Source organism: Streptomyces sp. NPDC004610 (assembly GCF_040609715.1).
Taxonomy (GTDB): domain Bacteria; phylum Actinomycetota; class Actinomycetes; order Streptomycetales; family Streptomycetaceae; genus Streptomyces.
In genome coordinates this window covers 1-42,486 of record NZ_JBEXLA010000038.1, presented here as the reverse complement: position 1 = coordinate 42,486, position 42,486 = coordinate 1, and the positions used below count along the sequence as shown (strand labels likewise).

The following is a 42,486-nucleotide window of genomic DNA, read 5'->3' as shown; positions in this document are numbered from 1 at the left end:
CTTCGGGGCGAGGGTGTCGGTGCCGCGGGCCTCCCGGCGAAGCCTCCGACGACCTCGGCCTCCCGGAGAAGGTGCTGCCGTCCGCCGTTTCCGGGTGAAGCCGCCGACGCCCCCGGTTTCCCTGGGGAGGCGGCGGCGCCCTCGGCCTCTGGGTGAAGCCGCCGAGGCCCTCGGCTTCTGGGCGGAGGGCCAGCGTCCCCGGCCTCCCGGAGAAGGCGCTGCCGTCCACCGTTTCCGGGCGTAGCCGCCGACGACCCGGCTTCCCGGGGAAGGCGCCGACGCCCCCGGCCTCCGGGCGAAGCCGCCGAGGCCCCGGCTTCTGAGGGAAGGGCCAGCGCCCCTGGCTTCCCGGAGAAGGTGCTGCCGTCCGCCGTCTCCGGGCGTAGCCGCCGACGCCCCCGGATTCCCTGGGGAGGCGGCGGTGCTCCCGGCCTTTGGGTGAAGCCACCGACGCCCCGGCTGCCGGGAAACCGCCGACGCCCCCGGTCTCCCGGCCTCCCGGCGAAGCCGCCGACGCCCCGGGTCTCCCGGCGGCCTCCCGGCGAAACCTCCGACGCCCCCAGCCTCCCGGCAGCCGCCCGGCCCATCCCCGGGCACTCCCCGGTTCGCGCTCCGGTTCGCGCTCCGGCTCGACCCGCTCCGGCTCGCCGCGTTCCTACTCAACCCGCTCCAGCCGTACCGCCCGGCTCCCCCAGTCCCCCCGGACCACCCCCAGGTCCAGCCCGTACTCCATGAGTACCGTCGCGTGGTGGACCGCCCCGGTGGCGGTGTCCCGGTAGCGGGTGCCCGGGGTCAGGGCCCGGAGTCGTACCGGGGGGTGCGGGGCGCCATGGCGGGCGCCGCGCTGCCAGGCCAGGATCAGGGTCTCGGTGCCGTCCGGGGCGGCGTACTGCACCACCGTCGGGCCCTCGGGGGCCGGGCCGCGCAGGCGGTGCAGGTCGCCCCGCTGGACCAGGTGCCGTACCTCCTTGTAGAAGGCGATCAGCCCGGCCGCCTCCCGCAGTTCGGTCTCCGGCCAGGCCGACAGGTCGCCGCCGATGCCCAGCAGGCCCGCCATCGCCACATGGAACCGGAACGACAGCGGCACCGACCGCCCGGTGAGCTGGTTCGGCGCGTCGGTCACCCACGCCGACATCACCCGCGGCGGATAGACCTGGGCGAAGCCGTGCTGGATCGCGACGCGGTCCTCGGCGTCGGTGTTGTCGGAGGTCCACGCCTGATCGGTGCGGGACAGGATGCCCAGGTCGACCCGGCCGCCACCGCCCGCGCACGTCTCGATCAGCAGCGCCGGATGGTCCGCGCGCAGGCGGTCCAGGACGCCGTACAGATGGGTGACGTAGCGGGTCCACAGCCGGTCCGTGCCGTCGGGTTCGCCGGGCCAGGACGCCTCGCCGAAGGCGCGGTTCATGTCCCATTTGAGGAAGTCCACGCCGTGGTCGCCGACGAGGCGGGTCAGCCAGCCGTACGCCCAGTCGGCCACGTCGTCGCGGGCCAGGTTGAGGACGAGTTCGTTGCGCATCTCGGTGCGGTCGCGGCCCGGGACGTGCAGCACCCAGTCGGGGTGCGCGCGGTACAGGTCGCTGTCCGGGTTGACGTTCTCCGGCTCGACCCAGATGCCGAACCTCATGCCCAGCGCGTGCACGGTGTCGGCGAGCGGACCGAGGCCGGTGGGGAAGCCGTCGGGGGAGGGGGTCCAGTCGCCGAGTCCGGCGCGGTCGTCGCGGCGGGCGCCGAACCAGCCGTCGTCCACCACGTACAGCTCCACGCCCAGCTCGGCGGCGCGTTCGGCGAGTGCCTTCTGGCTGGTCTCGTCGACGTCCCAGCCGGTGGCCTCCCAGGAGTTGTAGAGGACCGGCGCGGTCTCCTCCGGCCGGGGCAGGACATGGTCGCGGACATAGCGGTGCCAGGTGCGGCTGGCCTCGCCGAAGCCGCCGTCGGTGAAGAGCCCGGCGAACACCGGGGTGGTGTGCTCCTCGCCCGGCGCGAGCGGTACCCGCACGCCCTCGTAGCCGCTGCCGCCGCTGAATCCGGCCAGGTCGTCGGGGGTGCGCTGGGCGGTGAGGCGCCAGCTGCCGCTCCAGGCGAGCGCCGCGCTCCACACCCGGCCGTGCTCCTCGGTGGTGTCACCGGGGTCCACCATCAGCCAGGGGTTGGCGTGGTGGCCGGTCACCCCGCGCCGGCTGGTCAGCGTCGTCTCGCCGTACGGCAGCGGTTCGCGGCGCAGTTGGGTCTCGGCCGACCACTGCCCGGTGACATGGCTGATCCGGTAGCCGGGCAGCGGCGGCAGGGTCCAGGCGGCGGAGTCGGCGCGCTCCACCTCGACCCGCTCGGCCCCGGCGTTGCGCAGCACCGTGCGCCGCTCGATGACATCACTGTCCGCGCGCACCCGGTAGTGCAGCGCCACTTGGAGCGGGTAACGGCGGTCACGGAAGCGCAGGACCAGTTCCTCGGTGCCGGGGGCCGGGGTGAGGATCTCGTGGCCGGTCGCGAGCCAGGTGAAGCCGCGGGTGCCGTCGGCGTGGCGGACCTGGAGGGCGGGCGGACCGTAGTGGATCCCGTCGTCCGCGGGAAGTTCCTCACCCACCGCGCGCCGGCCCTCGAAGCTGCTGTGCGGCTGACCGGCCGGAGCGGCGAGACCGGCCGCCTCGGCCGGGGTCAGCCGGGGCCCCCACGCGAGATGACCGGGCGCCCCGGTCTCGTCGATGCGCAGGGCGTACGACGTGCGCGGGGTGGTCAGCAGCCACACCCCGGAGTCGGGCGAGTGGGAGATCAGCGGCATGGGGCCTCACGTTCCAAGCTGGGCAGATGCTGAACCCCAGAGAACGCGACCTTCGATCAGCTGTCAACGGGCCGGTGTCATAGTGTCATTGCATGGTTGACACAGTGAGCAGACACAGTTTCAACAGATCCTGTTTCTTTCATTGACAGCGGAAAATAAGGGATCTAGGTTCCCGGCCATGCAGTCGACCCCTCCCCTCGGGCCTCCCGGGCCGCTCCGTCCCCCCGAGGCGTTCCCGGCCCAGACACCCGCCGTCGCCCAGATCTTCACCACGGTGCTCTCCCACGGCCCGCTCACCCGCTCCGCGGTGGCCGAGCGCACCGGGCTGTCCGCCGCCGCGGTCACCAAGGCGGTACGGCCACTGATCGAGGCCGGGTATCTCGTGGAGGACACCGACGGCACCCCCCGCGCGCTGGGCCGCCCCGCCAACCCGGTCCGGGTCGACGCCGGACGCACGCTCTTCGTCGGGGTCAAGGCCACCGGGGACGAACTCATCGGCGTCCTCACCGATCTGTGCTGCCGGATCCGGGTCGCCCGCCATGTGCCGCTCACCGACCCGGCGCCGGGCCCGGTCCTCGCCGCCCTCGCCGAACTCGTCCGGGAACTGCTCACCGAGGCCGAGGGGTTCGGCGTCCCGGTGCTCGGTCTCGGACTCGCCCTCTCCGGCGATGTCGACCGCGCCGAGGGCGTCGTCCGCTACTCGCCGTTCCTGGAGTGGCGGGACGTGGCGCTCGCCGAACTCGCCACCATGACCACCGGACTGCCCGTCACCGTCGAGAACGACGTCCGCGCGCTGACCGTCGCCGAGCAGTGGTTCGGCGCGGGGGTCGGCCTCAATGACTTCGCCGTGGTCACCGTCGGCGCCGGGATCGGCTGCGGACTGGTGGTGCACGGGCGGGTCGTCGCCGGGGCGCACGGGGTGGCGGGCGAGATCGGGCATGTCGCCATCGACCCGGCCGGGCCGCTGTGCCACTGCGGCAACCGCGGCTGTGTCGAGGCCATCGCCGCCGACACCGCCATCCTCGCCCGGATCCGCGAGACCACGGGCGTGAACGTCACCGACACCGCCGAGGCCGTCGCCCTCGCCCACCGGGGCCACCCCGGGGTGCGCGCGGTGTACGCCGACGCCGGGACCGCCATCGGCCGGGGCATCGCCACCGTCGCCAATCTCTTCGGACCCGAGCGGGTGATCATCTCCGGCGAGGGACTCGCCGCCTACGACCTGTTCGCCGAGCAGATCCGCGACACCTTCGCCGCCTACGCCTTCGGCTCCGCCGCCCGCTGCGACGTCCAGACCCGCCCGCTGCCCTTCGAGGAGTGGGCGCGGGGGGCCGCCGCCACCGCCATCCAGAGCTTCATCCGGGCCGACACCCGGTCCGCCACCCGGTCCGACATCGGCCCGCAGAAGCGATCGGGCACCAGTTCGGACACCGGCCCGCAGAAGCGATCGGGCACCGGTTCGGACACCGGCCCGCAGACGCGATCGGCCACCAGTTCAGACACCCCCCGGCAGCGTGCCGACGGCGCTGCCCCGCGCCCCCAGCACGCGACCTAGCACGAGGAGCGACCAATGACGCAGCAGAGCCGCACACCCCTGGCCGCGCAGGGCCCCGGCCGGCGCAGAGTCGTCGGCGGACTGTTCGGTCTGTCCGCCGCCGCGCTGGCCACTCCGGTCCTCACCGCCTGCGGCGGAGGTCCGGGCGCCGCCACCGACACGGTCACCTTCGGCTCCAACGGCGCCGACGCCACCCCGAAGAAGGCGTACGCGGCCGTCACCAAGGCGTTCTCCGACGACTCCGGGCTGACGGTGAAGACCAACACGGTCGACCACGACACCTTCCAGACCTCCATCACCAGCTATCTCCAGGGCACCCCGGACGATGTCTTCACCTGGTTCGCCGGGTACCGCATGCAGTACTTCGCCAAGAAGGGCCTCGCCAGTCCCATCGACGACGTCTGGGAGGTGATCGGCGGCGGCTTCAGCGACGCCGCCAAGCAGCTCAGCCGGGGCGAGGACGGCACCTACTACTTCGTCCCCCTCTACAACTACCCCTGGGCGGTCTTCTACCGGAAGTCGGTCTTCGCCGAGCGCGGCTACACCGTCCCCACCACCTGGGACGCGTTCATCGCGCTCGCCAAGAAGATGAAGCAGGACGGCCTCGCCCCGGTCACCGCCGGTTACGGCGGCGGCGACAGCTGGTCCATCCTCGGCGCCTTCGACTACCTCGATCTGCGCGCCAACGGCTATGACTTCCATATGGAGCTGATGCGCGGCCAGGTCTCCTGGACCGACCGGCGGGCCGTGCGGATCTTCGACCTGTGGCGCGAGCTGGCCCCCTACTACCAGTCGGGCGGGGGTGGCCGGTCCTGGCAGGACGCCGCCCAGTCACTGATCGACAAGAAGTCCGGCATGGCCGTCATCGGCCTGTTCATCGGCCAGCAGATCACCGACGAGGCCATCCGCGACGACCTCGACTTCTTCGCCTTCCCGGAGATCGACAGCGCCATCGGCGCCACCGCCGTCGAGGCGCCCACCGACGGCTTCATGCTCAGCCGAAAGCCCAAGAACGCGGACGGCGCCAAGAAGTTCCTGGAGTTCCTGGGCGGCGCCCGCGCCGAAGAGCTGTACATGGGCGTCGACCCCAGCAACCTCGCCGTCAACAGCCAGGCCAAGACCGACGCCTACCACGCGCTCCAGACCAAGTCGGCCCAACTCATCGGCTCCGCCCAGCACATCAGCCAGTTCGCCGACCGGGACAGCGACCCCGGGTTCATCTCCACGGTCGTCCTGCCCGGCCTGGTCGAATGGCTCGGCCACCCCGACGACGGCACCGCCACCCTGAAGAAGATCGAGTCCCAGCGCTCCCGCTTCTTCACCGACTGACCCACCACCCCGACCAGCCCCGCACCTCCGAATCCCCTGCCCCCTCCGGGCCCGGAAAGGCTCCGCCGTGTCCTCCGCGACCTCCCCCGGGCGGCTGAGCCGGGGCGACCGTCTCTTCCTGGCGCTCGTCATCGGCCTGCCGCTGCTCGCCCTGCTCGTCTTCGTCTGGCTGCCCGCCCTCGCCTCGGTCGCCCTGTCCTTCACCACCTGGGACGGCATCGACCTGGCCGACATCACCTGGACGGGCATCGAGAACTACACCCAGATCTTCACCAACTACCCGCCGTTCTGGCCGGCCGTCCAGCACAACGTGATCTGGCTGCTGTTCACGGCACTGCTGCCCACCCCGTTCGGGATGTTCCTCGCCGTCCAGCTGGACAAGAGGATCCGGTTCACGAAGTTCTACCAGACCGCGATCTTCCTCCCGATGGTGCTGTCGTTGGCGGTCGTCGGGTTCATCTGGGAGATCATCTACAACCCCGACACGGGGCTGCTCAACAGCGTGCTCGGCGCGGTCGGGGCGAGCGGGACCATCGACTGGCTCGGCGATCCCGACCTCAATCTCTGGGCCGTCCTCATCGCCTCCGGCTGGCGGCACACCGGCTACATCATGATCCTCTACCTGGCCGGGCTGAAGAGCGTCGACCCGGCCCTCAGAGAGGCCGCCGCGCTCGACGGGGCCAATGGCCGCCAGACCTTCTTCCGGGTCGTCTTCCCGGCCCTCAAACCCGTCAACGTCATCATCCTCGTGGTGACCGTCATGGAGTCACTGCGCGCCTTCGACATCGTGTACGTCCTCGGCGGCGGCACCGGCAGCAAACCCGGGATGGAACTGCTCTCCCTGCTCATCACCGACAACATCGTCGGCGAGGCCGGGCACATCGGCTACGGCTCCGCGCTCGCCGTGATCCTGCTCCTGGTCTCCCTCGCCGCGATCGGCACCTTCCTCGTCCAGACCTTCCGGAAGGAGGACCGGTGACCGCCACCGTGGGCCGGCCCGCCTCCCGCCCCCGCTCCGGCGACCGGCAACCCCCGGCCCCCCGCACCAACCGGCCCCCGCGGAACCTCGGCCGCCATCTCCTCCTCGGCTCCGTCGCCGTCCTGTGGCTGGTCCCGCTGGTGTGGGCCGTCTACACCTCCCTCAGGTCCTACGAGGACACCGCCAGCAACGGCTACTTCTCCTGGCCCAGCGGCCTGAGCCTGACGAACTTCGGTGACGCCTGGACCCAGTCCGGCATGCCGCACTTCTTCTGGAACTCGGTCCTCATCACCGTCCCCGCCGTCCTCGGCACCCTGCTGTTCTCCGCCGCGGTGGCCTTCTTCGTCTCCCGGTTCTCGTTCCGTTTCAACCTCGCCCTGCTGATGCTGTTCACCGCGGGCAATCTGCTGCCCGCCCAGGTGATCATCACCCCGCTGTACCGGCTGTACCTCAATCTCCCGCTGCCCTGGTGGATGAGCGACTCGCTGCTGTTCTACGACTCGCTCTGGGGCATCATCGTCATCCACATCGCCTACCAGTGCGGCTTCTGCACCTTCGTCCTCAGCAACTACATGAAGACGATTCCGAGGGAGATCACCGAGGCCGCCCAGGTCGACGGCGCCCCCGTCTGGCGCCAGTTCTTCCAGATCGTGCTGCCGCTGTGCCGCCCCGCCTTCGCCGCGCTGGCCACGCTGGAATCCATCTGGATCTACAACGACTTCTTCTGGCCCCTCGTCCTGGTCGACACCGGCGACAAACGGCCCATCACCTCCGCGCTCGCCAATCTCCAGGGCGCCTACTTCACCAACCCCAATCTGGTCGCGGCCGGTGCCCTGATGACCGCGATCCCCACACTGCTGATCTACTTCGCGCTCCAGCGCCAGTTCATCAGCGGACTCACCATCGGTTCCAGCAAGGGCTGAGCCGCCCCGTTTCCCTCGCCGCACCGAACCTGGAGGCCCGACCCATGCGGTCATCCTCGTACCCCGCCCTGCCCGGACGCAGGCTGAGAGCCGTCCTCGTCCTGGCCCTCGCCGCCGGACTCACCACCGCCGTCCCGGCCGCCCAGGCCGAGCCCACCTCCGCCGGGACGACCACCACGGCGGCCACCGGACTCGCCGCCAAGCCCTTCATGGGCTGGACCAGCTGGAGCATGCAGTCGTCCAAGTACCCGGGCCTCAACCCCAAGGGCGACTACAGCTACCTCACCGAGCAGAACATCACCCGGCAGACCGACGCCCTCGCCTCGAAGCTCAAGAACTACGGCTACGAGTACATCAACATCGACGCCGGCTGGTGGATGGACTGGGACTGGACCCCCCAGTTCGACCAGTACGGGCGCCAGAAGGCCGACGCCGAACGCTTCCCCAGCGGGATGAAGGCGGTCGCCGACCGCATCCACTCCAAGGGCCTGAAGGCCGGCATCTACCTCCCCGTCGGCCTCCAGAAAGAGGCGTACGACAACGGCGCCACCCCCATCCACAACGCCCCCGGCTGCACCACCGCCGACATCGTCTACGACGATCTGCGCACCACCAACGGCTGGGACAGCTCGTACAAGATCGACTTCGACCGGCCCTGTGCGCAGAAGTACATCGACTCGCAGGCCCGGATGTTCGCCGACTGGGGCTACGACTACCTCAAGCTCGACGGGGTCGGCCCCGGCTCCTTCAAGTCCGGCGACCAGTACAACAACGTCGCCGATGTGGCCGCCTGGAACAAGGCGATCGGCACCTCCGGCCGGCCCATCCATCTGGAGGTCTCCTGGTCGCTGGACATCGCCTACGTCGCCGACTGGAAGAAGTACACCAACGGCTGGCGCATCGACACCGATGTGGAGTGCTACTGCAACACCCTGGTCACCTGGGAGAACTCGGTCGACGACCGCTTCGACGACGCCCCCAAGTGGTCCGACTTCGCCGGTCCCGGCGGCTGGAACGACCTGGACTCGCTCAATGTCGGTAATGGCGAGATGGACGGCATCAACAAGGCGGAGCGGCAGACCTACGCCACCCTGTGGGCCATCGCCAAGTCCCCGCTCTACCTCGGCGACGATGTCACCAAGCTCGACTCCTACGGTCTGTCGCTGCTGACCAACCGCGAGGTCATCGCGATCAACCAGAACAACGCCCGGCCCGCCGAGCCGGTGACCGCCTCCAACCCCCAGCAGGTGTGGGCCGCGCAGAACCCCGACGGCAGCTACACCGTCGCCCTGTTCAACCTCGCCGACGGCCCCGCCCAGGTCACCGCCGACTGGTCCACCCTCGGCTTCACCGGCAAGGCGTCCGTGCGGGACGTATGGAACAAGGAGAACCTCGGCACCTACACCGACAAGGTCACCCAGGCGCTGCCCGCCCACGGCTCCCGCCTCTTCACCGTCACCCCGCGCGGCACCACCCTCGCCCACACCGCCACCGAGGCCGAGTCACCCGCCAACACCCTCGGCGGCAACGCCTCCCTCGCCGACTGCTCCGCCTGCTCCGGCGGCAAGAAGGTCGGCAACCTCTACGGCGGCGGCAAGGTCACCTTCAACGACATCACCGTCGCCAGGGCCGGCACCTATCAGATCAAGGTCTCCTACATCAGCGGCGACGCCCGCTCCGCCCTGGTCTCCGCCAACGGCGGCGGCGCCACCTCCCACGCCTTCGGCGCCACCGCCGACTGGGGGACCGTGAACACGGTCCATGTGCCGGTGAGGCTGAAGGCCGGAGCCAACACCATCACCTTCGACAGCGGCAGCGGCGGCTACGCCCCGGACATCGACCGCATCGAGGTCCAGAAGTAGCCCACCGCCCTCCCTCTCACCCGGGGGCCCGGCACCCACCGGGCCCCCGGCCCCGACGCACAGCACCCGGAGCCGCCATGCACACCAGCCCGAACCGGCCGAGCAGAAGAACCGTGCTGTCCGCCGCCTCCACGGTGGGCCTGACCGCAGCCCTCGCCACCCTGCCCGTCTTCACCGCCTCCGCCGCGCCCGACCGCCCCACCGCCGACACCCCTTCCGGGTCACCGAACGAGCAGCTGTGGTGGCAGTCGCCCGGCGACGAGGGCTCCCTCATCGAACAGGGCCTGCCCGTCGGCAACGGCCGGATCGGCGCCCTCGCGAGCAACGACCCCGGCAAGGAACTCCTGCTGCTCACCGACGCCACCCTGTGGACCGGCGGTCTCAACGACACCCTCGACCAGGACGGCCAATTCCCCTACGGCCGAACCGACTTCGGGTCCTTCACCCTGCTCGCCCGGCTCACCGTGGACCTCCCCGACCACGACCTCGGCTCCGTCCACACCTACCGCCGCACCCTGGACCTCGCCCAAGGACTCGTCGGCGCCTCCTACATCCGCTCCGGAGTCACCTACCGGCGCGAGATGTTCGCCAGCCACCCCGACGACGCCATCGTGCTGCGCTTCACCCAGAGCGGCGGCGGACGCTACACCGGCAGCATCACCCTCACCGGCACCCACGGCGAGAACATCACCGACGCCGAGTCCTTCGGCGGCGCCCTCGCCAACGGACTGCGCTACGGAGCCGCCGTCAAGGCCCGGGGGAGCGGCGGCAAGGTCACCGTCCGGGGCACCCGGATCGACTTCTCCGGCTGCAAGGACCTCACCGTCGTGGTCAGCGCGGGCACCAACTACGCGCCCGACGCCGCCGCCGGGTTCCGCGACCCCGCCCTCGACCCCCGCCGCCTCGCCCGCACCAAGGCCGCCGCCGCGATCGGCGCGCCCTACGACGCCCTGCGCCGCACCCATATCGCCGACTACCGCGCCCTGTTCGACCGGCTCGACCTCTCCCTCGGCACCTCCAGCGCCGACCAGCGCGCCCTGGACACCTGGGAGCGGCTCCAGGCCCGCCACGCCGGCCTCGACCCCGACCCCGAACTGGAGGCCGCCTACTTCCACTTCGGCCGCTATCTGATGATCACCGGCTCCCGCGACAGCCTCCCCCTCAACCTCCAGGGCCTGTGGCTGGACGGCAACGACCCGGACTGGATGGGCGACTACCACACCGACATCAACATCCAGATGAACTACTGGCTCGCCGACCGCGCCGGACTGTCCCCCTGCTTCGACGCCTACACCGACTACTGCCTCGCCCAGCTCCCCTCCTGGACCGACACCACGAAACGCCTCTTCAACGACCCCCGCAACCGCTACCGCAACTCCACCGGCAAGATCGCCGGCTGGACCGTCGCCATCTCCACCAACCCCTACGGCGGAGGCGGCTGGTGGTGGCACCCGGCGGGCAACGCCTGGCTCTGCAACAGCCTCTACGAGCACTACGAGTACACCCAGTCCCGCGCCTACCTCGCCAAGATCCACCCGCTGCTCAAGGGCGCCTGCGAGTTCTGGGAGTCCCGGCTGCTCACCCACACCCTGCCCGGCACCACCCGGGAAGTCCTGATCGCCGACAGCGACTGGTCCCCCGAGCACGGCCCGCTCGACGCCAAGGGCATCACCTACGCCCAGGAACTGGTCTGGGCGCTGTTCGGCAACTACGCCGCCGCCTCGGCCCTCCTCGACAAGGACACCACGTACGCCGCCACCATCGCCGGACTGCGCAAGCGGCTGTACCTCCCCGAGGTCAGCCCCACCACCGGCTGGCTCCAGGAGTGGATGTCCCCCGACAACCTCGGCGAGACCACCCACCGCCATCTCTCCGGCCTCGTCGGCCTCTTCCCCGGCGACCGCATCCGCCCCGACGGCTCCACCCCCAAGGAGATCGTCGACGGCGCCACCGCCCAGCTCACCGCCCGCGGTATGAACAGCTTCGGCTGGGCCAACGCCTGGCGCAGCCTGTGCTGGGCCCGCCTCAAGGACGCCGAGAAGGCGTACCAGCTGATCGTCAACAACCTCCGCCCCTCCACCGGCGGCAGCAACGGCAGCGCCCTCAACCTCTTCGACATCTACGAGGTGGAGCGCGGCCGGGGCATCTTCCAGATCGACGCCAACTTCGGCACCCCGGCCGCCATGACCGAGATGCTGCTCTACTCCCGCCCAGGGCACCTCGAACTCCTCCCCGCCCTGCCCGCCGCCTGGGCCGCCGCCGGGCACCTGGGCGGCGTCGCCGCGCGCGGCGGCTTCGTGGTCGACCTCGCCTGGCGGGACGGCAGGCCGACCTCGGCGACGATCCGCAGCGTGGGCGGGCGCAGCACCACCGTCGAGTTCGCGGGCCGCACCCGTACCGTCACCCTCGCGCCCGGCCGGTCCGTCACGCTGCGGGACTTCGACCGGTGAGGGCCCGGATCGCCTCGCTGGGCGGGGCCCTCGCGCTGCTGTGCGCACTGATGGGGCCGGGCGGACAGGCGGTGGCAGCCCCCGCCGAGGCCGCCCCCGCCGAAGCTGCGGTCGCCGAAGCCGCCCCCGATGAAGCCCCGGTCGCCGAAGCCGCGGTCGCCGGGACGCCCGCCCGGCACGAGGTCGTCACCTGGGGGGCGAGCGCCCAGGACGTCGGCACCGCGGTCGCGGACCGTGCCTTCCGGCTCGTCGTCCGCACCAGCGTCGGCGGCGACAACCTCCGCGTCCGGCTGTCCAACGCCTTCGGCGACCGCCCGGTGACCTTCGACCACGTCCGGGCCGGACGGCAGAAGAACGGCGCCGAACTCGTCCGGGGCAGCAACAAGCCGCTGACCTTCGACGGCGCCCGCTCCGTCACCGTCCCGGCCGGAGAGTGGGTCTACAGCGACCCGCTGCCCGGAAAACTGCCCGCCGGGACCGACCTCGTCATCAGCATCCACAGCCCCGACGCCGCCGGACCCCTGACCGGCCACGGCATGGCCATGCAGACCTCCTACTACACCGAGGGCGACCACACCGCCGAGGAGTCCGCCGCGAACTGGTCCGCCCGGACCGGCTCCTGGTTCTACCTGGACGCCGTCACCGTACGGACCAGCTCCTCCATCGGCGCTGTCGTCACCCTCGGCGACTCCATCACCGACGGCTGGCAGTCCTCCGCCGACCTCAACCGCCGCTGGCCCGACTATCTCGCCCGACGCCTGCGCACCTCCACCGCCACCACCGTCGAGGGCGTCGCCAACGAGGGCATCTCCGGCAACAAGGTCCTCGCCGACGGCGCCGGAGTCAGCGCACTGAACCGGCTCGACCGCGATGTGCTCTCCCACCCGGGCGTACGGACCGTCTTCCTCTTCCAGGGCATCAACGACATCAAGGCCCACACCGGGGTCACCGCCGACGAACTGATCGCCGGATACCGCGAGATCATCGACCGGGCGCACTCCGCGGGCACCTGCGTCGTCGGCGCCACGGTCGGCCCCTACAAGGGCTGGTACGAGTGGGACGAGGCCGGTGAGGCCGTACGGCAGGAGGTCAACGCGTTCATCCGCACCAGCGGTGAGTTCGACGCCGTCGCCGACTTCGACCGGGCGCTGCGCAGCCCCTACGACCAGCAGCGGATGCTGCCCTTCCTCGACAACGGCGACCATGTCCACCCCAATGACAAGGGGATGCAGGCCATGGCCGACGCGGTCGACCCGGCGAGCCTCGACTGCTCCTGACACCCCCGGAAGGGGTGTTCAGCCGGAGGCGGTGCGGTCCGGGCCGATCAGCTCCCGCTGATACGCGATGGCCACCGCCTCCGTACGGCTCGCCGCGCCCAGCTTGGCCAGGATGTTGGACACATGCACACTCGCCGTCTTCCCGGTGATGAACAGCTCCTCGCCGATCTGCCGGTTGCTGCGGCCCAGGGTGAGCAGCCGCAGCACATCCCGCTCGCGGGCCGTCAGCGGGGAGGGCGCCGCCGGGCCGCCGGGCACCCCGTCCATCAGCCGGCCCCGCCGGATCAGCGCGTCCACCCGCTCCCGCAGCACCGACGCCCCCAGCTCCTCGGCCGTCTCCCGGACCGCGCGGGCCTCGGATGCCGCCTCCTCGCGCCGCCCGGCGGCCAGCAGCGCCTCCGCCAGTCTCAGCCGGCAGCGGGCCCGCTCGTACCGGTCGGCGAAGCCGAACGCGGCGACCGCCCGCTCCCAGACCGCCGGATCGGGACCGGTGACCGTACGCGTCCGCTCGGCCTCCGCGCGGGCCAGCCAGGCCATGCCCTCCGGACCCTGGGGGCTGCCGTTCTGGCCGTACCGGGCCGTCGTCCGCGCCAGCTCGACCAGCTCCTCCGCCGTCCGCGCCCAGCGGGCGGCACCGGCCGTGTCCCCGCTCAGCCGCAGCGCGGTGGCCCGGTCGGCGACCGGGGACAGCGCCAGCGCCACCAGCCGGACCGCGACATCCGGGGGCGTCCCCGCCTCGTCCGTCAGCTTCCGCACCATGGTCCGCAGCCGGTCGACCGCGCCCTCCGCGTCACCGCGCAGCGCCGCCGCGTCGACCAGCACGATCGCCGCCACCAGATGGGCCATCCAGTCGAACGGCCCCGACATCAGGACCTCCGCCGCCGCCTCCACGGCCGCCGACTCCCCGCGCGCCAGCCGCACATACAGCGCCGGCCCCGCCGTGAACCCGCCCGCCGCGGGCAGCACTTCGGTGTCCTCACGGGCCGCCTCCACACATGTGTCCCACCGGCCCAGCGTGTAGAGCGCCAGCAACCGGAGATAACGCAGCTCCAGCGGGTACGGCGAGGACAGCAGACCCGCCCGGCGGGCCCGGTCCAGCCCCTCCGCCACCCACGACAGACACTCCTCCAGGTCACCGCCCTCGAAGCAGCCCACCGCCAGATTGAACAGGGCCCGCATCTCCACCGGCGCGTTGCCCGCCGTACGCGCCAGCTCCCGGGCCTCCTGGAGCCGCTCCCGGCCCTCCGGCGTCCGCCGGCCGCCGCTCTCGAACGCGACCAGCGAGATCAGCAGATCCGCCTGGGCGTCCCGGATCCCCAGCCGCTCCGCGACCGGCAGCGCCAGCCGCCCCACCTCCAGCGCCGTACGGCTGTCGCCCGTCATCCAGGCCGCCAGCACATGCGTGGCCGCCGCCCACACCCACGTCGGTGACGGCGGGTCGGCCGGGATCAGCTCCAGCGCCTCGCTGCTGTAGGCGAACGCCGCGGTCTGGCTGTCGATCCGCAGCAGGGTCCCGGCCAGCGCGTAGCGCACCCGCGCCGCCAGCTCCGAGTCCGTGTCCGCCCCTACGTCGGCCAGCGCGCTGCGGTTCAGGGCCACCGCCCGGTGCCCCTGCCCGGCGTGGGCGGCGGCGCCCGCCGCGCGCAGGGTCAGCGCGATCCGCTCGACGCCCCCGGGAAGGGCCGCCGGAGGTACCACCGACCACAGCTCCAGCGCGGTCTCCAGATGCCGCAGCTCCTCGGCGGGCGCGCCCACCCGCCGGGCGTGATCGGCGGCCTCCAGCGACGCGGTGAGCGCCTCGGCCAGATCATGGCTCTCGTAGTAGTGGTGCGCGCGCTCCGCCGCCGTCTCCGCCGCGGGGCCGCGGGCGGCCAGCAGCCGGGCGAACGCGCCGTGCAGCCGGGATCTCTCGCCGGGCAGCAGATCGGCGTAGACCGCCTCCCGGGCCAGCGCGTGCCGGAAGCGGTAGGTGCCGTCGTCGCCGGGGAGCAGCAACTGCCGTCCGACGGCCTCGCGCAGCGCGTCCTCCAGCGCGTCGTCGGGCAGCCCGACCGCCTCCCGCAAGGTCGCGTGCGCCACCCGGCGACCGGCCACCGCCGCCGTGCGCAGCACCTGCTGCGCGGTGTCCGAGAGCTGCTCGAACCGGATCAGCAGGACGTCCGCGAGACCGGTGGGCACTCCGCCGTCCCCGGTGCCGGTGGCCGCGAGCAGCTCCTCCGCGTAGAACGCGTTGCCCTCCGCGCGCTCGACGATCCGGCGCACCGTGGCCTCCGGCAGGGGGGTCTCGCGCAGGCCCCGCACCAGGGCGGCGACCTCGGTGTCCGGCATGGGCCGCAGCTCCAGCCGCTCCACCGAGGGCAGCCGCACCAGCTCCGCGAGCAGCGGGCGCAGCGGATGCCGCCGGTGCAGATCGTCCGCCCGGTACGACGCCAGCAGCGCCAGCCGGTGGGTGGGGGCGCCGCCCGCCGCCCGCTGGAGCACACCCCGGCTCAGCAGGAACCGCAGCAGGTCCCGCGACGACTGGTCGGCCCAGTGCAGATCCTCCAGCACCAGCAGCAGGGGGGCCCGCTCGGCCACCTCCGCCAGCAGCGCGGCCATCCCCTCGAACAGCCGCAGCCGCCCGCCGCCCGACCGCTCCGCCGCGTTCGGCTCGTCCGCCGCCCCGGCACCGAGCAGGCGCTCGGCCGCCGGATGCGCGGCCAGCACCGGGGCGAACCGCTCGTCGGCGGCCAGCGCGCCCAGGATCTCCGTGAACGGCAGATAGGGCAGACCGACGTCCCCCAGATCCACGCAGTGCCCGGTCAGGACGGTCATCCCGTCCCGCGCGGCCCGCCCCGCGATCTCCTCCAGCAGCCGGGTCTTGCCCACCCCCGCGTCCCCGGCGACGAGCACCGCCCGCCCCTCCCCGCCCCGGGCACGCCGAAGCGCCCCCGACAGCCGGGCGATCTCGTCGCCCCTGCCGACCAGGGGTCCGCCGGTGAAACCGTCATGCACCATGTGATCCATCCTGCCACCGCCCACTGACAACGCCTCGGGTTTTCCGGGGGCCGGTGCGGGGAGGGGCGGGTCTGTCGTCTCGCCGGGGGGGCGGCCTCGGCTCAGCGAAGGGGCGCCGCCCGGTTCTGGAAGGGGTGGCTTCTGGCTGGGTGACGGGTGCGCCCGGTTCAGCCATGGGCCGCCCCTCGGTTCCGGTTTCGCGAGGGACGGTCCGGGCTCAGTGAAGGGCGGGCCCTGCTCAGGGCGGGGCGCCCCTCGGTTCGGTGCCGGGCGGGCCCGGTTTCGCGAGGGACGGCGCCGGTTCGGTGAGGGGCGGGCCCTGCTCAGGGCGGGGCGCCCCTCGGTTCGGTGCCGGGCGGGCCCGGTTCCGCGAGGGACGGCGCCGGTTCGGTGAGGGGCGGGCCCTGCTCAGTGCGTGCCGCCCCTCGGTTCGGTGCCGGGCGGGCCCGGTTCCGCGAGGGACGGCGCCGGTTCGGTGAGGGGCGGGCCCCGCTCAGCGCGCGCCGTCCCTCGGTTCGGTGACGGCCGGGCCCGCTCAGCGCGCGCCGTCCCTCGGCTCAACGCGGGCGCCCCTGCTCAGCGCACCCTCGCCGCCCACGCTGCAAGCGCCGCGAAGTCCTCACCCGTCAGCCCGCGCCGGGGATCGACACGGTGCAGCAGCGCAGGCCCGGCATGGTGCCGTTGCACCCACTCCCGGTCCGCCTCGGTGACCTCGTCGTCGACCCAGGCGAAGGCGCGGCCCCGGGCCCACGCCACCACCTCCGGTGTCTTCCAGAACACCCCGTCCCCGTCCCCGGGTTCGGCGCGTTGCCCGGACCAGGCGATGAAGGGCAGTTCGGGCAGTCCCAACACCGGCCCGATATAGGTGTTGGCCTCTTCCTCCCAGGTCGTCGCCCACACCAGATCGAAGGGGAGCGCCCGCAGCGCCGGACCGTGCGCGGGGTCCAGCCACACCCGCAGCGGCCTCACCGTCCGGCCCGGCATCCCCCGCTCGGCCAGCCGTCGCCGCTCGGCGGCCTTCCAGCGGGGGGTGAGGATCCGGTGCGTCCCATACCCCTCCGGCCGCCGGTGCGGCTTGGCGGCATACGGATTCAGCGGCCCGTCGACATCCACCAGCAGCACCGGACGCACCGGCCTGACCCCCCTCCTCTAGACCCCCCTCACCGGCCCGCCGCCCCCCGGCCTCAGCGATGCAGCGACCTCACCCAGTCCTCCGGCACCCGCCCAGCCGGCCCCGGGACCGGCTGGCCCACCGGGTGGCTCACCGGCGCCGCCAGTTCCGGACCCGACTCGTACAGTTCGCTCGTCTCATAGCTCCAGAACCAGTCCTCGCCCGGCTCGAACGTCCGGACCACCGGGTGCCCGGTCGCCTTGAAGTGGGCCGTGGCGTGCTGGGCGGGTGACGAGTCGCAGCACCCCACATGCCCGCACTGGGCGCAGCGCCGCAGATGGAACCACCACCCGCCGGCCTCGTCGCACTCCACGCAGCCGTCCCCGCTGGGCGGCACGCTCGGGTCGACTCCAGGAACAGACCCACTCATCCCGACTCCTCCGGTCGCTCGTCGTCCTCGTCGGCGGTCAGCGGCAGCAGCACCCGGAACCGGGTGTCACCGGGCACCGACTCCACCAGCAGACTCCCGTGGTGCTTGTTGACCACGATCCGCCAGGAGATGTCGAGACCGAGCCCGGTGCCCTCGCCGACCGGTTTGGTGGTGAAGAACGGATCGAAGATCCGGTCCTTGATCTCCGGTGCCACCCCGGGCCCGGTGTCCTGGAACTCGACCAGCAGCCGGTCCCCGTCCTTGGCGGTGCGCACGGTCAGCGTCCCGTCCCCGCCGCCCGAGCCGATCGCCGCGACCGCGTTGTCGATGAGGTTGGTCCACACCTGGTTCAGCTCCGCCGGATAGGCGGGCACCGCCGGCAGCGTTCGGTCGTACTCCTTGACCACCTTGATCCGCCGGCCGATCTTGCCGCTGAGCATCACCAGGGTGCTGTCCAGCAGCTCATGGACGTCGGCCATCCGGTAGGGCGCCCGGTCGAGCTGCGAGTACTGCTTGGCCGCGTCGACCAGATGCGAGATGCGGTTGGTGGAGTCCTCGATCTCGCACATCAGCAGCTCGGTCTCGACCGTGTAGTTCAGCCAGCCGATCGCGCCCGAGAGGATCTCCGGCACCACGGCCGCCTGCACCTGGTCGAGCCAGTCCGTCTCCAGCCCGGCCTGTACGAACGTCGGGGCCAGCCGCCAGCCCTCCTCGATGCCGTGGTCGTCGAGCCAGTCGGTGATCTCGTCCTCGCGGTCCGCCGCCTCCAGCGGGCTCAGCACCGGCGCCTTCGCGACCCGCTCCGCCGTGCGCTCCTGGATCTCGATCAGCCCGGTGAGCGCCTCGGGCGTGTACGCCCCGGCGGCGATCACCGCGAGCTTGTGCCGCATCTTGGCGACCCGCTCGCGCAGGGTGGAGGTGGCCCGGACCGCCGCCGCGGCCGGGTTGTTCAGCTCATGGGTGAGCCCGGCGGACAGCGAGCCAAGGGCCAGCAGCCGCTCGCGCTGCCCGATGACCCGCTGACTGTTCTTCGACCCGAAGAAGAGCCCCTCCAGCAGATGCACGGCCATCGGGAACCACTCGCGCATCACCTCGGCGAAGGTCTCGGCGGGCAGCACGAAGAACCGGGTCGGCTCGGTCGCCCGCATGGTGTTGTTGTAGACCTGCCGCACCCGCTCGTCGCCGATGTACGCCTGCATGGCGCCCGCGTACACCCCGCGCTGGGAGGTGCGCACCACCTCCACATCGTCGCCGCCGACCTTGCGGGACAGCACCACCGCGCCGTCGAGCATCACGTAGAAGCAGGTCGCCGGCTCGCCCTCGGTGTAGACCGGGCCGGGCTCGAACAGCTCCACCCGCCCCTCGCCGCAGAGCCGCCCGAGCTGCTCGGGCGCGAGCTTCTCGAACAGGAACAGCTCACTGATCTCCCGCGGGCTGCACGGCTGCAAGATCCCGCTCATGACGGCTCCCCACACCTACGCACGACACACCCATTCATGACTGCTCCAGATACCGGTGGACGAGCATCACGGCCATCGCCCCCTCACCGACCGCCGACGCGACCCGCTTGGCCGACTCGGCCCGCGCGTCCCCCGCCACGAACACCCCCGGGATATTGGTCTCCAGGTGGTACGGCGGCCGGTCCAGCTCCCAGCCCGCCGGGGGCCGCCCGTCGGGGGTGAGGTCGGGCCCGGCCAGGATGAACCCGCGTCCGTCGCGCTCCACCGCCCCGGCCAGCCAGTCCGTCAGCGGGGCGGCGCCGATGAACACGAACAGCCACTTCGCGTCGACCAGCTCACTGCCCCCGGTCGCCACATCGCGCAGCGTCAGCTGCTCCAGCTCCTCGCCGCCGTGCGCCGACTCCACCACCGTGTTGCAGCGCACCGAGATGTTCGGCGCGTCGCTGACCTGCTGGATCAGATAGTGCGACATCGACGCCGACAGATCCGGGCCGCGCACCAGCAGCGTCACCGACTTCGCGCCCCGCGCCAGATACATCGCCGCCTGCCCGGCCGAGTTGGCGCCGCCCACGATATAGACGTCGTGCCCCTGGCAGGCCGCAGCCTCGGTCAGCGCCGAGCCGTAGAACACCCCGCAGCCGGTCAGGTCCGGCAGTCCGGGGGCGGCGAGCTGGCGGTAGGACACGCCGGTCGCCAGGATCACCGCGTGCGCGGCGATGGCGCTACCGTCGGCGAACCGGACCGTACGGGCCGCGCCGTTGACCTCCAGGCCGGTCACCTCCCGCGCGGTGAGGATCTCGGCGCCGAACTTCGCGGCCTGCCGCCGTGCCCGGTCGGTGAGCTGCGCGCCCGACACACCGTCGGGGAAGCCCAGGTAGTTCTCGATACGGGACGACTGCCCGGCCTGGCCGCCGGTCGCCTCCCGCTCCACCAGCACCGTCCGCAGCCCCTCCGACGCCCCGTACACGGCCGCGCCCAGCCCGGCCGGGCCGCCGCCGATCACCACCAGGTCGTAGAAGTCGGACGCCGGGGTCGTCGCGAGCCCGACCCGGGCGGCCAGCTCCGGCGCCTCGGGCTCGATCATCGTGTCCCCGTCGGGGGTGATCACCAGCGGCAGCCGCCGTCCGTCCGCGCCCGCCGCGGCCAGCAGCCGCTGCCCCTCCGGCTCGTCCGCCGAGTACCAGCGGTAGGGCACCTGGTTGCGGGCCAGGAACTCCCGGACGTCCGAGGAGGGCGCCGAGAAGCGGTGGCCGACGACCTTGGTGCTGGGCACCGGCTTGTAGTCGCTGGCCCGCCACGCGGAGAGCAGATCGTCCAGGACCGGGTAGAGCTTCTCCTCCGGCGGGTCCCAGGGCTTGAGCAGATAGTGGTCCAGATCGACCACATTGATCGCGTCGATGGCGGCATTGGTGTCCGCGTACGCGGTCAGCAGCACCCGCCGGGCCCCCGGATACACATCCAGGGCCTGCTCCAGGAACTCGATGCCGTTCATCTGCGGCATTCGGTAGTCCGCGAGGATCACGGCCACCAGATCGCCGCGCAGCTTCAGCTCGCGCAGCGCCCCGAGGGCCGACTCGCCGGACTCCGCCCGGACGATCCGGTACGACTCGCCGTAGCGCCGCCGGAGGTCGCGCGCGACGGCACGCGACACCCCCGGATCGTCGTCGACGGTCATGATGACGGTCCGCGCCGTGTCGGCGGCCTGTGCCATACCTCTCCCACCCCGAGCGGATCAGTATCCGCGGCCCGGCGGATCCCGTCCGCCCGCGCCGCTTCCCGCCCATCGTATGTTCGATCGTCCCGCTTCGCGCGGGTACGGCCGGGGCGTCAGTTCCGCCGAGAGCTGAGCACGCAGAACTCGTTGCCCTCCGGGTCCTGGAGCACCACCCAGCTCTCGTCACCGGTCTGCCCGACGTCCGCGGGCCGGGCGCCCAGCGCCAGCAGCCGGTCCACCTCGGCGCGCTGGTCGGCCGGGCGGAAGTCGAGGTGCAGCCGGTTCTTGACCGCCTTGCCCTCCGGGGCGGTGCCGAAGAGCAGGCCGGGCAGGGTGTCGGGGGCGGGCCGGATCTCGTACTCCTCCGGCTCGTCCTGCACGGTCACCCAGCCGAGCGCCTCGGCCCACCAGCGCCCGAGAGTCACCGGGTCGGCACAGTCGATCACCACGTGCTCCCACCGCAATGTCATGAGGTCAGCGTAAGGAAGACTGGGGGGCGCACAAGTGATCACGACTGAAGGAGGCGGCGGGATGACGCGCCCGGTCACGGCAGGGGTGGACGGATCGGACGAGAGCCTGGCGGCGCTGGCCTGGGCGGCGCGGGAGGCCGTCCGGCGTGATCGTCCGCTGCGGGTGGTGCACGCCTGGCGGCCCGAGGACCACGAGGCCGTCGACGCCGACCACGCCGCCCAGGAGCGGTGGGCGCGGGAAGGGGTGGAGGGCGCGGTACGGACCCTCGCCGAGCGCCACCCGGGGCTCGCGGTGACGACCGAGATCACCGAGGGCGCCCCTGCGGAGACCCTGACCGCGGCCTGCGCGGACGCCGAACTGCTGGTCCTCGGCTCACGCGGACACGGCCAGATGGTCGGCTTCCTGCTCGGCTCGGTCGGCCAGCAGGTCATCGCCGGGGCCGCCCGTCCCGTCGTCCTCGTCCGGGCCGGTGACAAGGCGTCCACCGAGGTCGCCGGGCACGAGATCGTCGTCGGCCAGGAGGGCGAGCCCGAGGACAGCGCCGCCGTGCTGGAGTTCGCCTTCCGCACGGCCGCCGCCCGCGCCGCGAGCATCCGCGCGGTCCGCGCCTGGACCCTGCCGCCGATGTACTCCTACAGCCCCGCCGCCATGAAGATCCTCGACGAGGCCGGCGGCCCCGAGCCCTACGAGAAGCGGGCCCTGGCCGACGCCCTGCGCCCCTGGCGCGAGCGCTACCCCGGGGTGCATGTGGTCGAGCACGTCGAGATGGGCAGCGCCGGCCAGGTCCTGCTGTCCGTGGCAGGGGGCGCCCAGCTGATGGTCGTCGGACGCCGGGCCCGCCGGACCGCCGTGGGCGCCCGGATCGGCTCGGTCGCCCACGGGGTGCTGCACCACGCTCAGTGCCCGGTGGCGGTGGTACCGCCCCCGCCCGCCTGAACCGCCGCCGCCCGGATCAGTCGACGTCGCAGGGCAGCGCCGCCGACTCCCGGGCCCTCGGCAGGATGTGCGTGAGGTAGTCCTCGACCACCGTCTCGATCCCGATGTCGTGCTGGGCCCGCTCCGACATGTACCAGCGGTGCTCCAGCAACTGGTGGTAGATCTCCGCCGAGTCCATCGTGCCGCGCAGCTCCAGCGGGACCGCGCGCACGGTGGGTCGGAACACATCGCGGACCCAGCGATGGGCCAGCACCTCGGGCCGCGCGGCCAGCGGGTCGCCCGGCGCGTAGTCCTCCTGGGTGGCCATCCACGACTCCAGGTCGTTCAGCAGCCGCCGCGCCTGGTTCTCCTCGGTGTCCAGGCCGGTCAGCCGCAGCAACTGCCGCTGATGGTGGCCCGCGTCCACCACCTTCGGCACGAAGGTCACCGTGTCGCCGTTCGGGGAGTGCTCGATCTGCATCTCCGCCACATCGAACCCGAGGTCGTTGAGGCGGCGTATCCGGCGCTCCATGTAGTGGTGCTTGCCCGCCGGGTACACCGACACCCGGGTCAGTTCCTCCCACAGGCCCTGGTAGCGGGCGCAGATCTCGGTGCCGAACTCGATCGGGTCCACCGACGGGTGCAGCGCCCCGGACGCCTCCAGGTCGAGCAGCTCACCGCTGATGTTGACCCGCGCGAGATCGAGGTCGTAGTCCCGCTGCCCGGTGCTCAGCCGGGGGTGCAGCTCGCCGGTCTCCGCGTCCACCAGATAAGCGGCGTAGGCGCCCGCGTCCCGCCGGAACAGGGTGTTCGACAGCGAGCAGTCACCCCACGCGAACCCGGCCAGATGCAGCCGCACCAGCAGCACCGCCAGCGCGTCCATCAGCCGGTGCATGGTCGCCGGCCGCATCGTCGTCTCGAACATCGACCGGTACGGCAGCGAGCCCCCGAGATGCCGGGTCACCAGCACCGGTTCCAGCGGCTGCCCGGCCGTGTCGGTGCGCCCGGTGACCACGGCGAGGGCGTCGACCGCCGGGATGCCGAGCCGGTCCAGATCGCGCAGCAGCCCGTACTCGCGCAGCGCGGGCCGTTCGGCCAGCTCCTTGACGGCGATCACCTCGTCCCCGGCGCGCGCGTAGCGCACCACGTGCCGGGAGATACCGCGCGGCAGCGGCACGAGGTGCTCCTCCGGCCAGTTCTCCAGGGGCACGTCCCAGGGAAGCGCGAGCAGCAGAGCCGGATGCTCCGGATTGGTGGCACTGATCTGCAAAGCCATGGCCCGACCTTAGAACGCGGGCCCGAACGCGTGCGCGACCGTATCGGCGTTCGGACTCGGATACTCGGAAACGCCGACTCGCGCACGCCCCTGTCACCGACCGGACGCAGAACACCATCCCGCGCGCGTAGGCGCCCGCATCGGCGAACCGACTCAGAACGCCGCCCGCCGCGCCTCCCCCGCCGCCGCGGCGATCGGAACCCGGTGCGCCGGGCCATGGCCGGGCAGCAGCAGATCGCCGTCCAGTGCCGTGAACCGCTCCAGGGAGGCGAGGGCCTGCGCCCGCTCGTGGTGGAACATCCCCGGCAACAGTTGAGGCCCCCGCAGCCGGGACGTGGGGTGGGCGGTGACCAGGGCGTCCCCGGAGATCACCGCCCCGGAGCCGGGCAGCGCGAAGGCGCAGTGGCCCAGTGTGTGACCGGGCGTCGGCACCGGCACCGGGGCACCCGGCAGATCCAGCGGCCCCCCGAGGGCGAACGCCTCCGGTGCGGTGACCGGGACATGGGCCTTGCCCCCGGCCCGCAGCGCGTGCAGCGACCACGGCAGCACCCCGGGCCGCCACGCGTGGCGCAGCACGTCCCCCACGCCCACCTGGTGCAGGAACTCCCGCCGCGCGTGCGCCGCTTCCGCCGGATGGCACAGCACCGGCGTGCCGTACCGGGCGCGCAGGTACTCGGCCGACCCGAGATGGTCGTTGTGCGCGTGGGTGAGCAGTACGGCGGTGACCGCGCGCGGGGAGCCGCCCACCTCGGCGAGGGAGGCGAGCAGCCGCTCCCGGTCGGCCGGATACCCGGTGTCCACGAGGGTCAGCGCGTCCCCCTCCCGCACGATCACCCAGTTCGTCCGCGCCCCGTGCACCAGATGCACCCCGTCGGCGACCTGCCGTACCTCCACCCGCATGACCCGCGCACGCTCCCGTCGCCGTCCCCGTCCGTGTCCGTGTCCGTACGGGACCAGACAAGCAGATCAAGGGGCGGGCGCCGGTGAGGGACCGGTGCGCATCCCGAACAGGAACCGGGTCACCCGTGCCCGACGGATCCCGGCCTCGTACACCGCGAACACCACCAGCAGCGAACCCGTCACGATCGCCGCGTACTTCACCCCCATGGGCGCCGTCCAGCCCACCACGCCGTAGGCGAGGGCGACGACGACCGGCTGGTGGAGGACGTAGACGGGGAGCGCGGCGCCCGCCAGATACGCCCGGACCCGCGCACCCCGGACCGCCCTCGCGCGGGGCCGGTCCAGCAGCCCCAGGATCGCCAGGACCCAGCACCACCCGGCCGCCCCGAACAGCGCCCGGGTCAGCACCGCGAACCCCGACCGGTCGGTGAACGGATCGTCCAGGGACATGAACCCCGGGGCCGTCGCCGCGAACAGCGCCACGCCCAGGGCCGCGGCGGGCCACGCCAGGCGCCGGGTCGCCGCCCGGACCCGGTCGTCGTCGGCGAGGGCGTAGCCATGGAGGAAGAACACCAGATAGGCCCACCGGTTCCAGCCCGCGAAGCCCTCCTCCATCAGCAGCAGCGCGTTGAGCGCGGCGAGCGGCAGGGCGGGCAGGAACAGCAGCGCGGGGTGCCAGGTCAGGGCGTGGGCCAGTGGCCCGGCGGCGCGGGCCAGCGGTGCCGCGACCGGCGCGAGCAGCAGACTGAACGTCAGCAGCAGCACCACGAACCACAGATGCCCGGTCTCGAAGTGCTCGCCGTCCAGGACGAAGGGGAAGTCCGACGGCTCCGGGCGCACGGTCAGGAAGCGGGGCCAGAAGGCGAGGTAGGACTCGTGGTAGCCGGGGTCGGCCGCGCGCAGCCGCAGCCACGGGGGGAGCGGGAGCAGCAGCAGGGTCGCCGCCACCAGCGGGACGCCCAGCCGCAGCAGCCGCTCGCGCGCGAAGCCGCCCGGTCCGCGGCGGCGCAGGGAGTGCCGGGTGCCGAGCCCGGCCGCCAGGAACAGCACCGGCATCGCCCAGACCACCCCGAGACCGGACAGCACGGTCACGGCCTCGGTGGTCCGCCCGTTCTTGACGTAGAAGTCGTCGTCGGGGGCGAAGACCAGGGCGGCGTGGAAGAAGACCAGGCCGAGGACGACGGCGATACGCAGGGTGTCGAGCTCCGTGCGCCGCCGCCCTCCCGCCTCCGTGCTCATCGGTCCCCCTCCTGAAAGTGCGCCCAGTGTGGAGGAGGAGCCCGACGGACGACAGCCTTCCGGCGCCGGACAGAAACAGCTACCGCACGCCCTCCGGCCGGAACTGCACACTGATCCGCGGCCCCGCCGCCCGGGTGCTCTTCGGTACGCAGTGCTCCCAGGTCCGCTGGCACGAACCGCCCATCACGATCAGATCGCCGTGCCCCAGCGGACGCCGTACCGAGTCGCCGCCGCGCACCGGGCGCAGCAGCAGATCGCGCGGGGCGCCCACGGACAGGATGGCGACCATGGTGTCCTCGCGGGCGCCCCGCCCGATCCGGTCGCCGTGCCAGGCCACGCTGTCCCGTCCGTCCCGGTACAGGCACAGCCCCGCCGTCGTGAACGGCTCCCGCAATTCGCCGGCGTAGTGCGCGGACAGCGCGTCCCGGGCCTCGGCCAGCACCGGGTCGGGCAGCGGCTCGCCCCGCCGGTAGAACGCGAGCAGCCGCGGTACGTCCACCACCTGGTCGTACATCGCGCGGCGCTCGGCCCGCCAGGGGACCTCGTGCGCCAGCCGTTCGAAGAGGGTGTCGGCGCCGGTGAGCCAGCCGGGCAGGACGTCGATCCAGGCGCCGGAGCCGAGCACGGTCCGGCGGATCCCGTCGAGCGAGCCCAGCCGCACCCGGTCGCTCTGGTCGAAGAGGGATCCCTGGAGGTGCGTGGTCATGGGACCAGGATACTCCGGAATCGAGCGTATGTTCGATAGAAGCGGTTCGGGTGGGGCAGGCCGGGGAGTCCGACCGGGGTCGCCCCGAGGTCTATGGATACATTCCCGTATCCGATACATTCCCGTATCCGATACATTCCTGTATCCGATACATTCGCGTATCGAACGGAGGACGCCATGGCGGCGACGGCGGACAAGGGCGAGCCGGTCGCGGCGGGCGGCGCCCGGGTGACCCGGCGGCGGGAGCGGACGCGGACCCGGCTGCTCGACGCCGCGTTCACCGTGTTCGCCGCGAAGGGGTTCGGGCGGGTCTCCATCGAGGAGGTGTGCGACGCCGCCGGATTCAGCCGGGGCGCCTTCTACTCCAACTACGCCAGCCTGGACGAGCTGTTCTTCGCCCTCTACCGGGACCGCGCCGAGCTGATCGCCGGGCAGGTCGCCGGTGCCCTCGCCCAGGACGGCGGGCCCGCGCTGGACGTACCGGCCGCCGTCGACCGCGTCACCGAGGTGCTGCTCCTTGACCGCGACTGGCTGCTGGTGAAGACCGACTTCCTGGTGCACGCCGCCCGCGACCCCGCCGTCTCCGCCACCCTGCTCGAACACCGGGCCCGGCTGCGCGCCGCCATCGCCGACCGGCTGCGCCGCGCCCGCGGCCACACCGCCTTGCCCGCCGTCCTCGGCGACACCGAGGGGGCCGCCCGCGCGGTCGTCGCCGCCTACGACGGCGTCACCGTGCAACTCCTGCTCGACCAGGACCTGCCCGGCGCCCGCGCCTGGCTGAAGCAACTGCTCACCGCTCTCCTGACGGACGGCACCGCCCCCGAGCCCCATGAGCCACCCGAACACCCCGGATGAAGGGAACGTCACCCATGAACGCGGATGTCGCGGAGGTCGCGGATGTCATCGTCGTCGGAGCGGGCCTCGCGGGCCTGGTCGCCGCCCATGAACTCACCAGCCGGGGCCGCCGGGTCGCCCTGGTCGACCAGGAGAACGCGGCCAACCTCGGTGGCCAGGCGTTCTGGTCCTTCGGCGGGCTCTTCCTGGTCGACTCGCCCGAGCAGCGCCGGTTGAAGATCAAGGACTCCTTCGACCTGGCCTGGTCCGACTGGCAGGGCAGCGCCCGGTTCGACCGGCAGGACGACGAGGACTCCTGGGCGGTGCGCTGGGCCCGCGCCTATGTCGAGTTCGCGGCGGGCGAGAAGCGGTCCTGGCTCGACGGCCACGGCATCAAGCTGCTGCCCACCGTCGGCTGGGCCGAGCGCGGCGATCTGCGCGCCGACGGCCACGGCAACTCCGTCCCCCGCTTCCACATCGCCTGGGGCACCGGCACCGGAGTGGTCGAACCCTTCGTCGCGTACGCCCGGCAGGCCGCCGCCGACGGACTGCTCACCTTCCACCACCGCCACCGCGTCGACGCCCTGCTCATCGAGAACGGCACCGCCCGCGGGGTGCGCGGCACCTTTCTCGCCCCGGACGACTCAGCGCGCGGAGTCGCCTCCAGCCGCGAGGAGACCGGCGACTTCGAACTCACCGCCCAGGCCGTCATCGTCACCTCCGGCGGCATCGGCGCCGACCACGACATCGTCCGCCGCCACTGGCCCGCCCGGCTCGGTACGCCGCCCGCCCGGATGATCACCGGCGTGCCCGCCTATGTCGACGGCCGGATGCTCGACATCAGCGCCGACGCCGGGGTCCGCCTGGTCAACCGCGACCGGATGTGGCACTACACCGAGGGCGTCCGCAACTGGGACCCCATCTGGCCCGGCCACGGCATCCGCATCCTGCCCGGCCCGTCCTCGATGTGGTTCGACGCCCTCGGCCGCCGCCTCCCCGAACCCTGCCTGCCCGGCTACGACACCCTCTCCACCCTGCGCCGGCTGCGCACCACCGAGGATCTCGCCGGGCACGACCACTCCTGGTTCATCCTCACCCGGAAGATCATCGAGAAGGAGTTCGCCCTCTCCGGCTCCGAGCAGAACCCCGACATCACCGCCAAGGACCGCGGGGCCGTGCTGCGCGACCGGCTCCTCGGCAAGGGCGCGCCCGGCCCGGTCCAGGCGTTCCTGCGCAGCGGCGCCGACTTCGTCACCGCGCCCACCCTCGACCTCCTGGTCGAACGGATGAACGGCCTCACGGACACACCGCTCCTGGACGCCGCCGTGCTGCGCCGCCAGATCGAGGCCCGCGACCGCCAGCTCGCCAACCCGTACAGCAAGGACGCCCAGGTGCAGGGCATCCGCAACGCCCGCCGCTACATCGGTGACCGGCTCGGCCGGGTCGCCACCCCGCACCGGCTGCTGGACCCCGCGGCCGGTCCGCTGGTCGGCGTCAAGCTGCACATCCTGACCCGCAAGACCCTCGGCGGTATCCAGACCGACCTGGACTCCCGCGCCCTCGGCGCCGACGGCACACCGATCGAGGGGCTCTACGCGGCGGGCGAGGTCGCCGGGTTCGGCGGCGGCGGCGTGCACGGCTACAACGCGCTGGAGGGCACGTTCCTCGGCGGCTGTCTCTTCTCGGGGCGCGCGGCGGGACGGGCGGCGGCGGGGCAGGTCGGCTGAGCGGGGGAGGGGGAGGGGGAGGGGGAGGGGGGTAGGGGGCTCCCGGTCCACCGGTTTCCGGTCTACTGGCCTACCGGTCTACCGGTCTACCGGTCTACCGGTCTACCGGTCTACCGGTCTACCGGTCTACCGGTCTACCGGTCTACCGGTCTACCGGTCTACCGGTCTATCGGTCTACTCGCCGAGGAGCCGGAGCAGGACGGCCGCGTGGCTGCGCTCCGGCTCCTTCACCGCCGTCACCAGCGTCACCGGGCCCGTCCGCGCCGACGCCCGCAGCCCGTCCAGGAGCCCGGCCGCCTCCGGCGCGGTCAGCTCGGCCTCGTAGCGGTGGGCGAACTCCTCGTAGGAGCCCTCGCCGGAGTGGTACCAGCGGCGCAGTTCGGTCGACGGGGTGAGGGCCTTGGGCCAGGCGTCGATCCGCGCCGCCTCCTTGGACACCCCGCGCGGCCACAGCCGGTCGACCAGGACGCGCAGGCCGTCGCCGGGTTCGGCGGCCTCGTGGACTCGGCGGACGCGGACGCTCATACGGAACCCTTCGGCGGTCGGTCGGGCGGCGGGCTGTCCGGAGCGTAACGCGGAGCGGTCCGGTTGGTGGTGAGATGTCCGTCCGGCGGGGGTCGGTGTCCGGTGGGGGTGGGCGTCAGCGGTGGAGCGGGCGGTCGGTCCGGGTCTCGAACACCGCCGGGCCGGAGGTGCCGACGGGGGAGGAAGAACAGATCGGGGTCGTGGTGGCGGCAGGCCCTGATGGCCCTATTCGTTCTCGGGTCACCTGTCGACGCCCGGTGAGACAGTGGTGACGCGTCAGATGCGCAGCCCCCCGGCCGCGGCCTCCAGCACCGCCCCGGCGACCGCGGCCAGCGCGGGGGAGTCCAGCTTCCACTGCTGCCAGTACAGCGGTACGTCCACCGGCCGTCCCACCCCGAGCCGCTCCAGTCGGCCGGTCCCCAGCAGCGGTTCCGCCTGCGCCTCCGGCACCAGCCCCCAGCCCAGCCCGGCCGCGACACACGCGGCGTATCCCTCGCTGGTCGGCACGTAGTGGCGCCGCGCGCCCGCACCGCCCCACCCGCCGCGCAGCTCTCGGACGAAGTCGTCCTGGATGTCGTCGCGCCGGTCGAAGGCGATCACCGGGGCCTCGGCCAGCGCGTCCAGCGGGTCCCGTCCGCGCAGGTTCCGCCCGCGCAGAAACCGGGCCGCGAACTCCGGGGTGGCCACCGGGAGATACCGCATCCGGCCCAGGGGCCGGACCGAGCAGCCCGGTACCGGGTCCGGTGACGAGGTCACCGCCGCCATCACCACCCCCTCCCGCAGCAGGGCCGCCGTATGGTCCTCGTCCTCGCGGCGCAGCTCCAGACCGGGCCCCGAGGCCGGCGGCAGCCGGGTCAGGGCGTCCAGGAACCAGGTGGCCAGCGAGTCCGCGTTCACCGCGACCGACACCCGCGCCGGTCCGCCGTCCCCGGACAGCCCCAGTTCGGCGAACGCGTCCCGCTCCAGCCGGGCCAGCTGCCGGGCCAGCCGCACCAGCACCTCACCGGACTCGGTGGGCCGCACCGGCTTGGTCCGCAGCAGCAGCACCCGCCCGGTCCGCTGCTCCAGCGCCTTCACCCGCTGACTGACCGCCGACGGCGTCACATGCAGCGCGAGGGCCGCCGCGTCGAAGGTGCCCTCGTCCACCACCGCGAGCAGCGTCCGCACCTGGTCCAGCGGCAGATCCGGCAGCCCGGCCTCCGCCACCATCCACAGCCCTCCATCCCTACCCGCATAGCCTGCATTAGTTGCGCTAAGGATACGTAAGAATCTTTAGCTGTACGTATGGTGATCACCTCCGTAGCGTCCCCCGCATGACCCCCGCGCTCTCCGCCGCCGCGGCCGGCTTCGGCACCGGCCTGTCCCTGATCGTCGCCATCGGCGCCCAGAACGCCTTCGTCCTGCGCCAAGGTGTCCGGCGGGACGCGGTCCTCGCGGTGGTCGGCATCTGCGCCCTCTCCGACGCCCTGCTCATCGCGCTCGGCGTCGCCGGGGTCGGCGCGGTCGTGGTCGCCTGGCCGCAGGCGCTCACCGTCGTCGCCTGGATCGGCGGCGCCTTCCTCCTCGGCTACGGCGCCCTCGCCGCCCGCCGGGTGCTCCGGCCCGCCGGGGACGCCCTGCGCACCGACGGCGACGGCCCGGCGGCGTCCGGGTCACGCCGCCGGGCCGTCCTCACCTGTCTGGCCCTGACCTGGCTCAACCCCCATGTCTACCTGGACACGGTCTTCCTGCTCGGCTCCGTCGCCGCCGACCGCGGCCCGCTGCGCTGGACCTTCGGCCTCGGCGCGGTCCTCGCCAGCCTGGTCTGGTTCGCCGCGCTCGGCTTCGGCGCCCGGCTGCTCGGCCGCTGGCTCACCCGGCCCGCCGCCTGGCGGATCCTGGACGGCTTCGTCGCCGCGACGATGATCACCCTGGGCGTGCTGCTGATCACCGGAGCGTGATCCACCCCACCGCAGGACGAGACGGCGCCCCGCGCCTCGCTGACGGCTGCCATAGTGACCCTGGTTCGAACGATGTACCGAGCAACGACCGGCGAGCAGCGAGCAACCAGGACGCCCGTGGACAGCAGCGAACGCAGGACCGAGGAACCGGCCGCGGACCCCGGTGACCAGCCGTCACACCCCCGGCGCCGCTGGGCGATGGACACCCGCCCGCTGCGCCGCCCCGCCTTCCGCAGGCTCTGGGTCTCCACCATCGTCACCGCCGTCGGCAGCCAGCTGACCGCCGTCGCCGTCCCCAAGCAGATCTACGACCTCACCGGGTCCTCCGCCTGGGTCGGCTACGCCAGCATCGCCGGGCTGCTGCCCATGGTGGTGTTCGCGCTGTGGGGCGGCGCCATCGCCGACGCCGTCGACCGCCGCACCCTGCTCCTGGTCACCAACGCCGGGATCGCCGTCACCTCGCTGCTGTTCTGGGTGCAGGCGCTGGTCGGGCTGGACTCGGTCGCCGTGCTGATGGTGCTGCTCGCCGCCCAGCAGGCGTTCTTCGGGCTCAACGCGCCCGCCCGCAACGCCTCCATCGCCCGGCTGGTCCCCGAGCACGAACTCGCCGCCGCCAACGCCCTGGGCTCGACCGTGATGCAGACCGGTCTGGTCGCCGGGCCCCTGCTGGCCGGGGCGCTGATCCCGGTGATCGGCCTCGCCGAGCTGTATCTCCTCGACGCCATCGCCCTGTGCGTGACCGTCTGGGCGGTGATGCGGCTGCCGTCGCTGCCCCCGCTGACCAAGACCGCAAAGCGCCGGGCGGGCGTACGGGAGATCGCCGAGGGGTTCCGCTACATCGCCCTGCACAAGGTGCTGCTGCTGTCCTTCCTCGCCGATGTCATCGCCATGGTCCTCGGCATGCCCCGCGCCCTGTTCCCGCAACTCGCCGCCGAGACCTACGGCTCCTACGGCGAGGGACTCGCCCTCGGGCTGCTGTTCGCGGCGATCCCGGTGGGCGCGGTCCTCGGCGGGCTGTTCTCCGGCACGTTCTCCCGGGCCCGGCAGCACGGCTGGATGGTGATCGGGGCGGTGGTGGTGTGGGGGCTGGCCATCGCCGGGTTCGGGCTGAGCGCCGGTCTCTGGGTCGCCGTGGTGTTCCTGGTCGTCGCCGGGGTCGCGGACATGGTGTCCATGGTGTTCCGGGGCGCGATCCTGCTCTCGGCGGCGACCGACGAGATGCGCGGCCGGATGCAGGGGGTCTTCACGGTGGTCGTCGCGGGCGGCCCCCGGCTGGCCGACGTCCTGCACGGCACGGCGGGCTCCGCGTTCGGCCCCCGGGCCGCCGTGGTGGGCGGCGGCCTGCTGGTCGTCGTGGCGATGCTGGCCCTGGCGGCGGCGGTACCGGCGCTGCGGCGCTACCGGATCTGAGGCGCTACCGGATCTGAGGCCGGGGCCGCACCACCGGGCCCCACCACCCGGGCCGCACCGCCGGAGCCGGACCACCGGGGCTCGCGCCCCGCCCCCGGCGGCCTCCCCTCAGCAACGCCCTCCGGCAACACCCCCCGGCAACGCACAGCCCCCGCGCGGACGCGCCCACCTCGCCCGGCTGCGTCTCCCCCGCCCCGACGCGCCTACCCCGCGAAGAAGATCGGCTTCAGATGGGTGAAGAACGCGATCCCGTCCCCCGCCCCCTCGTACTCGCCCCGCCCGCTGTTCTTCCGTCCCCCGCCCGGTACCCGCAGATCGCCCACCGACGTCGGCAGGTTGATGCCCACCCGCCCGGCGTCCACCGCCTGGGCGAAGCGGCGGCCCCGGTCCCGGTCCCCGGTGAAGATCGCCGCGCACAGCCCGTACGGTGTGCCGTTGGCGAGGGCGATGGCCTCCTCCAGGGAGGCGACGCTGAGCAGCGCGACCACCGGGCCGAAGATCTCCTCCTGCACGATCGGGGAGTCGAGGGCGGGCCGGTCGATGACGGTCGGGGCGATGTAGTAACCGTCCGGCAACTCGGCCCCCTCGGCGGGGCCGCCCCCGACGAGGACCGTGCCGGACAGGGCCCCCGGGGTGAGATAGGAGAGCACCTTGTCGTACTGGACGCGGGACGAGACCGGCCCCATGTCGGCGTCCGGGTCGAGCCCGTCGCCCACCCGCACCTCGCGGGTGCGGGCCACGAACCGGTCGCGGAACTCCTCGAACACCGGCTCCTCGACCAGGATCCGGCTGGTCGCGATGCACCACTGACCGGCCGCCGTGTAGGAGGCGGCCACCGCCGCGTCCAGGGCCCGGTCCAGATCCGCGTCGGCCAGCACCACCAGCGGGTTCTTACCGCCCGTCTCCACCTGGACCTTCACATCCCGCGCCCCCGCCAGCTCCGCCACCTGGAAGCCGACCCGGGTCGAGCCGGTGAAGGAGATCGCGTCCACGTCCGGATGGTCCAGCAGCGGCTGCCCGGCCTCGGTCCCGGTGCCGAAGACCAGGTTGTAGACCCCGGCCGGCAGACCCGCCTCCATCAGGGCCCGGCCGGTCATCTCCGCGGTGACCGGGGTGAGTTCGGACGGCTTGACCACCACGGCGTTCCCCGCGACCAGCGCCGGGACGCTCTTGCGCAGCACCGCGCTGAACGGGTAGTTCCACGGGGTGACCAGCACCGCGACGCCCACCGGTGCCCGGGTCATCTCCACATCGAGGTCGGCCTCCAGGGTCCTGACGTGGCTCAGCAGATCAGGGGCGATCTTCAGCTGATAGGCGGTGGCGGCGAGCGCCCGCGCGATCTCGCCCTGACAGTCGGCGAGGGTCTTGCCGGACTCCAGGACATCGGCGACGGCGAGTGCCTCCGCGCGGCTTTCCAGGAGTTCCAGCGCCCGGCCGAGCACCGCGATCCGGTCCTCCACGGGGGTCGCGGCCCAGCCCGCGGCGGCGGCCCGCGCGGCGGCCACCGCGGCGCCCGCGTCCCCGGCGTCCGACGCCGGGCACACCGCCACGATCCGGTCGGCCCGCGCGGGATTCTCACGGCTGAGGGTGCGCCCCGAACGCGCCGGCTGCCAGGCCCCGTCGATGAGATTGAGGACCTCGCGCGCGGAGGCGGGGATGGTGGGCGGGGGCGACGACTGGGATGAAGCGGTCATGGGGTGAAGCCCTCCCGTCTGCGGAACCTTGAGTGTGGAATGTGAAGGCACCCTTACTATTCATGAGCCCGGGTGGGGACTCAAGAGGTGTGCGTGGTCTGGCGCTGGAGTGAGGGATCGGACCTGGGGGAAGGTGGGGTGCGGGCCCTGGTGGGCTTCTGTCCAGAGGCGCGCTATAGTAAGCAGCCTTTACTATTTATTTCGGCGGACCGGGCGGGAGGGGAGCGAGATGCGAGGCCAGCAGCAGTGCCCCGCGCAGCACCGCCCGTCCCTCCAGGGTGGACCGCGCGACATAGGTGTCCATCCCCGCGCGCACCTCGGCGACCGCCGGATCGTCACCCAGCCGCCGGACGGTCGCCGCGCGCAGCGCCGGGAGCAGTCCGGGCAGCGCGATCACATCACCGTCGAACACGATCCGGCGCGGGGAGACCGTGTAGGTCAGGGCGGTCGTCAACTGGGCCAGGTACCACGCCTCCAGCTCGACCAGGTCCGGGGTCACCGCCTCCGGCCGCCAGGTCCCGGCGCCGGTCCGGGCCAGCAGCGCCCGTCGGCTCGCCAGCGACTCCAGGCACTCCGGGTGGTAGGGGCAGGGCCCGGTCAGCCGGTCCGACGGATGCCGGGCCACCGGCAGATGCCCCGCCTCCGGATGGGCCCGCCCCCGCACCACCCGGCCCCCCGTCAGCACCCCCGCACCGATGCCCCCCGTCACGATCACGAACACCAGGTCGTCGCCCCCGCCGCCGTCCCGCTCGGCCAGCGCGCCCGCGTTGACATCCGTGTCCAGGGCGATCGGCACCGGGAACTCCCGCCACACCGCGCCGACCAGATCGAACCCCGGCCACCCCGGCTTGAGCACCGACCCGACCCTGCCGTACGTCCGGGACTCCAGCCGCAGATCCAGCGGACCGAAGCAGCCGATACCGACCGCCGTCACCGGGCCGTACCGCTCCCGCTGGGCGCGCAGGAACCCGGTGACCCGGCCCAGCGTCTCCGCCGGGGTGGTGGTGGGAAACACCGCCTCGGCCCGTACGTCATCGGGGCCGGTGCCGATCGCACACCTGAAGTCCTTGCCCGATCCCGTGATTCCGGCGAACACCCTGGTTCCTCCTCATGGTTCGTGTCCGTGGTGCGTACTGCGCGTCCGAGTCGCCGGGCGCCCACCGAGCACCTCCGCTCCGGCTCACGGGCCGCCGCCCGCGTCGCCGTTCAGCCCGGCCCAGTCCGGGCGGGGCAGCCGGAACACCGGGCCGAGCGGGGCGTACGCCGACCCCGACAGCCGGGCCACCGGCGCCAGCAGTTCCGGATCGACGCGTCCGGCCCGCCAGACCTCCGGCGCCACATGGAGATGGAGCACCTCGCCGATCACCAGCGCACTGCCGCCGACCGGCACCTCCCGCACGAACCGGCACTCCAGATGCGCCTTGGCCCGCGCCACCCGGGGCGCCGCCACCCGCACGGCCGACGCCTGCGCCAGCCCCGCCCACCCGAACTCGTCCTCGCCCGGCGGGAAGTCGGCGGAGGTCAGATTCATCGCGGTCACCAGCTCGGCCGACACCACATTGACCACGAACTCGCCGGTCGCGCGGATATTGGTGAGGGTGTCGCGGACCGCGGTCGAGCTGAACACGACATGCGGGGGATCGTGGGAGGCGATGGTGAAGTACGAATGCGGGGCCACATTGCGCACCCCGTCGGCGCTCAGGGTGGACACCCAGGCGATCGGCCGGGGCACCACCAGCGCGGTCAGCAGCCGGTAGACGTCCCGCACCGGCCAGGCGTCGGCGGGCAGTTCCAGCGGCCGGTCCAGCCGCTCGGGCGGGACCGGCGCGCGACCGGTCCCCGCGGGCTCCGTCAAGATCGCTCCCAGGGTCGCAGGGACAGGCCGGACGGTAGGATTGCGGCGCTCGTCGGCGCCGTTCCCGTGTGTGCCGGGCCGGGCCGCCGCGGCCCTCGCCCGTGGTCACACCAGCGCAGGAGGAGGTAGGGGCCACGTTTGTCGAGCCGCGCAACTTCGTGAAGGCGGACCCGTCCATGGTCCGGGTCATCAACCGGCGTTCGGTCATCGACGCCATCCAGCACCACGGTGTGCTCTCGCGCTCCCAGGTGGCCCGGGTGGTCGGGCTGTCCAAGCCGACCGTCTCCGAGGTCTTCACCGATCTGCTGGACGCCGGACTGCTCCGCGAGGCCGGCGCCACCCAGGGCAAGCAGGGCCCCAAGGCCCTGCTCTACGAGATCAACAGCGAGGCCGCCTGGGTCGTCGGCATCGATGTGGGCCGCCGCTGGATCCGCGCCGCCCTGGCCGACCTCTCCGGCCGGATCGTCGCCCGGCACGACGAACGGGTCCGGCTGCGCAGCAACGAGATCCTGCTGGACCAGATCGGCGCCATGGCCCGAACGGTCATGGCCGAGCGGTCGGTCGGCTGGGACCGGGTCAGTCAGGTCACCGTCGGCAGCCCCGGCGTGGTCGATCCGGCCCGCGGCCAGATGATGCTCGCCGCGAATCTGCCCGGCTGGGAGCGGCAGGGCATGGTCGAGTCGATCCGCGCCCGCTTCGACTCCGCCGTCGCCATCGAGAACGATGTCAACCTCGCCGCCCTCGGCGAACTGTGGAGCGGCTACGGCCGCCAGTACGACGACTTCGCCTATCTGTGGATCGGTTCCGGCGTCGGCCTCGGCCTGGTCATCGACGGCAAGCTGCACCGGGGGGCGCGCGGGCTGGCCGGGGAGATCGGCTATCTGCCGATCGGCCTGGAGGGCGCCGACGAGTCCGGGCCGCCGTGGCGCGGCTGGTTCGCCGGCGAGACCGTGGAGCGGGCGGTGGCGCGGCTGGCCGGGGAACGCGGGCTGGACCGGCCGCCGACCATGCGCGGTGTCTTCGCCATGGCCCGGCGCGGGGACGCCCTCGCCCGCGAGGTGGTCGAGCTGGAGGCACGGCTGCTGGCCCGCGCGGTCTCCACGGTCGCCGCCGTGGTCGACCCGGAGGTGGTGGTGCTGGGCGGCGGCATCGGCCACAACGGCGATCTGCTCACCCCGACCATCGAATCCACCCTGCGTGCGCTCACCCCACTCTCCGTCCAGGTCGTCACCTCCGTGCTCGGCACGGACGCCGTCCTGCACGGCGCGGTGGGCAGCGCCGTCTCCGACGCCTGGGGCCGCCTCCTGGGCACACCGATGCCGGACCCCGACGGGGGGCCTCCGGCCGGGGTGACGGTGGGGGAGTAGCGGGGGGTACGTGTCCGGGGCGACGGCTCCGGCGCGTCCTCGCGCGGGGGTGAGGCGGGGGTGCGGGGTGGTGGGTCTTGGGTTTTCCTTCGTCGGGGTTGTGTGGCGGGGGCGGGGGGTTGCGTCCGCCGGGTCCGCGCGGTGGAGGTGGGGGTGCGGGGGCATGTCTCTCGGGTTGTCTTCCGCAGGGTCAGCGCGGTGGAGGCGGGGGTGCGGGGTCGCGTCTCTCGGGTTGTCTTCCGTCAGGGACGTGCGGCGGAGGCGGGGGTGTGGGGGCATGTCCCTCGGGTTCTCTCCCGCCGGGTCCGTGCGGCGCGGAGCCACACCCGCCCACCCCACGACAGCCCCGTACCCCACGAAGCCCACCGCCGCCGCTCCACCCCGATGCCCCCTCACGGCAGCAACCCCTCCCGCAGCGCCGCCGACTGCGGTTCGGCCGCCCCCGGGGCACCCTCGGCCAGCCGCCGCCGGGTCAGTTGCGCCACCACCGTGTGCTCCGCCGCCGAGCCGGGCCCCGAGCCCGACCCCAGGGCGGATCCGGGCCCTGAGCCGGAACCTGAGTCGGATCCGGGCCTCAAGCCGGACCCGGCGCCCGAGCCCGACCCGGACCCGGCGCCCCCACCCCCGCCCGCCCCCACGTCCGCTTCCGCCCCCGCTCCCACCCCCAGCATCCGCAACCCCCGCAGCGCAGCCCCCGTGACCGGTGGCGAGGTCAGGATCCGGACCGTCGCCCGGGGGGCCACCCCGGCGACGCCGCGCCGGACCGTGTCCAGCAGGGGACCGTCCCCCGCGTCGAAGAGCCCGCCGCCGAGCACCACGGGGACCTCGGTGCGGGCCAGCCCCAGCCGTCGTACGGCCGTGCCGACATAGGTGACGATCTCCGACGCCAGCTGGTCCAGCAGTTCACGGGCCACCTCGTCGCCCTCGGCGGCGGTCCGGAAGACGGTCGGGGCCAGCACCAGGAGCTGGCGTTCGGCGATCCGGCCGGTGTAGACGGCCTCGGCGACCGCCATCGGGTCGGCCAGCCCGAAGTACCGGGGCACCGCGGTCTCCAGCGCCGTACGTCGTCCCCGGCCGTCGGCCGCGCGGACCGCCTGGCCCAGGGCCCGCACCCCGAGCCAGCGCCCGCCCGCCACCCAGTCCCCGGAGATCCGCCCGAGCGCGGCGAAGCGCAGATCGCGTCCGTCGGGGGCGATGCCCACGCAGTTCAGCCCGGTCCCGGCGCCGACCGCCACCCCCCACTGGGCGGGGCTGCCCGCCCACAGCACGGCGAAGGTGTCGTTGTGCAGCACCACGGAGTCGGTGAGCCGCTCGGCGCGCAGCGCCGCGCCCACCCGGTGCTCGTCGACCGGCAGATCGATACCGGCGAGGCAGAACACCCCGATCCGGGCCAGTGGCTCACCGGGCGGCAGCCCGGCCGCGGCGCGCAGCCGCCCGGCGCTCTCGCGCACCACCGCCGCCGCGCCCTCCAGCCCCAGCCGCTGATGCGAGCAGCCGGGGCCGCGCGCCGCGGCGAGGACCGTGCCGTCGGCGGCGACCAGCGCCAGTTCGGTCTTGGAGTTGCCGCCGTCCACCGCCAGGACGGCGGCCCGCGTGCTCGTCCGTGCTGTCGCTGATGTCACCACCGCTGTCACCGCTGTCCCCCGCTCTAAGGGCTCCGGGAAGTGCTCCGTGTTTGGTTCAGTGCTCGACTATAGTAAGGGCTCATAACTATTTATCCATCCTCTGTCCCTCTCCTCTTCCTTCTCCTCCTCCCGGTCCTCTTCCTCCTGGTCCCCCTTCTCTTCCTCTCCCCCTCGTCCTCCTCCCGGAGTGATCGGCACAACAGGAAGGCAGCACGATGAGTGTCAAGATCGCGGTGATCGGCGGCGGTTCCACCTACACCCCCGAGCTGGTCGACGGGTTCGCCCGGTTCGCCGACCGGCTGCCGGTGGGGGAGCTGGTGCTGCACGACATCGACGCGGCCCGGCTGGAGCCGGTCGCCGGGCTGGCGGGGCGGATCCTGCGCCGGCAGGGCTGGCCCGGCCGGCTGACCGCCACCGGGAGTCTCGAACAGGCCGTCGAGGGCGCCGACTTCGTCGTCGTCCAGCTCAGGGTCGGCGGGCAGCAGGCCCGGCTGCTGGACGAGACCCTGCCCCTGGAGGTCGGCTGCATCGGGCAGGAGACCACCGGCGCCGGTGGCTTCGCCAAGGCGCTGCGGACCGTGCCCGTGGTGCTGGGCCTCGCCGAACAGGTCGCCGCGCGGGCCGCCGACGGGGCTTGGCTGGTGGACTTCACCAACCCCGTCGGCATCGTCACCCAGGCCCTGATGGACGAGGGGCACCGGGCGATCGGTCTGTGCAATGTGGCCATCGGGCTGCAACGGAGGTTCGCCTCGCTGCTCGGGGTCGCCCCGGAGCGGGTCGCCCTCGAACATGTCGGCCTCAACCATCTGACCTGGGAACGCGCGGTCACCGTCGACGGCCGGGACGTACTGCCGGACCTGCTGGACGGGCATCTCGACGCGCTCTCCGCCCATCTGGAGCTGCCCGGCCCGCTGCTGCGCGACCTCGCCGCGGTGCCGTCCCGCTATCTGCGGTTCTACTACCGCACCGCCGGGATGCTGGCGGAGCAGCGGGGCGGCCGGATCCGCGCCCGCGAGGTGCAGCGCATCGAGGACGAACTGCTCGCCCTCTACCGGGACCCCGCCCTGGACACCAGGCCCGCCGCCCTGGCCCGGCGCGGCGGCACCCACTACAGCGAGGCGGCGGTCCAGCTCATCGCGTCCCTGTACGACGACCGGGGCGATGTGCAGGTGGTCAATATCCGCAATGAGGGCGCCGTCCCGGAGCTGCCGGACGACGCCGTGGTGGAGATCCCCGCGCGGATCACCTCCGCGGGCGCGGCCCCGCTGCCGGCCCGGCCGCTGCCGCCGGAGCTGCTCGGCCTGGTCCAGCAGGTCAAGGCATACGAGCGGCTGGCCGTCGCCGCCGCCCGCACCGGGGACCACCGCAGCGCGGTCCTCGCCCTGATGGCCAACCCGCTGGTCGGCGACCGGGAGCCCGCGGTGGCCCTGCTGGACGCCTTTCTGCGGGAGCACGCGCGGACCCTGCCGGACTTCTGGCACACCGACTGAAGGCAGGTGTCCCGCGGATCCCTCCCGGACTCGCTCCGGACACGAATCTGTAAGCACCCCTTCCTAACTATTGAGCTTGGCCGAAACCGCCGCTAGATTCTGGACACTCACCGGACTCGGGAGAAGGCGGAGCATTCCGGACGTTCCACATGAGCGCCCGGTATTCGCCGGACACCCACCCGAAGCGGTGCGCATGTCCCACACATCCCATGGGACGACATCGGGGGCCTCACATCCATAGCCATGCGCCATCGAAAGGGGCGTCCAGATGGATGGACTGCGTAGGGTTCGAGGCTTGTACATGTCCGTCGCCCTCCTGCTGACCGGGGCGCTGACCGCCGCGTGCGGCGGGGGCGGCAGCGGCGAGGCGGGCGGAGGCGACGAGAAGATCCGGCTGACGATCGGCACGTTCAACGACTTCGGCTACAAAGAGCTGTACCAGCAGTACATGCGGGAGCACCCGAACATCGAGATCGTCGAGCATGTCGCCGAGTACCAGACCCACCACACCCAGCTCGCGACCCGGCTCGCGGCCGGGAACGGGGCACCGGACGTGGTGGCGATCGAGGGGGACTTCCTGGGCCAGTTCACGGCCCAGCCGCAGAACTTCCACAATCTGCTGGACCTCGGCGCAGGCGAACTGAAGGACCGCTGGCTGGCGTGGAAGTGGCAGCAGTCCATGACGGCGGACAACAACGTCCAGATCGGGATGGGCACCGATGTCGGCGGCCTCGCCATCTGCTACCGCCGCGACCTCTTCGAGAAGGCCGGGCTGCCCACCGACCGCACCGAGGTCGCCGGGCTCTGGCCGGACTGGGAGAGCTATATCGAGGTCGGCAAGCGGTTCACCGAGGCCGACACCGGGGCCAAGTTCACCGACAGCGGCCCGCTGCTGTTCAACGCGATCCTCGGCCAGGCCAAGGAGGCGTTCTACGACACCGACAACAGCCTGATCCTGGAGCGCAACCCGGCCGTCAAGGAGTCCTTCGACCTCACCTCCGAGGCGGTGGAGGCCGGGCTGTCAGCCAACCTCGCCGCCTTCAGCCCGCAGTGGAACACCGGCTTCCAGCGCGGCAGCTTCGCCACCATCACCTGCCCCGCCTGGATGATGGCCTTCATCCAGAGCCAGGCCCCCAAGACCGAGGGCCAGTGGGACGTGGCCGCCGTGCCCGGCGGCGGCGCCGGGAACTGGGGCGGCTCCTGGCTCACCGTCCCCAAGCAGTCCGAGCACCCCGAGGAGGCGTACCGGCTCGCCGCCTGGCTCACCGCACCCGAGCAGGCGCTCACCGTCTTCAAGAACATCGGCAATCTGCCCGCCATCCCCGAGCTGTACCGGGACCCGGCCATGGCGGACCTGAAGAAGCCCTTCTTCAACAACGCCCCCGTCGGACAGATCTTCACCGAGTCCGCCACCCTGCTCCGGCCCCAGTACCAGGGCCCCAAGGCGGCGGCCGTACGACTGGCCCTCCAGAACGGCATCAAACGCGTCGAGGAGGGCCGGGAATCACCCGGCGAGGCATGGGACAAGGCACTGAGCGATGCAGAAAAGGCCGCCGAGTAGCCCGCCGGTGCCCGCGCCCGCCGCGCACCCCGCCGCCGCCCGGCCCACGGCGGGGCCGGCCACCACCCCCCGGGGCCGGCCCCGT

At 72.8% G+C, this 42,486-nt stretch carries 32 protein-coding genes; 15 read left to right on the top strand and 17 right to left on the bottom strand.

Annotated features, from left to right (window positions below; genetic code table 11):
• Window positions 1-655: 655 nt before the first annotated feature.
• Window positions 656-2,779 (bottom strand): alpha-galactosidase, encoded by a 2,124-nt coding sequence (locus ABZX40_RS33095; protein ID WP_355742890.1) that lies wholly within the window; start codon window positions 2,777-2,779, stop codon window positions 656-658.
• A 178-nt stretch (window positions 2,780-2,957) separates the two neighbouring features.
• Between ABZX40_RS33095 and ABZX40_RS33090 the strand changes: the two genes are divergently transcribed.
• The 7 genes from ABZX40_RS33090 to ABZX40_RS33060 all read left to right on the top strand — a co-directional run bounded on the left by ABZX40_RS33090 (window position 2,958) and on the right by ABZX40_RS33060 (window position 13,154).
• A complete protein-coding gene (locus ABZX40_RS33090; RefSeq protein WP_355742893.1) occupies window positions 2,958-4,334 on the top strand; it encodes an ROK family transcriptional regulator in 1,377 nt (458 codons plus the stop codon).
• A 15-nt stretch (window positions 4,335-4,349) separates the two neighbouring features.
• Window positions 4,350-5,663, top strand: coding sequence for an ABC transporter substrate-binding protein (locus ABZX40_RS33085; protein ID WP_355742896.1), 1,314 nt, complete (start codon window positions 4,350-4,352; stop codon window positions 5,661-5,663).
• 67 nt (window positions 5,664-5,730) lie between these two features.
• Entirely contained in the window at window positions 5,731-6,642 is a 912-nt protein-coding gene (locus tag ABZX40_RS33080; protein WP_355742899.1) for a sugar ABC transporter permease, read from the top strand.
• Window positions 6,639-7,565 (top strand): carbohydrate ABC transporter permease, encoded by a 927-nt coding sequence (locus tag ABZX40_RS33075; protein WP_355742902.1) that lies wholly within the window; start codon window positions 6,639-6,641, stop codon window positions 7,563-7,565. The genes ABZX40_RS33080 and ABZX40_RS33075 overlap by 4 nt, the downstream gene beginning before the upstream one ends.
• A 44-nt stretch (window positions 7,566-7,609) precedes the next feature.
• Window positions 7,610-9,427: a CBM35 domain-containing protein gene (locus tag ABZX40_RS33070; RefSeq protein ID WP_355742905.1), complete on the top strand. Its 1,818-nt coding sequence runs from the start codon at window positions 7,610-7,612 to the stop codon at window positions 9,425-9,427.
• A gap of 77 nt (window positions 9,428-9,504) precedes the next feature.
• Window positions 9,505-11,877 (top strand): glycoside hydrolase N-terminal domain-containing protein, encoded by a 2,373-nt coding sequence (locus ABZX40_RS33065; RefSeq protein WP_355742908.1) that lies wholly within the window; start codon window positions 9,505-9,507, stop codon window positions 11,875-11,877.
• The gene (locus tag ABZX40_RS33060) at window positions 11,874-13,154 is read left to right on the top strand and encodes an SGNH/GDSL hydrolase family protein (protein ID WP_355742911.1); all 1,281 of its coding nucleotides are present in this window, start codon (window positions 11,874-11,876) and stop codon (window positions 13,152-13,154) included. The genes ABZX40_RS33065 and ABZX40_RS33060 overlap by 4 nt, the downstream gene beginning before the upstream one ends.
• An 18-nt stretch (window positions 13,155-13,172) precedes the next feature.
• Here the strand turns inward: ABZX40_RS33060 and ABZX40_RS33055 are convergent, their stop codons facing one another.
• The 6 genes from ABZX40_RS33055 to ABZX40_RS33030 all read right to left on the bottom strand — a co-directional run bounded on the left by ABZX40_RS33055 (window position 13,173) and on the right by ABZX40_RS33030 (window position 21,336).
• Window positions 13,173-16,160 (bottom strand): AAA family ATPase, encoded by a 2,988-nt coding sequence (locus ABZX40_RS33055; protein ID WP_355742914.1) that lies wholly within the window; start codon window positions 16,158-16,160, stop codon window positions 13,173-13,175.
• A gap of 567 nt (window positions 16,161-16,727) precedes the next feature.
• The gene (locus ABZX40_RS33050; protein WP_355743098.1) at window positions 16,728-17,273 is read right to left on the bottom strand and encodes a hypothetical protein; all 546 of its coding nucleotides are present in this window, start codon (window positions 17,271-17,273) and stop codon (window positions 16,728-16,730) included.
• A 62-nt stretch (window positions 17,274-17,335) separates the two neighbouring features.
• A complete protein-coding gene (locus tag ABZX40_RS33045) occupies window positions 17,336-17,692 on the bottom strand; it encodes a UBP-type zinc finger domain-containing protein (protein ID WP_355742916.1) in 357 nt (118 codons plus the stop codon).
• Window positions 17,689-19,152: an ATP-binding protein gene (locus tag ABZX40_RS33040; protein WP_355742919.1), complete on the bottom strand. Its 1,464-nt coding sequence runs from the start codon at window positions 19,150-19,152 to the stop codon at window positions 17,689-17,691. Before ABZX40_RS33040 ends, ABZX40_RS33045 begins: the two co-directional genes overlap by 4 nt.
• Before the next feature lie 34 nt (window positions 19,153-19,186).
• On the bottom strand, window positions 19,187-20,863 hold the full coding sequence (locus ABZX40_RS33035) for an FAD-dependent oxidoreductase (protein ID WP_355742922.1): 1,677 nt from the start codon (window positions 20,861-20,863) through the stop codon (window positions 19,187-19,189).
• Window positions 20,864-20,979: 116 nt separating this feature from the next.
• Complete coding sequence (locus ABZX40_RS33030; protein ID WP_355742925.1) at window positions 20,980-21,336, bottom strand: VOC family protein; 357 nt, start codon at window positions 21,334-21,336, stop codon at window positions 20,980-20,982.
• A 61-nt stretch (window positions 21,337-21,397) separates the two neighbouring features.
• On the opposite strand from ABZX40_RS33030, the gene ABZX40_RS33025 reads away from it, so the two are divergent.
• Window positions 21,398-22,273 (top strand): universal stress protein, encoded by an 876-nt coding sequence (locus ABZX40_RS33025; RefSeq protein ID WP_355742928.1) that lies wholly within the window; start codon window positions 21,398-21,400, stop codon window positions 22,271-22,273.
• Window positions 22,274-22,289: 16 nt separating this feature from the next.
• Here the strand turns inward: ABZX40_RS33025 and ABZX40_RS33020 are convergent, their stop codons facing one another.
• The 4 genes from ABZX40_RS33020 to ABZX40_RS33005 form a co-directional block, all read right to left on the bottom strand.
• A complete protein-coding gene (locus tag ABZX40_RS33020; RefSeq protein WP_355742930.1) occupies window positions 22,290-23,528 on the bottom strand; it encodes a DUF4032 domain-containing protein in 1,239 nt (412 codons plus the stop codon).
• A 153-nt stretch (window positions 23,529-23,681) separates the two neighbouring features.
• A complete protein-coding gene (locus tag ABZX40_RS33015; RefSeq protein ID WP_355742933.1) occupies window positions 23,682-24,428 on the bottom strand; it encodes an MBL fold metallo-hydrolase in 747 nt (248 codons plus the stop codon).
• A 66-nt stretch (window positions 24,429-24,494) separates the two neighbouring features.
• Window positions 24,495-25,667: an acyltransferase gene (locus ABZX40_RS33010; RefSeq protein WP_355742936.1), complete on the bottom strand. Its 1,173-nt coding sequence runs from the start codon at window positions 25,665-25,667 to the stop codon at window positions 24,495-24,497.
• A 79-nt stretch (window positions 25,668-25,746) separates the two neighbouring features.
• Window positions 25,747-26,373, bottom strand: a complete 627-nt coding sequence (locus ABZX40_RS33005) for an alpha-ketoglutarate-dependent dioxygenase AlkB (protein ID WP_355742939.1) — start codon at window positions 26,371-26,373, stop codon at window positions 25,747-25,749.
• A 177-nt stretch (window positions 26,374-26,550) separates the two neighbouring features.
• Here ABZX40_RS33005 and ABZX40_RS33000 point away from each other — a divergent pair, with 177 nt between their 5' ends.
• Together ABZX40_RS33000 and ABZX40_RS32995 are read left to right on the top strand one after the other, a co-directional pair.
• Window positions 26,551-27,228, top strand: coding sequence for a TetR/AcrR family transcriptional regulator (locus ABZX40_RS33000; protein ID WP_355742942.1), 678 nt, complete (start codon window positions 26,551-26,553; stop codon window positions 27,226-27,228).
• 14 nt (window positions 27,229-27,242) lie between these two features.
• Window positions 27,243-28,934, top strand: coding sequence for an FAD-binding dehydrogenase (locus ABZX40_RS32995; RefSeq protein WP_355742944.1), 1,692 nt, complete (start codon window positions 27,243-27,245; stop codon window positions 28,932-28,934).
• Between the two features lie 174 nt (window positions 28,935-29,108).
• Here ABZX40_RS32995 and ABZX40_RS32990 read toward each other — a convergent pair whose 3' ends face one another.
• Window positions 29,109-29,459, bottom strand: coding sequence for a DUF488 family protein (locus ABZX40_RS32990; RefSeq protein ID WP_355742947.1), 351 nt, complete (start codon window positions 29,457-29,459; stop codon window positions 29,109-29,111).
• Between the two features lie 276 nt (window positions 29,460-29,735).
• Window positions 29,736-30,668 carry a LysR family transcriptional regulator ArgP gene (locus tag ABZX40_RS32985; RefSeq protein WP_355742950.1) on the bottom strand — a complete coding sequence of 311 codons (933 nt, stop codon included), beginning with the start codon at window positions 30,666-30,668 and terminating at the stop codon, window positions 29,736-29,738.
• 104 nt (window positions 30,669-30,772) lie between these two features.
• Between ABZX40_RS32985 and ABZX40_RS32980 the strand changes: the two genes are divergently transcribed.
• Window positions 30,773-31,399, top strand: coding sequence for a LysE/ArgO family amino acid transporter (locus ABZX40_RS32980; RefSeq protein WP_355742952.1), 627 nt, complete (start codon window positions 30,773-30,775; stop codon window positions 31,397-31,399).
• A gap of 72 nt (window positions 31,400-31,471) precedes the next feature.
• Window positions 31,472-32,809 (top strand): MFS transporter, encoded by a 1,338-nt coding sequence (locus tag ABZX40_RS32975; protein ID WP_355742955.1) that lies wholly within the window; start codon window positions 31,472-31,474, stop codon window positions 32,807-32,809.
• 203 nt (window positions 32,810-33,012) lie between these two features.
• Here ABZX40_RS32975 and ABZX40_RS32970 read toward each other — a convergent pair whose 3' ends face one another.
• The 3 genes from ABZX40_RS32970 to ABZX40_RS32960 form a co-directional block, all read right to left on the bottom strand.
• Complete coding sequence (locus tag ABZX40_RS32970) at window positions 33,013-34,503, bottom strand: aldehyde dehydrogenase family protein (RefSeq protein ID WP_355742958.1); 1,491 nt, start codon at window positions 34,501-34,503, stop codon at window positions 33,013-33,015.
• Between the two features lie 196 nt (window positions 34,504-34,699).
• Window positions 34,700-35,599, bottom strand: a complete 900-nt coding sequence (locus tag ABZX40_RS32965; protein WP_355742961.1) for an ROK family protein — start codon at window positions 35,597-35,599, stop codon at window positions 34,700-34,702.
• An 84-nt stretch (window positions 35,600-35,683) separates the two neighbouring features.
• Entirely contained in the window at window positions 35,684-36,358 is a 675-nt protein-coding gene (locus tag ABZX40_RS32960) for a flavin reductase family protein (RefSeq protein ID WP_355742964.1), read from the bottom strand.
• 101 nt (window positions 36,359-36,459) lie between these two features.
• Here ABZX40_RS32960 and ABZX40_RS32955 point away from each other — a divergent pair, with 101 nt between their 5' ends.
• A complete protein-coding gene (locus ABZX40_RS32955) occupies window positions 36,460-37,725 on the top strand; it encodes an ROK family transcriptional regulator (protein ID WP_355742967.1) in 1,266 nt (421 codons plus the stop codon).
• Window positions 37,726-38,117: 392 nt separating this feature from the next.
• Here the strand turns inward: ABZX40_RS32955 and ABZX40_RS32950 are convergent, their stop codons facing one another.
• Window positions 38,118-39,347, bottom strand: a complete 1,230-nt coding sequence (locus ABZX40_RS32950; RefSeq protein ID WP_355742970.1) for a BadF/BadG/BcrA/BcrD ATPase family protein — start codon at window positions 39,345-39,347, stop codon at window positions 38,118-38,120.
• Between the two features lie 218 nt (window positions 39,348-39,565).
• Between ABZX40_RS32950 and ABZX40_RS32945 the strand changes: the two genes are divergently transcribed.
• Both ABZX40_RS32945 and ABZX40_RS32940 read left to right on the top strand, forming a co-directional pair.
• Window positions 39,566-40,840: a 6-phospho-beta-glucosidase gene (locus tag ABZX40_RS32945; protein ID WP_355742973.1), complete on the top strand. Its 1,275-nt coding sequence runs from the start codon at window positions 39,566-39,568 to the stop codon at window positions 40,838-40,840.
• A gap of 301 nt (window positions 40,841-41,141) precedes the next feature.
• Window positions 41,142-42,401: an extracellular solute-binding protein gene (locus ABZX40_RS32940; protein WP_355742976.1), complete on the top strand. Its 1,260-nt coding sequence runs from the start codon at window positions 41,142-41,144 to the stop codon at window positions 42,399-42,401.
• Window positions 42,402-42,486: the final 85 nt, after the last annotated feature.

Coding starts and splice junctions, on each gene's coding strand:
- ABZX40_RS32975 (WP_355742955.1), top strand. CDS start 31,472: ATGTACCGAGCAACGACCGGCGAGCAGCGAGCAACCAGGACGCCCGTG.
- ABZX40_RS33095 (WP_355742890.1), bottom strand. CDS start 2,779: ATGCCGCTGATCTCCCACTCGCCCGACTCCGGGGTGTGGCTGCTGACC.
- ABZX40_RS33045 (WP_355742916.1), bottom strand. CDS start 17,692: ATGAGTGGGTCTGTTCCTGGAGTCGACCCGAGCGTGCCGCCCAGCGGG.
- ABZX40_RS33015 (WP_355742933.1), bottom strand. CDS start 24,428: ATGCGGGTGGAGGTACGGCAGGTCGCCGACGGGGTGCATCTGGTGCAC.
- ABZX40_RS32990 (WP_355742947.1), bottom strand. CDS start 29,459: ATGAGCGTCCGCGTCCGCCGAGTCCACGAGGCCGCCGAACCCGGCGAC.
- ABZX40_RS33040 (WP_355742919.1), bottom strand. CDS start 19,152: ATGAGCGGGATCTTGCAGCCGTGCAGCCCGCGGGAGATCAGTGAGCTG.
- ABZX40_RS33000 (WP_355742942.1), top strand. CDS start 26,551: ATGGCGGCGACGGCGGACAAGGGCGAGCCGGTCGCGGCGGGCGGCGCC.
- ABZX40_RS33090 (WP_355742893.1), top strand. CDS start 2,958: ATGCAGTCGACCCCTCCCCTCGGGCCTCCCGGGCCGCTCCGTCCCCCC.
- ABZX40_RS33055 (WP_355742914.1), bottom strand. CDS start 16,160: ATGGATCACATGGTGCATGACGGTTTCACCGGCGGACCCCTGGTCGGC.
- ABZX40_RS33010 (WP_355742936.1), bottom strand. CDS start 25,667: ATGAGCACGGAGGCGGGAGGGCGGCGGCGCACGGAGCTCGACACCCTG.
- ABZX40_RS32980 (WP_355742952.1), top strand. CDS start 30,773: ATGACCCCCGCGCTCTCCGCCGCCGCGGCCGGCTTCGGCACCGGCCTG.
- ABZX40_RS33020 (WP_355742930.1), bottom strand. CDS start 23,528: ATGGCTTTGCAGATCAGTGCCACCAATCCGGAGCATCCGGCTCTGCTG.
- ABZX40_RS33065 (WP_355742908.1), top strand. CDS start 9,505: ATGCACACCAGCCCGAACCGGCCGAGCAGAAGAACCGTGCTGTCCGCC.
- ABZX40_RS32970 (WP_355742958.1), bottom strand. CDS start 34,503: ATGACCGCTTCATCCCAGTCGTCGCCCCCGCCCACCATCCCCGCCTCC.
- ABZX40_RS33025 (WP_355742928.1), top strand. CDS start 21,398: ATGACGCGCCCGGTCACGGCAGGGGTGGACGGATCGGACGAGAGCCTG.
- ABZX40_RS33030 (WP_355742925.1), bottom strand. CDS start 21,336: ATGACATTGCGGTGGGAGCACGTGGTGATCGACTGTGCCGACCCGGTG.
- ABZX40_RS33035 (WP_355742922.1), bottom strand. CDS start 20,863: ATGGCACAGGCCGCCGACACGGCGCGGACCGTCATCATGACCGTCGAC.
- ABZX40_RS32945 (WP_355742973.1), top strand. CDS start 39,566: ATGAGTGTCAAGATCGCGGTGATCGGCGGCGGTTCCACCTACACCCCC.
- ABZX40_RS32985 (WP_355742950.1), bottom strand. CDS start 30,668: ATGGTGGCGGAGGCCGGGCTGCCGGATCTGCCGCTGGACCAGGTGCGG.
- ABZX40_RS32995 (WP_355742944.1), top strand. CDS start 27,243: ATGAACGCGGATGTCGCGGAGGTCGCGGATGTCATCGTCGTCGGAGCG.
- ABZX40_RS33070 (WP_355742905.1), top strand. CDS start 7,610: ATGCGGTCATCCTCGTACCCCGCCCTGCCCGGACGCAGGCTGAGAGCC.
- ABZX40_RS32940 (WP_355742976.1), top strand. CDS start 41,142: ATGTCCGTCGCCCTCCTGCTGACCGGGGCGCTGACCGCCGCGTGCGGC.
- ABZX40_RS33005 (WP_355742939.1), bottom strand. CDS start 26,373: ATGACCACGCACCTCCAGGGATCCCTCTTCGACCAGAGCGACCGGGTG.
- ABZX40_RS33085 (WP_355742896.1), top strand. CDS start 4,350: ATGACGCAGCAGAGCCGCACACCCCTGGCCGCGCAGGGCCCCGGCCGG.